A 57,671-nucleotide genomic window follows, 5' to 3' on the forward strand; every position below is an offset into this window, starting at 1 on the left:
TGGCAGTGTATTTGATCGGGTTATTGGAAAGAAGAGAAATGAACGCACAGAGCCTGAGTTTGGTCCGTGCGTAAAGGGTGTTTTTCAGGGGCGACTATTTATCCAAACCCTATACGTTTCTATGATGAGAATGGTAATGATAACTCTGCAATGTCATATTACATGTGTCTAATGCCAAGTGGGGAAGTTAAAGTGTGTTATCAAAAAGATAATGGACAATAATGTTCCTATTCAAAAGCAGCTTTTATATCATGTACCCACTAGGCTAGCGCCTTTGTGTAACCCTAACACCCTATACAATCAAGGATTGATCATGACCGGACAAACTTCACCTATCGTTAACACCTCCAATGAGCAGGGCAATGCTAAGCTCGTTTACATCTTGTATCTCGCGGGTCTCATCATTGGTATCACTGGCGTGGTTGGCGTCATCATGGCGTACATTAATAAAAGCGATGCGCCAGAGTGGCTGCAAAGTCACTACCGCTTTCAGATTCGTACGTTCTGGATCGGCTTTTTGTACTTAGTGATCGGCAGCATTTTATCCATGGTTTTTGTTGGATTCTTTGTTTTGCTGTTTTGGGCTGTGTGGTTGATCGTTCGCTGTGTGAAAGGGATGAAATCACTGGACAAGAACGAAGCGCATCCAAACCCTACCGGTTGGTTCTTCTAAGCGTTTTGTGATCTTTAAGAAGGGCTGTGATGGCCCTTTTTTGTGCGCGTTTTTTGGCACATATCTGCGATAAGGCTATGGGATAGATACAAAAAAGCCCCGCGATGAGCGAGGCTTAAATAAGATCTTGAGATGGTGCCCAGAGGCGGAATCGAACCACCGACACGGGGATTTTCAATCCCCTGCTCTACCGACTGAGCTATCTGGGCAACTCAAGAGGCGCATATTAAATCGCGCTAAGCGCTTTGTGTCAACGCTTAAATCGTAAAAAATTACGATTTTTCAGATGGCGGTACATAACCTTCGGCTTTCAGGTAGTCTTCGCCATCCATAAACTTTTCCATCTCTTCGGCCAGCACTTTACGCGTGGCTGGGTCCATCAGGTTCATGTGCTTCTCGTTGATGATCAGCGTTTGGTGCTCCAACCAAGCGGCCCACGCTTTTTTAGAGACGGTGTCGTAAATCTCTTGACCTTTCGGGCCTGGATAGGGTGGTTTGTCCAAACCTTCCAGTTCCTCTTTGTATTTGCGGCACATGACGGTGTGAGTCATGGAGTCTCTCCTGTTTTATTAGCCTTTGTGGCCGGTGTGTTCTTCAAGTAGGCGCTTAACCGGTGCAGCCAGCCCCACATTGTCAGGTTGGTGTATGTTATACCAAAGCGCGTCCCTATCGGTCACGAATTCACGGTTCCCGATATGGAGTTTAACGGGGGTAATATCAAGGTGGTAATGGCTAAACGTATGGCGAAGCGGCGGTAATACCTGTTGCTTTGTGTCGTTTAGCTCCCAACCGGTTTCTTGTTCAATGTCCCGCAAATCCTGCACTTCGGGCAGGCTATATAAGCCGCCCCAAATCCCCGTTTGGGGTCTTTGCATCAGCAATGTAGCGCCGTCTGTGTTTTGCAGCATCAGCATGTACACCTGTTTTACAGGTTTCTCTTTTTTAGGCTTGGGGTGCGGGTAGCGCGTTGGGTCGCCTTGCTGTAAGCCTTGGCAGCCGCTCATCAGGGGGCATAGCAAGCAGCTGGGTTTAGAGCGAGTACACAGTGTCGCCCCTAAGTCCATCATCGCCTGTGTGTAATCACCCACCCGTGTGTACGGCGTGTTTCGTTCGGCATAAAACCAGAGTTTCTCTTGGTTGGCGGTGGTCCCCGGCCAGCCTTCTACAGCATAGAAACGCGCCAATACACGCTTAACGTTGCCATCCAGTATGGCGGCTCGCTTACCGGTCGAGATCGATAAAACCGCCCCTGCGGTAGAGCGGCCAATGCCTGGCAAGGCTTCTAAGCCCTCGACGGATTCTGGAAAGCGATCATCCATCTCCTGATGCACGATCTGTGCGGTTTTGTGCAGGTTACGAGCGCGCGCGTAGTAGCCAAGCCCGGTCCAGTAATGGAGTACCTCGTCTTGTTGCGCACGTGCGAGTGTCCCCACATCGGGGAATCGCTCTATAAAACGCTCAAAGTAGGGGATCACCGTGGTGACTTGGGTCTGCTGGAGCATGATCTCCGAGATCCAAGTGTGGTAAGTGGTCTTGTTTTTTTGCCAAGGCAAATTATGACGGCCGTGCTGATCAAACCAATCAAGCACGGCCGTGTGGAACGCCTCAGGCGTGTAGGTACGGGTCATTCTTTTTTAAAACAGTTTATCCAACAAACCTTTAACGGCTTCATCATCGCCCAGTTTGTCTTTGATTTTATCTTCAACTTTTTCCTTAACCTTGGATTTTACCTCTTCCTTGGCTTTTTCTTTAAGGGCTTTTTCGACCATATCTTGCATCGCCTCGACATCGGGCTTGCAGAGCTCGGCAGGGGCTGTGTCGAAGCTGCCTTTACAGCGCACCGGCCAAGTAACACCTTCGAGCTTGTTGTTGATCGAACAGGTTTTGTTAAACAAGTTATCCTGAATCACTAACCCTAAGCGGTAATCCAGTGAGCTGGCCGGAAGACTAGCAGTACCTTTACCGGAGACGTTCATCGCATCCAAGTCTACGCTTAAGTCGTTGTTGGAGATCACGCCGTTTTTCACGTTAAAGTGGCCCGTCATCTTCGCAAATGGGGTCGATCCATCCACTGTCGCGGCCGTGGTTAATTTACCCAAAGCGCTCACGTTGTTGATGGTTTGGCACATTTGCTGGGCCATATCGATCCCTTGGATGACGCCATCGGTTAGGGTCAGGTCGATGGTGCCGTTTAGGCTGCTCATGATCGCTTCTTGGCTGATGCCGCTCGCCGTAATACTGGCTTTGGTGGCTAAAGCACCGGTTAACGGGGCCGATCCGTTCAGTTTCGTGAGCAGCTCGCCCAACTGCAAGCCTTGGATGGTTTTGTTCACGCTCAGTTTTGGCGTGTTTCCGGTGACGTTAAGGGTCGCGTTGCTATTGATGGCACCGCCGAGGACCTTCACATTCGCTTTCTCAAGTTTGATGACACCGCCGCTGGCATTCAGCTGGGTATCGAGTTGCTTCATCGAGATCGCTTTGGCCGTGATTTCATTAAAGGCCAATGCCACGTTCATGTTCAGGCCGCGTAAGGTATCAAGAGGCAGTGCATCGTTATTGGCTTTGGCGGTTCCACTCTCGCCGCTGGTAACCGCTTTGGCTTGTCCGGCTGAGTCGGTTTCAGGCGGCAGGTAGCGATCAAGGTTGATATGGTTGCCGCTCAGTTTGGCGCTGATGCGTCCATCGCTTAATCGGTAACCCGCATGGCCGGTTAGCGTGCTGTCATCCACCTGAACACTGATGTTTTCAGCACGGATGGCGTTTAAGTCACCTGCAATGCTCGTGGTGAGCTGTACTTTATTCAGCGCCGAGCTGTCGGTCGCAGCATAAATCGGCAGGCCAAGCTCTTCTAGGACGGAGTTCACCGCAAAGCTATTTGTGTTTAATTGCCCTTCCACTTGGGTGGCATCGCTGTTCAGGCCATTAACGGTGATGTGACCGTTCAATGCTACGTTGGTGATCCCCGCGTTAATGTTATCCACCGCGACTTTGCCTTCGGCCAGATTGGCGGTGATGTCAGATTCCAGAGCAAACTTAATCAGCTTGTCGGCATGCACGGTCAGGTTTGCTTTAAGGTCGCTGGCCTGATATTGCTGATCGTTCATGTTCAGCGTGAGGTCGGTCGCGGCATCAATATCAACGGTTTGCACGACTTGATCACCTTGGCTTTGGATCAAGCTGGCCGTCAGCGATACTGGGAAGGGCGTGTCTTGCTGGATCTCGCCACTTTGGATGTTCAAATCCTTCAGTTCAATGCTTTGACCGTTGCTTTCATCACGGTACAGCAGGTGGCTATTCACCAGTGCGATGCTCTCGATGTTGAAGGAGACGGCTTTGTTCTCGGTGCCTTGGTCACCGTTTTCTGGGCTGTCGCTGGATGTCTCTGGCGTTGTGCTTGACTGGGCGGAGGTGTCCGTTGGTGGGATCTGCTCCCAGTTACCTTGGCCGTTTGCGTTTTTGATCAGGGACAGGTCAAGACCATCAATCTCGATCTTGTTCATCTCGACCTTGCCGGACAGCAGCGCAGGCAGGTTCAGCGATAACGAGGCGCTGTTCAGGGTGCCAAGGTCCGGTTGTCCTTCAAAGCGTGCATCCAAACTTTCGATGCTAAAGCCCAACGTCGGGAAGACCGACCAGCTAATATCGCCTTTGATGTCCAGATCGATACCGGCTTTTTCCAGGGCGATCTTTTCGATGTCGTCTTTATAGTCGTTGGGGTTAAACAAGGCGGTAATGGTGCCCAATGCGATCGCCAATAAAATCACTAAAGCCACAACCACGATCAAGATGCGTTTGATCACTGTTCCCATGATGGTTCCTTATTTTGAATATTCTGGCGTCCAGCCACTGCCTGCTGTATCCAGTTTGTGCCAATGTGAATCAATGCCCTACAGAATGCCACAGCAAGGTGAACATCGCATGAAGTCTTTTACTGAGTCCTGTTGGTTTTCGCTTTAGTTCCGGTGCGGTTGTGAATTTACGACTGGGTACGGTGCATCTGGGCGGGTCTGGCGATATAATGACCGCTTTCTGTTTTTGTCATCGGAGTAGAGCATGTCACAGCGCACAGCCACCGTCAGTCGGGAAACGCTGGAAACCCAGATCAGTGTGTCCATCAACCTAGATGGAACCGGTCAGTTTAAAGCCGATACCGGAGTGCCGTTTCTTGAGCATATGATGGATCAAATCGCGCGCCATGGCATGATCGATCTGGATGTGACCTGCAAAGGCGATCTGCACATCGATGATCACCACACAGTAGAAGACATCGGCATCACGTTGGGCCAAGCCTTTAAGCAAGCGGTTGGCGATAAAAAAGGGATCGTACGATACGGTCACTCTTATGTGCCGTTGGATGAAGCCCTGTCCCGTGTTGTGATCGACTTTTCCGGTCGTCCAGGCTTGAGCTTTAACTGCGAATTTACCCGCGCCAACATCGGCCGCCTAGATACCCAGCTGTTTTGGGAGTTCTTCCAAGGGTTTGTGAACCACGCGGGCGTCACGCTGCACATCGATAACATTAAGGGCTTTAACGCCCACCACCAAGCTGAAACCATCTTTAAAGCGTTTGGTCGCGCACTGCGGATGGCGTTGGAGATGGACCCACGCGCTGCTGGCATGATGCCATCCACCAAAGGGGTTCTGTAAATGAGCAGCATTGCTGTTATCGATTATGGCATGGGTAACCTGCACTCGGTGGCCAAAGCGCTAGAGCACGTACAGCCAGGTGTCGAGGTCTGGGTCACTAACGATCCGAAAAAAGTGGCCGAAGCCGACCGTGTGCTTTTGCCCGGTGTCGGTGCCATTCGTGATTGCATGGACGAGATCCTAAAGCAGAACGTCGATAAAGAGGTAGCACAAGCGATCCGCTCGGGGCGTCCTTTCTTAGGCATCTGTGTGGGCTACCAAGCCTTGATGAGCCGCTCTGAAGAGAACGGCGGTGTGGATTGCCTAGATGAGTTTGCCGGGGAGGTGAAGTTTTTCGGCAATGATCATAAAGATCACAATGGCGATCGACTCAAAGTGCCGCACATGGGCTGGAACCAAGTGGCGCAAACCATCGACCATCCGCTTTGGCACAACATTGATGATCAAACACGCTTCTATTTTGTCCACAGCTACTACGTGAATGTGGCCGACCGCAATTTGGTGGCTGGTACCTGCGAGTACGGCAATCAGTTTGATGTGGCGCTGAGCCAAAACAACGTCTTTGCGGTGCAGTTTCACCCGGAAAAAAGCCACACCGCGGGTCTTCAACTGTTGAAAAACTTCCTGAACTGGGATGGCAAGCCGTAAGCGCTGGCTAAGCTTTGGAGTGAGAGTATAAATGGCACTGGCAAAACGCATTATCCCTTGTTTGGATGTTGAAAACGGTCGCGTTGTTAAAGGCGTTAAATTCTTAGATATTCGTGACGCAGGCGACCCGGTCGAGGTAGCAAAACGCTACGACGAGCAAGGCGCCGACGAGATCACCTTTCTGGACATCACCGCGACCCACGAAGGGCGTGACACCATGGTGCATACGGTTGAGCGTATGGCATCCCAAGTGTTTATCCCGCTGACCGTTGGCGGTGGTATTCGCACCTGTGACGATATTCGCACCATGCTCAACGCCGGTGCCGATAAAGTCTCGATCAACAGCGCTGCGGTGTTTAACCCAGAATTTGTTCGCGAAGCGGCTGCACGCTTTGGCTCGCAATGCATCGTGGTGGCCATTGATGCGAAGAAGGTCTCCGCTGAAGGTGAGCCGAACCGTTGGGAGATCTTTACCCACGGTGGTCGCAAGCCAACAGGTCTGGATGCCATTGAGTGGGCCAAGAAAATGGTCGACTATGGCGCAGGCGAGATTCTGCTGACCTCGATGGATCAGGATGGCGTAAAAAACGGGTACGACTTAGGCGTCACGCGCGCAATTTCAGACGCGGTGCATGTTCCTGTGATCGCCTCGGGCGGTGTTGGGAACTTAGATCACCTGGTCGAGGGCGTCACCCAAGGGGGAGCAGATGCGGTGTTAGCGGCTTCCATCTTCCACTTTAACGAGTATACGATCCCAGAAGCCAAGGCCTATATGAAATCTAAGGGCATCGAAATTCGATAATCAATTAGGGTCAAGGACGACATGAACAACACCAAGGATTTGCTTCGACAGTTTCGATTCACCGCGCCGCAGGTTTTTGTGGCGCTGGTCATCTCTTCTTTTATGGTGCTGCCGGCCCTGGCCGCAACCCGAGTCACCGTAAAATCACTTTCGTCTGTGGTCGATTACTCCGAGTTATCCGCACCGGCCTCTGTGGTGAACGAGCACCACATAACGGTGAGCTCCGAAATTACCGCAACGCTCGAGTCCTTGCCCGTTCAGGTGGGTAACACCGTGAAAGCGGGGGATCTACTCGCTGAGTTAGACTGCCGTGACTACTCCTTGTACCGCGAGCAAGCCCTGCAAAACTCCCGTGCGTTATCGAGCCAAGCGGGCTTGGCCAGCCAGCAACTTAAGCGGGCCAAAGCGTTGCAAAAATCCGGCAGTGTCTCGGTGGATGTGCTCAACCAGCGCCAAGCCGAAGTCAGCGCCTATTATGCGCAGCTTAAAGCCAGTAAAGCCGATTCAGCGCTGGCGGATTTAAATGTGGATCGCTGTAAAGTGACTGCGCCCTTTGATGGTGTGGTCACCGCGGTAATGACCGCCCCTGGGGCCTTGTTATCGCCGGGTGCGGCGGTCGTAAAATTGCTGGATTCCACAAAGGGCGAGGTAAAAGCCCAGCTGCAACCCGAGCAAGTCTTGATGCTGGAAAACAGCCAGTTTATCTCCTTTAACAGCGGTGGCCAGAAGTGGCCAACCGAGCTGCGTGCGGTGCTGCCGTTTATCGAATCCGCCGGTCGTACTCAAGAGGTGCGTCTCTCGTTCAAAGAGGGCGAAACACCGGCCATCAGCGGCATGATCGGGGAGCTGACCTGGCAATCTGCGCAGCCTATGATCCCCGCCATGTATACGGTCACCCGTGATGGCGAGATCGGCGTTATGTTAGCCGAGGGCGATACTGCACGGTTTGTGCCTATCCCGAATGCAAAACCGGGCCAACCTGTGCCTACCCGCTTACCCCCGAGTGCAAAGCTGATCGTCTCGGGTCAGTATGTGCTGAATCATGGTGATGAGATTCAGGTAGAAACGCAGGGGCAATAACGTGCTGACTCGACTGCTCAACAACCATGTTCTGGCCAACCTGACCTTTGTTTTGGTCTTGGTGATCGGTATCGCGGCGTATCAAATGCTGCCGCGCCAGCAAGACCCGACCATCAACTTTAACTGGATCGCCGTAACAACGGCGCTACCGGGTGCCTCCGCACAGGATGTTGAGCTGCGCGTTACCAACCCGCTTGAAGATGCGATCCGTACCGTTCAGGACATGCGTTTTGTCTCCTCGAACAGTCGTGAGGGCGTCTCCAGCATGTTGATCCGCTTTAATGACATTGATGAGCGCACTTTCGATAAACACGTGAGCGCCATCCGGCGTGAGCTACAAAACGCTGAATCCGAACTGCCCGAAGAAGCCACCGACCCTTGGATATTGGAGATTACCTCCGCCAATGCGTTCCCCAGCGTCATGCTGGCGGTGACCGCCGAATCAGAGGATGACAACCTTCGCCAGCAAGCCGAAATTGTTCGAAAAGACCTTGAGCGCATCGATGGGGTGGATCGGGTAGACACCATCGCTTTGGATGACCCCGAGCTTCAAGTGCGTTTAAGTTTGGATCAGATGCAAGCGCTGGGCTTATCCCCCACACAAGTGGCCGATTCGGTGGCGATGTGGTTTCGGGACATTTCGGCAGGCTCTGTCTCACTTGGGGATCAAAGCTGGTTAGTGCGATTAGAAGGGCGAAGTGATAGCCCAAATCAGGTGATGCAGATCCCGCTGGTCGGCACCTCCGGAGAGGTACGTCTTAGTCGCATTGCCGATGTGGTTCGCACCACCGAAAAGGCCCGCCAAAAAGCCCGTGTGGATGGTCGACCTGCCATCGTGATGGTGGTGATGAAAAAAGACAGCGCCAACACCTTAAAGTTGGTTGAGCGGGTGCGCGATTACATGGGCACTCGTAACCAAGTCGAGGCCAAAAGCGGCGTACGCCTAGAACTCTTAGATGACCAAACCGTACCCACGCGCCAAGCGATCTCCCTGATGCAAAACAACGCCATGATCGGCCTTTTATTGGTGCTGGTGGTGGCGTGGTTATTCTTGGGGTTCCGCATCGCTCTGTTAACCGCCATTGGTATCCCGTTTGTTTTGGCGGGCACCTTTTGGGTGCTCTGGATGATGGGTGAAACACTCAACGTTGTCGTGCTCTTGGGGGTGGTCATCGTCCTTGGGATGCTGGTGGACGATGCCGTTGTGGTGGTTGAGTCGATCTATCACCGCCTGCAACAGGGCATGTCGCCGATGAAAGCGGCGGTTGACTCACTTCAAGAGGTGGCGCAGCCGGTTGTCAGTGCCGTATTAACGACCATGGCGGCCTTTATGCCTTTGATGCTGCTGCCGGGTATTTTAGGTGACTTTATGGGGGTGATCCCCCTTGTGGTTACGGTAGCGCTTGCGATCTCGTTACTGGAGGCGTTTTGGATGCTGCCAGCGCACGTGTTGGTCGCGAATGTGAACTTCGAAAAGCCGGGCAAAATGCAGCTCTGGCGCCAGCGCACCACTGCTAAGATTCAACGTGCTTACATAAGGGCACTCTTAAAAACACTGCGTCGCCCGGTACTGACCTTGGTGAGCATCTTTGTTCTGTTCATTGGGGCGCTGGGTTTAATTGCGGCCGGTTTTATCAAGATGGACTTCTTTGCCGCCGATGCTAAGCGGGTGTTTTACATCAATGTTCAGATGCCGCCCGATACCACGCTGGATGGTACCTTGAAAAAGACCATGGAAGTCGAAGCACTGGCCAAGCGGCATTTGCGCTCCGATGATGCCTTGGCGGTCGCAAGCTACGCCGGGCAGATGTTTACCGACAAAGAGCCGTACTTTGGCGATCATTACGGCCAAGTGGTGGTCGGTCTTCAGCCTAAAACGGAAGGCAATCGCAGTGTGGATGAGCTGATGGAAGCCATGCGTGAGGACGTCACCTCGGTGATCGGCCCTGTGCGGGTATCCTTCCTGCGTTTGGCCGGTGGCCCGCCGGTATCGAAGCCGATCAGTGTGAAAGTGCGTGGTGATGATTACGAAGTGATTCGCCGTGCGGCCAATGATTTGCAAGCGGCAATGGAAAACGAGGCTGACATCATCGATATCTCCGATGATGCCGGTGCAGGCCGTATGTCACTGACGCTTAAGCCGGACTACACCGCCATCACCCAAGCGGGGATCAGCCCGCAAACCGTGTTGCGTACCGTGCAGTTGTTGGTGGATGGTGAAACCGTGGCCGACATGCAATCGCAAGGGCAAAAGTTAGAGGTTCGGGTTAAAGCGCAAGAGATTAAGTACGATCGCATCGATGAAATCGTTGAGTACCGTATCCCAGATGCGTATGGCCGAATGGTGCCGCTCAACTCTTTGGTCAGCATCGAGTTTGAATCCACTTTGGGGAATATTCGTCACTATAATTTTAGGCGGGCGATCACGGTCGAGGCCGACATCACCGACGGTGGGCGCGATACCGTGGCTGCAAACGACTGGATTTTGCAGTATTGGGACAGCGAGCTGAAAACCCGCTACCCATCGGTATCGCTCGACTTCTCGGGTGAGCTGGACGACATCAAAGAGAGCATGAACTACATCGCTTTGCTCTTCTTGTTTGGCGTGGGCGTGATGTATCTGATTTTGGGTACACAATTTACCAGCTACGTACAGCCTTTGATGATTCTCGCCACCGTGCCGATGGCTTTCACCGGCGTGGTGCTTGGGCTTTGGCTGACGCAAAACCCGCTGAGTCTTTACACCTTGTACGGTGTCGTTGCCCTTGCGGGCATCGCCGTGAACGCGGCGATTGTCTTGATCTCGGCGGCCAATCAGCGGATTCAATCGGGCATGAGTGTGCTGCACTCCACCGTGTACGCTTCGCGCCGTCGAGTGATTCCGATTTTGATCACCTCGATGACCACCATTGCCGGCTTGTTCTCGTTAGCAACAGGCCTTGGTGGGCGTTCCCTCATTTGGGGACCGGTGGCAACTTCCATTGTGGCGGGGTTAATCTTCTCGACCATCCTAACCCTGTTTGTGATCCCGGTGTTGTATCGCTTAGTAATGCGCAAACAAGAGCAGAGCCTACCGACGAAAGCACACTGATTCAGATCAACGCAGTGTTGCAATCCTGCACTAAAGGCGGGCGCTAAGGTCGGGACAGAGCTTAGGGCCTGCGGTACACTTCCTTTACTCTGTTTTATGACATCGCCTACACACTAATGGGCTTAATATGTGTCATAAAACTGTCACAGTGTTCGAGTCTAATGCTCGCCCAATAGAAGGATATTGCCGTGGCCTTTAACGATAGCCAACGTTTCTTCCCAGAGACCCGTATGCGGCGTATGCGCGCTGCGTCTTTCTCGCGTCGATTAATGCAGGAGTCGGTCTTAACGCCGGCCGACCTGATCTACCCTGTGTTTGTGATTGAAGGGCAGGGGCAGACCGAGCAAGTTGCGTCGATGCCGGGTGTCGAGCGCATGAGTATCGACCTGCTGGTGAAGGAAGCCAAGGAGCTGCACAGCCTAGGTGTTCCGGCCATGGCGCTGTTTCCTGTAACGCCAGCGAGCGTTAAATCCGAGTTTGCCGAAGAAGCCTACAACCCCGATGGGTTGGCGCAACGTGCGGTAAAAGCCATCAAAGATGCGTGCCCCGAGATGGGTGTGATCACCGATGTCGCACTGGACCCTTTCACGACTCACGGTCAAGACGGCATCATCGACGAGACAGGCTACGTACTGAATGACCGTACCGTCGAAACCTTGATCAAGCAGGCGCACTCCCACGCGGTGGCGGGTGCCGACATTGTTGCCCCGAGCGACATGATGGATGGCCGCATTGGGGGTATTCGTGATGTGCTGGAGGAAGAGGGCTTTATCAATACGCTGATCATGGCGTACTCCGCTAAGTATGCAAGCGCTTACTATGGTCCGTTTCGCGATGCGGTCGGCTCGGCGGGTAACTTGGGCAAAAGTAACAAGTTTAACTATCAAATGGACCCAGCCAACAGCGACGAAGCGTTGCACGAAGTAGGTCTGGATCTGGCCGAAGGGGCCGACATGGTGATGGTGAAACCCGGTATGCCGTATTTGGACATCGTTCGCCGTGTGAAAGAAGAATTTAAAGTACCGACCTTTGCTTATCAGGTCAGCGGCGAGTATGCGATGCATATGGCGGCTTTCCAGAACGGCTGGTTGGATGAAAAATCCGTCATGATGGAATCTTTACTGGCCTTTAAACGCGCAGGTTCAGACGGCATTTTGACCTATTTTGCGAAGCGTGCTGCACAGGTCTTAAACGGCTAAACTCAATGAGATGAGCTCCGTTTTTGCGACGTGTCGCATCGCTTTATGTGCGGTGATGAGGAGTACGCATGAATCAGGAGCTCAGCGAGATCAATCCCGATCTTTTGCAGGATGCAGGCACACAGGAGGCCATCATGAACGAGGTGTTATCAGAAGAGCAACTAGCCGCCCAGGCGTTGGTCGAAAGCCGTGAGATACTGCCTACGGTTGACCACCCCGTCGAGGTAGAGCCGGTTGACCTTAAAGCCCCCGAGCTTTACATCAACCGCGAGTTAAGCCATCTGCAGTTCAACGTTCGTGTGCTGGAACAAGCCCTTGATGAGCGCCATCCGCTGCTTGAGCGCTTGATGTTCCTCCTGATTTTCACCAGTAACTTGGATGAGTTTTTCGAGATCCGTGTGGCGGAGCAACTGCGCCAGCTCAAATACGGACGTGAAGTGGTGGGTCCGGATGCCATGTACCCGCGCAAGGTGCTCGAGAAGATCCGTGAGATCTGCGAGATTAACGTCGAGCGTCAGTACCGTATCCTCAACGAGATCATGTTTCCCGAGATGGAGCGCCAAGGGATTCACTTCCTACGCCGCCGTGATTGGACCAAAGAGCAACGCGCTTGGGTGCGTGATTACTTCGAAGAGAAAGTCGTTCCAGTGATCAGCCCTGTGGGGCTGGATCCCGCTCACCCATTCCCGCGCCTGATCAACAAATCGCTTAACTTTATTGTAGAGCTGGATGGCAAAGACGCGTTCGGTCGAGAAACTGGCCTTGCGATCATCCCGGCCCCTCGCTCCCTGCCGCGCTTAATTCGCATGCCGGATGAGCTCTGTGAGTCGGGTGATAACCTGATTTTCCTGAGCTCGATCATTCACGAGTTTGCGGATGAGCTCTTCCCGGGGATGTCGGTAAAAGGCTGTTATCAGTTCCGCATTACGCGAAACGCGGACTTAACGTTTGATTATGAAGAGATGGATGACCTTGCACGTACCTTGCGGGGTGAATTGCACTCGCGTAAATACGGCGATGCGGTACGTCTTGAGGCCGATAACCGCACACCGGTCGAGTTGATTGAATTCTTGATGAAAGAGTTCCACCTGAACGAAGAGCAGGTTTACCGAGTCGATGGCCCTGTGAATCTGACCCGCTTAATGGCAGTACGTGATTTGGTGAATCGTCCTGAGCTTCGTTGGCCGCCGTTTTCACCGGGAGTGCCGAACAAGCTGAAGAAAGGCAAAGATACCGATATTTTCCAAGCGCTGAAATCCAGTGATCAGCTCTTATTGCATCCGTTTCAGTCGTTTGCGCCTGTGGTCGATATGATCATGAAGGCCGCCAAAGACCCGGATGTGATCGCGATTAAGCAGACTCTGTATCGCACGGGGGATAAGTCCGACATCGTCAACGCGCTGGTGGAAGCGGCCCGGGCCGGTAAAGAGGTCACCGTCGTGATCGAGCTGCGTGCCCGTTTCGACGAGGAGAGTAACCTGCATCTGGCCAGTCGTCTTCAAGAGGCGGGTTGCTTGGTGGTGTACGGCGTAGTTGGCTACAAAACGCACGCGAAGCTGATCCTGATTGTGCGCCGCGAGGGCAATAAGCTGGTTCGCTACTGTCATCTGGGCACAGGCAACTACCACTCTGGCACAGCACGCCTTTACACCGATTACAGCTTCCTAACGGCGGATGATGAGATCGGGGAAGATGTCCACAAGGTCTTCCAGCAGTTGACCGGTATGGGCAAAATTCAGCGTCTTAAAAAGATCTTTAATGCGCCCTTTACCTTGCACGCCAAAATGATTGAGCTGGTGCAACGTGAAACCAAGTTGGCCAACAGCGGTAAACCTGGCCATATCATCATTAAGGTCAACGGTTTAACAGAACCGCGCATGATTCGGGCTTTGTACGAAGCATCGCAAGCGGGGGTGAAGGTCCAGCTGATCATCCGTGGGATGTGTCGTTTACGTCCGGGGCTTCCGGGCATCTCCGAAAACATCACAGTGCGCTCCATCATTGGTCGCTTCCTTGAGCACACAAGGGTGTGTTACTTCGGTAATAACGGCAAACCTGAGGTGTTCCTAGCCAGCGCCGACTGGATGGAACGAAATATGCTGCACCGTGTTGAAACCGGTTTTCCGGTATCGGGCAAGCTTGGCGATCGCATCAAAAATGAGCTTGATTACTACCTTGCGGATAATACGCAAAGCTGGATTTTGCAGGCCGATGGCAGTTATACACTCTTAACGGCGGCCGAAGGGGAGGCGCCAGTATCGGCGCAACAAACCCTGTTGAACGAGCACGCGAGCTAGTCAAAACCGGATAATTCGGTGCAAAATCACCGAAAATCAGACCCAAAAAGGAGCGTCAACGCTCCTTTTTTTGTTATCGCGACGTAAAGTTATTCGCCTCTGACATGCACGTTCCCGCTTAATGGGCGTTGTGTTTTTATTACAGATGAGGAAAATAGACCGTTGAGTCAATGTTTCCTATAAGAAAAATTGGGAAGTGTGGCGACATTCGTTGCTGATACGATCCGCAGTCAAGAGAGCAAAACGGAAAGCACATATGCCAAAACGTCAGGTTGCCCTGGAGCTTAACGATATTCATAAAGCCTACGGCCAGTTGGAGGTCTTAAAAGGGGTGTCGCTGACGGCACATGATGGAGATGTCATTTCGATTTTGGGCTCAAGTGGCTCGGGGAAAAGCACCTTGCTTCGCTGCATCAACCTGTTGGAGCAGCCAAAAAAGGGCGAAATCATCATCGGTGGTGAAGAGTTAGCACTCAAACCGGGTAAATCCGGTAATTTAGAAGCCGCCAACCGTAGCCAACTCGAATCGATGCGATCACGCATCGGGTTTGTCTTCCAAAGCTTCAACCTCTGGCCTCAGAAAACCATCCTGAATAACATCATCGAAGCACCCACCCAAGTACTTAAACTCCCCAAGGATCAGGCCATTTACCGTGCCGAAGAGTTGCTTAAGAAAGTGGGGCTCTATGAAAAGCGTCATGCCTACCCAGGAAACCTTTCTGGTGGTCAACAACAACGCATTGCCATTGCCCGAGCGCTGGCGATGGATCCGCAGGTACTCCTGTTTGATGAGCCAACCTCGGCTTTGGATCCTGAGCTTGTGAACGAAGTACTGAGTGTCATGAGAGAGCTGGCCGAGGAGGGGCGCACCATGTTAATCGTAACGCACGAAATGCGATTTGCACGGGAAGTGTCCAGCCAGGTCGTGTTCTTGCATCAAGGACAGATTGAAGAGATGGGACCTCCGGAACAGGTCTTTGACAATCCGACCTCCCAGCGTGTGCGCGACTTTATGTCGAGCCATCTGGGTTAACACTGAGCTCTAATAAACACGAACACAACAAAGAGAGATATAAGATGAGTATTCGTAAAGTCATCGCTGCAGCCACCTTAGTTGCTGGTACGTTCGCTGGTTCTCAGGCCGTGTCTGCCGACACGATCCGCATTGCAACCGAAGGTGCTTACGCGCCGTTCAACATGAAAAACGAGCAAGGCGAATTGATCGGTTTCGACGTAGAAATCGCTAAAGCGCTGTGCGAGCAGATGAAAGCCGACTGCACCATCGTAGAGCAAGATTGGGATGGTATGATCCCGGCACTGCGTGGTAAAAAGTTTGATGCGATCATCGCTTCTATGTCGATCACTGAAGAGCGTCTGCGTGCCATCGACTTTACCGATCCTTACTACACCAACGCTCTGGCGTTTGTGGCAGCAAAAGGCGTTGAGTTCGGCACCGACAAAGAGAGCCTGAAAGGCAAAACACTGGGTGCGCAGCGCGCTACCATCGCAGGTCAATACCTAGAAGACGAGCTGGGTGATGTGGTGACCGTTAAGCTGTACGACACTCAGGACAACGCTTACCTAGACCTAGCGTCTGGCCGTTTGGATGGTCTGGTATCCGATAAATTCCCAGCGTACGACTGGTTGCGTACCGATGATGGCGCTAAGTTCGAATTTAAAGGCGACACCATCAAAACCGAAACGGTGGATAAAATCGGCATCGCTATCCGCAAAGGTGATTCCGAGCTGAAAGAGAAATTCAACGAAGCGCTTAAAGCGATCGTTGAAAACGGCACTTACGAAAAGATCAACGCGAACTACTTCCCGTTCTCGATCTACTAAGTCGCCCAGAGGCCCCTTTTTCGAGGGGCCTTTCTATCTACATTACGATAACGAGAAACAACAGTGTTTGACTTACACGGCTTTGGACATCTGCTTTTAGCAGGCACCTGGGTCACGGTTAAGTTGGCGATTGTCAGCTTAATGGTGGGGTTGGTGTTCGGTCTTTTGGGGGCAGCCGCGAAACTCTCGAAGTTTCGAGTACTGCGTTGGATGGGTAATGCCTACACCACCTTGATTCGTGGTATTCCTGAGCTTCTGATTGTATTTGCGATCTACTTTGGTGGCTCGGCCATCTTTATGTGGGTCGCCAGTTGGTTTGGCTACGACGAATACATCGAAGTTGACCCCTTTGTTGCCGGTGTCATGGCACTGTCCATCGCTTTTGGTGCTTACGCGACCGAAGTGTTCCGTATGGCGATTCTGTCTATCCCTAAAGGGCAGTGGGAGTCGGCTTACGCGTTCGGTATGCCGCCGTTCAAAGCGTTTTACCGCATTATCCTGCCGCAGGTGTGGCGTGTGGCCATTCCAGGGCTCGGTAACCTCTTCCAAGTGTTGCTAAAAGATACGGCACTGGTGTCTGTGGTTGGCCTTCAGGATGTGATCCGTCAAGCCACAACGGCCATCAGCAGCACCAAAGAGCCCTTCACGTTTTATTTAGCGGCGGCCGTGATTTATCTGATCCTTACCGCCATCGCAACGGGCATTACCTTATGGATGGAGCGTCAATCAAATCCACAAGCGAGGTATAAAGCGTCATGAGTTGGGATTGGCAAGTCATCCTCGATTATTATCCCCGCTTGCTCGACGGTGCGTTACTGACACTGGAGCTGGTGGTGATCTCAGGCTTAGCGGGTGTGCTGTTGGCCATACCGCTGGCTTTGGCTAGAGCCTCCGATAAAAAATGGATCAGCCTTTTACCCTTTTGCTTTATCTACTTTTTTCGCGGTACGCCGCTGCTGATCCAGATCTTTTTGATCTATTTTGGCAGTGCGCAGTTTGATTGGGTTCGTGAATCCTCTCTTTGGCCGATTCTCAAAGAGCCTTATTGGTGTGCCATCATCGCCTTTACACTGAACACCGCCGCTTACAGTGCAGAGTTATTCCGCGGGGCGATCCAAGCCATCCCAAGAGGGGAGATCGAAGCCGCCGACGCCTTCGGCATGCCATGGTGGCTGAAAACCCGCCGCATCGTCTTGCCTCGCGCCTTTGGCATCGCGTTGCCGGCCTACGGTAACGAAGTGATTTTGATGCTTAAAAGCAGTGCACTGGCCTCGACCATCACGCTGTTAGACCTAACCGGCATGGCACGCACCATTCAGGCTCGTACTTACACGCCTGTCGAGCTATTCACTGCCGCTGGTGTTATCTACCTACTGATGGCCGCCGCCGTGATCATCCTGTTCCGCTTCTTGGAAAACCGCTTTAATCGGTATCAGTACTACAAGCCATCGGTGGACCCGCTTGGGGTGGAGAAGCAGTAACAAATAGCGTTAGAAAAGTCCCGAAAGGGGCTTTTTTTATTGGCGATACCCCTCCCGAAACCCACTCACCAAAAACCGATACCCACTCTCTTTAAGCTTCTGATTCGAGCATCGCTTACTGCCGCTTCGGCGTATCTCTTTATATCCATAAATAAAGTTGTTCTCCTTAGCTTGTAATGGCATGATGGCCAAAATTAATAAGTCAAACATGCTTATATCTCAAGGATGAGATTGATGAAGTACTTTTTCGTTGTACTCTTTTTATTTTTTGCAAGTATAGCTAATGCATATGAAGAACCTTTATTTGAAGGTAACCCTAATCACTTAAAGGTTCATAGATTCTTCTCTACCCCTGAAGAAGCTATTGACGCATGTATAGAATTCGTTGCTCTTCGAGGGTACCCGAATAGTGGATCCGGAGTGGATGCATATTATGGGTGTAGGCCTGAACCATCCATTTATAAGAAGTCGACGGGCTTATGCGATGAACGCTGCTCAATAGGCTCTGACCCTAAAATCTGTACGCTTCTGGCGCTCCAATCAAGTTGCATTACTGTAATGGCACACCCAATCAGTCTGGTTGACAGCCAACAAAGTCTACATGAATCCGTATATGAATCCAGTTACCCCAGTATTTTGAGTATTTCGTACCACAACAATAACCGTGCAAATACGCGTTTTACACCTTATAGCTATCGTTCACAATTCACAGCAGGTACAAATGTCGTTCGCTTCAAGGAACCAATGTGTAAGCCTTTTGCAAATCCTGAGCAATACGCTGATTTTGAATTATATGATAAGGATGAAGACGTAATTTCATCGTTGGTAAGCAATTTTTATCGATTGGTGATTGAGTTTTTAACTAGTAATAAGCGTATCATTATGGACGGCTAAAGTTGTAAGGATGTTGTTTTTTGGTGTTTTTCCGAAAATAGCTAAATCCAAAGATAAGTCAGGTGGTTTAACTTTAGGCGAATAACTTAATGTTCGGTAATAATAAGGGAATAACGATAGTTTAGTTAATAATTGGTGATTAGTTGGTATGCGCAGTCGGGAATGATAATGGCTATTGTGACTAGTAGGGTTGAAGGAATTGATGCTTATAGTGTGTGAGTTATTTAAAAATAACGATAGGCTGTCTGTTCTAATTATAGTATCCGGCTTGATGTGAGGAGGTTTTGTATGAGGGTAAGTTTATTTATAAGTTTTATTTTTTTTGTTTCTAGTTCTGGTTTTGTTTATTCTGATTCCGATGTGATCTTTGATTATTATGAGATGGGGTCTGGCTTTGGACCATTTTCTACTGTTGACGAATATTTAGAAGAAAAGAATAAATTTTTTCAAACTAGTTATGAAGAGTGCAAACTTGGTGAAGCTCATATTTGTGTGAAGTTTGAAATTACTTCTTATGAACCTGTCCCGAACTCTTTATTGATAAATGGTAAAAGCACATATTTTTCTATAAATAGGAGTGCTTATCACTGGTACAGAGAAAGGACGGGTGAGTTTTATCCAAGTGTGGGACCCTTGGGTTTATATGCGAATATTAGTTGTGCTGGTACAGATATCTTGTTTCAAGAAGAACCTGGTGTTTACATTTGTTTAAGTAAGGTGTGTACTGTGCCTTCTTATTTGAATAAAGCTAGTGGTATGTGTGAAGAACGCTGCCCAATAGGCTCTGACCCTAAAAACTGTGAGTTACCGCCATCACAGCCAAGTTGCACTACTGTTACGCCGCACCCAATCAGTCTAATTGATGGTCAAAAGTGGCTACGTGAATCCATATATCAGTCTAGCTACTCGGATGGTTTGAGTATTGCATTTCATTATAATAACCATGCAAATAACCGTTTTACTGCTTATGGTTATCGCCCACAATTTACGGCGGGTACGTATGTTGTTCGTTCATATAACCCGGGTTATGTGCTCGATAAAACTTACGTTTATCCAGGCAGGGTTTACACTACTCTTACCGAAACTCAGACTCAAGCAATAGCTAACCATTGGAAGCACAACTACGACTATACACTGGTAAAGACGGACAGTGGTTTTACCCTATTTACGCCTAATGGTAGCTATACACAGTTCAATACAGTAGGCCGAAGTGTTCAGTACCCAAACCAGAAGTTATCAGAATTAGACAACGGTTATGTCCTGACCAAAGGTACGCAGTCTCTCATCTTTAATTCGAATGGCCAGCTAACAGAGCTAAAAGAACCTAACCGAGTAATAGACGTTACCTACGCTGATCAGCAGCAAACACTGACTCTTAAAAAGAACGATCAGCTCATCGAAACGGTTACCATCGATTACGATACTGAGCACCGTGCAACACGCTTTACCTTCGAGACGGGTCATGTTGAGCTGGAATGGGATGCCAGCCTAACGTCCCTTACCTACTTCGATTCATCGGGTAATCAATATAAGAAGCGGATCTTTAACTACGATGACGAGCGGTTCCCTGAATCGGTAACCAGCATTGATGATGACTACGGCTCAGGTCCTGAGCAATACGCGTATTTTGAATACAACGATGAAGGCAAAGCGGTGATGTCATCGTTGGCAGGGGATGTGGATCGTTTGGAAGTTGCATATCCGACTAATTACCAACGTATCGTTACGAATAGCCAAGGGTATCAAAAGAAATATTATCTGACTGAAAATGATCAGTTCCGTAAGCTGGCTAAAGTCGAAGGTGAGGCCACAGTGAGCTGCGAGCCATCCAGTGCCGAGTACCAGTACGATAACAGCGGTAATTTAATTCAGTCGATTGTTAATGGTGTGACTACGCAGTATGAGTATCAAAATGGTTTTGAGACGAAGAGGGGTGAAGGTGTTGGCACAGAAAGCGAACGTACGATTGAAATTGAGAGAAATAACGAAGGATTACCTTCCTTAATCAAGAGTAGTAGCAATACTTCGATTATTTATAGTGATGGTTTGCCTCAAATTATTGATGAGCATCAAAGGTAAGGTTAGGGAGATGATAAATTTTTTAGATTTATTTAAGATATTTGTATATTTAATGATATTGGTATTTTCATCCAGTGCTTACTCTTATTATGTGGATGTACAGGACGGCAAGCTTTTTGAAGTTATTCAGTTCTATAAAGATAAACAGGAAGCGATAGACGCGTGTTATCCATTTGTAGAATCGGTAAGTGATAAAGATCCTGATTTACTGTGTGGTTTTACAACAAGCTCAAATGGTAAAGAGTTCATGCAGGCTGGTTGGGTAGGTGGTTACCTATTAGTGTTTTATTTTAACGTGCAGTGCGAAGGAGTGCTCGATGAAGAGTATGGTTGTATTGAACCTGCTTGCCCTGAGCCATCAATTTTTAACGAGATAAGTCAGCTCTGTGAAGAACGCTGCCCAATAGGTTCAGACCCTGAAACCTGTGCTCTTCCGCCACCCCAGTCAAGTTGCAGTACGGTAACAGACCACCCTATCAGTCTAATTGACGGCCAAAAATGGCTACGTGAATCCATATATCAATCCAGCATCCCCGGTGGTTTGAGTATTACGTACCACTACAATAACCATGCAAATACCCGTTTTACTGCTTATGGCTATCGTCCACAATTTACGGCAGGTACATATGTTGTTCGCTCTTACGAGCCGATGTATAAGCCATTTACTGGGCACGTGTATACAAAAAAGGCGTACTCAAACGTTACAGAAACTCAGACTCAAACAATAGCTACCCATTGGAAGCACAGTTACGACTACACACTGGTAAAGACGGACAGTGGTTTTACCCTGTTCACGCCTAATGGTAGTTATACACAGTTCAACACATCAGGCCGAAGCGTTCAGTATCCAAATCAGAAGTTATCAGAATTAGACGACGGTTATGCCCTAACCAAAGGCACGCAGTCTTTTACTTTTAATTCGGCTGGTAAGCTAATAGAGCTAAAAGAACCTAACCGAGTAATAGAAGTAACTTACGCGGATCAACAGCAAACACTGACTCTTAAAAAGAATAATCAGCTCATCGAAACGGTTACCATTGAGTACGACACTGAGCACCGTGCAACACGTTTTACCTTTGACACAGGTCATGTTGAGCTGGCATGGGATGTCGGTCTAACGTCCCTTACTTACTTCGATTCATCGGGTAATCAATATAAGAAGCGCATTTTTAACTACGATGACGAACGATTCCCTGAGTCGGTAACCAGCATTGATGATGACTACGGTTCAGGCCCGGAGCAATACGCGTATTTTGAATACAACGATGAGGGTAAAGCGGTGATGTCATCGCTGGCAGGCGATGTGGATCGGTTGGAAGTTGAATATCCGACTAATTACCAACGTATCGTTACGAATAGCCAAGGGTATCAAAAGAAGTTCTATCTGACTGAAAATGATCAGTTCCGTAAGCTGGCTAAAGTCGAAGGTAAGGCCACAGTTAGTTGCGAGCCGTCCAGTGCCGAGTACCAGTACGATAACGACGGTAATTTAATTCAGTCAGTTGTTAATGGTACGACTACGCAGTATGAGTATGAAAGTGGTTTTGAGACGAAGCGAGTCGAAGCGTTTGGTACAGAAAACGAGCGAGTTATTGAAACTTCAAGAAATAATGATGATTTACCTACCTTAATAATAGATGGAAGTAAAACCACTGTTACTTATAGTGATGGTATGCCTGTTAATGTTGGAAGAAGTGAAAAGTAAGATGATTGTTGTTATTTTAAAGTTAAGATCTTTGCCTTTGCGTCTATTTGCGATTTTTTTTATTTTAGGTATGTCATTAATTTTACCCTTTAATGCTATTGCAGAATGGCGAGCGTCATCGTTTTCAACAGTGATAGTTTCACCTTCAGTATCGACGGTTTGTAGAAATGTTTTGATGCATCATTCAGGTGTTAGTTTAAAAAACAAGCTCTCCTATAATAATTGTAATATAAGGGATGAATATGTTGGTTATACTGAAGAAAAAATTATCCCAATAGAAGGTATTGTATAGCTAAGCGGGTAAGGGATGAATGCGATAATCCTAATTATAACTATGAACATGAGTGGCATCTTTCAGCCTTTTTTTCGGAATCAATAAGTAATAATGGTAATTCCTGTAATAATACAAGTAACCCTATAAATATAGCTACAGGAAATAAGTTTTATAAATTTAAGGATGTAAATGGTTCTATTGAATTCAATAGGTATTATAACTCTCTAGGAGGGGGTTGGTCTTATGACTTTCTTCAAAGGCTGGAATGGCATAATGATTTTTATACGGTGATTAGGCCGGATGGCTTTAGTGTGGACTTTTCGTTAGAGGATGGTGAGTTTGTACCGCCTAAACCAATGTCCATGAAGCTGAGTTTTACCGATTCTGGTTTTAAGTTAATATTAGGAAGTGGTGTAGTCGAGTACTTTGACGCTAGTGGTCGACTTACCGAAATTAATAATTTTGGGCATATATATACACTAACTTATGACGGAGAAAATGTGACCGTTCATTATGGTGACTCTTCTTTGGTTATTTCACTATTGGGCGATGGGAGTTATCAAGTTAAGAACATTGCTTCTGATGGTGTGAATCGGGTTAGTTATTCATATGCAGAGACTAATTATACAGATCAGCTTGTTAATGTGACTTACCCTGATGGCTATGCATTAAATTATCTTTACGAAGACACCGATAACCCAATTTCCGTTACAGGTGTCAAGGATTCGTCAGGTGAAGTACTCTATTCAGTTGAATATAATAACCAAGGACGAGCTGTCCGAAGCGAGAAAGGACATTCAGGATCGGGTGTTGAAGTAAGTACAATAGTGTATAACTCTGATGGGACACGAACGGTAGCTAATGCCTTAGGACATGATACGGTCTATGCCTTTAAAGTGTTTGGAGGGCAGTACAAAGCAGCAATGGTTGAAGGTGCTGCAACAGACACCTGTGCAGGATCAAAGAAAGCTTACACCTACGACGCGAATGGTTTTTTGGTTAGCCAAACAGATTGGCAAGATATAACAACCCAATATGTCAGAGATGATTCTGGTCGTACACTCAAGAGTATCGAAGCCTTCGGCACCCCAAATCAACTCGAAACCACCTACACTTACGATTCACAAAACAGAGTGACCAAAATACAGTCACCGACAAAAAAAGAAATTTTCACCTACGATGAGTATGGTAAACTTCTCAACCATACTTCGACATCGCTAAGTCAATGATAAGGACATCATTATGATCAGGAAGAACACGCTTCTTACTGCACTTTTATGCGCCTCTCTTTACGTGCCTGCTTCGGTTGCCAGTCAGCAATGGAGTTACACCTACAATGATCTTGGCTTAGTTGAAACCGTAGATGGCCCGCGTACGGATGTGAGTGACGTTACTCGTTATGAGTACACAGAGCGCGGCTGGCTAACCAAAATCATCAATGCCGCAGGACACGAAGTAACCTTCGGTGGGCATAATATCTACGGTAAGCCCACCGTCATTACCGATGCGAATGGCTTTCAGTACTTTAATGAGTACGACACCCGTGGCCGCCTAATTAAGCGAAGCTACACAGCGAACGGTGCGAATGTCGAGTACGGTATCGCGTATCGGCCTTCTGGCGAAGTGGAGAAAATCACAGCCCCTGATGGCAGTTGGGTTGCGTTTGAATACGATGCGGCGCGTCGACTCATAGCATTGCAAAACCAAGCCGGGGAGCGCATCGAATATACCCTAGACCTAATGGGGAATGTAACAGCGCAGTCCACCAAGGACAGTAACGGCAACGTGACTTACCAATCGACGTATAACTACAACGAGATTGGTCAGATGTTGTCCGCTATTGGTGCTGATAGTGGAACCGACAAATTGTGGCACGATGCCAACGGTAATCTAAAAAACCACACAGACCCAAACCAAAACTTTACCCAATATGAGTACGATGCGTTAGAACGCCTAACCAAAGTCATCGATGCGGATCAAAGCACCACCCAATACGAATACGATCAAGCTGATAACCTAACCAAAGTAGTTGACCCTCGGGGTGTTACAACCACATATCAGTACGATTACTTAGGCCGTGTAACTGAGCGCAACAGCCCATCTACCGGCGTTACCACGTATCAATATGATGATGCCGATAACCTCATCGCGACCACCGATGCGAAGAACATCACCACACGCTACAGCTACGATGCATTAAACCGATTGCTAACAACCAGCATTGATGGTTACCCAAGCTACAGCGAAACATATCACTACGACACCTACCCAAGTGGGGATGTCACTCAACCAGCGGTAGGGCAGCTGACCGAAGTTGAGGATCAATCGGGTCGCATTCTTTATACCTACAACGAACGAGGCAAATTAGAAGAGCGGCTTCGTAGCATGGAAGTTGAAGGTAAAACACGTTATCTCGGTTTTAACTACCTGTACAACAATAAAGATCAGCTCTCGTCTGTGATTTACCCAGAAGGATTAAAAGTTAATTACCAGTGGTCGCAAGGGCAGTTAACAGGGATCGATATTGAAGGCTTAAAACTGGGGCAACGTACCGTACTCTCGGATATTACCTACCAACCTTTCGGGGGAGTGAATGGGTTTACGTGGGGGAATGGAATCACCTTATCCCGCAATTATGACCTGAACGGTCGTTTGATCAGCCACGACATCAGCCCTGTCGACACCATTGAGTACTACTACGATCTTGCTTCTAACCTGCTGACGCAAAATCGTAACGATGGTCAGTTCACGTATGAATACGATAATCTGCACCGGCTAACCGAAGAAGAAACCGATAACTACGCAAAACGTTACACCTATGATGCCGTAGGTAACCGGACTAGAAAAGTCCAAGAGAGCTTCAAGGCCGATGGCACGACACAAACCAGTACCCAAAGGCTGACATATGAAACCGACTCCAACAAACTGAAAAAACGTTGGAGCACCGCCATCACTCACGATGAAAACGGCAACATTATCAGTGGTATATCGAGCCACGTATTCACCTATGGCCCGAACAATCGAATGATGTCGGCTAAAATAGGTACCGCAGAGCGAGCCCGTTTTTACTACAACGCCTATGGCGAGCGAATTCGTAAACTCAGCTCAAAAAGTGGCACGCATGTACTCTTTCAATATGGCTCCAACGGTAAGCTATTAACCGAGAGCTTTGTGAACAAAAGTGGCCACTACTACCGGATCAACAACTACATCTGGTATGGCGATACACCTGTCGCCTTGGTAGAACAAAACCTAAGCTCTACCGGAAATGTATGGGCGGAGTACATCAAATATATCCATACAGATCATCTAAATACGCCCATCTACATCACGCAAAATGATCAAACGGTGATCTGGAAATGGGTCAGCGATGCGTTTGGGCAAGGCAGCCAAATCACCGATCCAGACGGCAATGGCAAACGCTTTTACTTTCGACTGCGCTTCCCCGGTCAGTTTTATGATTGGGAAACTGGCCTAAACTACAACTACTTCCGCGACTACGCACCGGCTTATGGGCGTTATGTGCAAAGCGACCCTATAGGGTTGAACGCTGGCCTGAACACGTTTGGGTATGTAGGTGGGAATCCGGTTAATTATGTTGATCCCAAGGGACTAATCTGTGTTCCTTGCGCTGTAATTGGTATTGGTATTGGTGCGTTATTGAATCCAATGCCAGCTAATGCACCAGGAGAATGTGATGTTGTTGAGGGGTATTCAGGTGTTGATGCAGCTTTTGATATCGCTAGTTTCATCCCTCCTGCAAGAGCTGCAAAAGGCCCTGTAAAAGAGTTACTTGAGGAAGCGGTTTCAAAGGGAACACCGAAAGTGAAATGGGGAGCGCAAGAGAAGCATTTCCCTGGGCACAACTCTTATACACCTGGTCGAAGTACGATGACTAGTGACCCAACTAAACTTGCACAACAGGCAGGTACTGGCCAACAAGTTGGAAAGGTTCCTGTAGGGCAACCTGGTTCAAAAGAGAGGGTTAATTTTGGTGAAAGGATTGGAACATACATTGATCAGGCTGGTAATGCTTCGCCGACCACAAATGGCATTATTCATTACTCTAAAGATGGCATCCATATTGTTCCAGCGAGGCCATAGATACTAATGAATATCAATACTTTAACTCGGTTATCTCTTCAGCGAGCCCTTTTGGGTGAGGTGTCTGCATTACTGCGTGCAGTCGTGTTTTCGATTGAAGACAAAAATATTGATGTTAGGTTTTATTTGGATGGCCTGATCAATGAAAAGGATGAGGAATCAGCTTCTTGTGTTGAGACGGAGATAATTGCTGATTACGAAGAAGATTATGCAATTGTTGTTAGTTGTATAAGATTAGATTTTCCACAGCCTATCAATGATGATGGAGTATGGGTTTATCAAAGGCGCGAATCTGATTTGTAGTGAGTGGTTTTTAGCCCCGCATTGCGGGGTTACTTGTATTTACTCAGCCGTAACGACTAAACAGCCCTCCATCACTCTGACCTTCACAGGCGTATCAATCTCAAACCCCGCCTGAAGACCTTTAAGGTGAATCTCGCCAATGGGTGTACGGTCAAGGGTATTTTGGTTTAACTGGTAGGAATGGTTAGCCTCTCGGACTTTTAATTGTCGTTGGTGGGCTTTAGTTTTGGACAAGCGCAAAGCTTGCGTATGATCACTGGTACTACTAATAACATTGTGTTAGGTTGTTGTGCTTAGTTGAGTCTCGTTATTGGTAGCGCCTCGACTAAGAGCCTTTTAAATGGTTGTTTAGCCGCTTTTGGTTTCTGCCATATTGATGATACGAGACCAGCGTTTAGCCTTGTGCTTGATAATAAGTCCCTCCAATACCTCAAGTAAAATAAATTTATCTCGGTCTTCCTAATCGTTCTGATAGCGCCATATTGTTCATTGCTTAAGAGGTACTTCTTGTTGTTGCGTACTAAATTTAGTACCCCTCCCGAAACCCACTCACCAAAAACCGATACCCGCTCTCTTTAAACTTCTGGTTCGAGCACCGCTTACTACCACTTCGGCGTATCTCTTTATACCCCGTAATCTCCGTTCCGCGTTGCTCAGCTAGCCACTTCATGACATCGTGAATGGGCGTTGGGTGATCATCGCTGGCAAGGTAGATCGAGTCGATGGCTTTGCCTTGCTCGAGCAAGCCGATTAAATGCGCTAACACACCTGCGCAATCATCCCTGTGAATGCGGTTGCTGTAATGGACTGGCTCTGGCGGGGCAATGATTCCTTCTTCAACGGTTCGCACCATGTGACCACGGCTGGGGCCGTAAATACCGCTAAAGCGCACCACTGTGCTGTTGGGGTATGACAGAACATTCTCCTCGGCCGCCACCATGATTTTTCCCGTCTCGGTTTTTGGTTCGGTGGGGGAGGTTTCATCCACCCATTCGTGGTTATGCTGGCCATATACACTGGTGCTGGAGGTAAAAAACAGATGCTTAGGTTGTGCGGGAAGCGCTTCTAACACATGGCTAACCCCATCAATGTAAGCCGTTTGATAAGCGGCTTCGCTTCGCCCACTGGCGGTCGCGCAATACACCACGTAATCAAAGGGGGCTAATTGCCCTAACACCGATAGAGACGATTTATCACTTAAATCCGCTTTGATCGCATTGATGCTATCGGGAAGTTGGTTTATCGTTCGGCGTATCCCATACACAACGGCCCCAGAGTCGTGTAAACGCTGCCCTAGCGCGATGCCCACATCGCCACAGCCAGCAATAAGAACACGTACGGGGGCGGTTGGATTAGAGTGATTCATCGGTTTCCTATCTTGCTCTCATGGGGTGTAGGCGAAAAGTTTCAGTTTAGTGCTTATGAAGGGCTTTAACGCTACCTTCAGGATCGGCTGCCAGTATTCTTAACAGTGCTTTAGCTGGGCCTGTCGGTTGCCGTCGCCCTTGTTCCCAGTTTTCCAGTGTGCGCTTACTCACACCGATAAGGAGTGCAAAGCGGTTCTGGCTCAGTCCCACCTGTTCCCGAATTTTTTTGACCTCAGGGTCTTTAAATTCAGTTATGTGGGCTGGGGTGCTTTTACCTTGAACGATGTCGTCCATCTCTTTTACGCTGGCCAACAGTTCGTCAAACATTTCGTTTTTCATCTGACCACCTCTCGACTATCAGTTTCAGTGCTTTTTTCTGTTCTGGCGTAAGGCCTTCCCTTTCCTTCAAGTCTTCACCTTATTTTTCTAAGGCCGCCTGTACCTTGGATGATGACACCCATATCGGGGCGTTGCACCAGGGCTTCCTGTAAATCCTTATACTCGTCATCACTGATCAATTCTTTGATGCGACGGGTAAACACGCTGGTTTCAATGAATATCATAGTTAAAATTATACGTCATTGGCGTATATAGTCTAGCTTATGTCGGAGCTGGACCTAGTTTCATGCGGAAAGGTGCTGGATAGTCTCTAAATCTGATAGGTAGGATTTATCGTATGAAACCTATTCAATAGCCTAGATGCTATAAAAGAGTTGGTTTATAGTGCGGCTTAATTCCGAAACAATGTCATCTTAAGCCTAAAACGCTACCTGAATTGGCATCATATCAGAGGAGCACGTCCATGACGCTGACTGAGCTGCGCTACATCGTAACCTTAGCCCGTGAGCAACATTTTGGCCGAGCCGCCGAGAAGTGTTTTGTAAGTCAGCCGACGCTGTCGATTGCGGTTAAAAAACTCGAGGAGGAGCTAAACGTCGCCTTGTTCGAGCGCAGTAAGAACGCTGTGCGTCTGACCGATGTGGGCCAGCGCATCGTCGAGCAAGCCCAAAAGGTGCTCCAGCAAGCCGACACGATTAAAGATTTGGCGCAATTTGGTAAAGATCAGCTTAAATCCCCGCTGCGTGTCGGGGCCATCTATACGATTGGGCCTTATCTGTTCCCGCACTTGGTGCCAGAAGTGCGCAAAATCGCGCCGGACATGCCGCTCTACATTGAAGAGAACTTCACCGCTCGTCTGCGTGAAAAACTGCGCAACGGCGAGTTGGATGCGATCATCATCGCGTTGCCGTTTGAAGAGCCCGATGTCGTCACTCGTGTGATGTACGACGAACCCTTCGTGATGCTGCTACCCAAAGGGCATCAGTGGTGCGATCAGAAACAGATCGACTCCAGTGCCCTCGTCGATACTGAGCTATTGATGCTGGGCGAAGGTCACTGCTTCCGCGATCAAGTCTTAGAAAGCTGCCCAACCCTGACGCAGGCTATTGCGCAGCAACACTCGGTCACCGAAGGCTCCTCCCTTGAGACGATCCGTATGATGGTGGCCAGTGGTCTGGGGGCGAGTGTATTGCCGATCTCCGCGACGAAAGGGCATTACCAGTCCAATTTAGTGGAAACTCGCCCGTTCAAATCGCCACAGCCGATTCGTACCGTAGCGATTGCTTGGCGTGCCAGCTTCCCAAGGCCTCAAGCCATTGATGTGCTGGTTGATGCGGTCAGCCGTTGCTCGATGCCGTTGGAGCAAGGCAAAGCGATGGGCAGTGCTGGGGCGTTAGAGACCGCGTAAGTGAGATGAGTGCGTCTGTGATTCTTCCCCCGGTAACGGAGCTCAAAGGCGTTGGCGCCGCGATGGAGCTTAAGCTTGCGCGTTTGGGCATCGAAACCCTGCAGGATTTGCTGTTTCATCTGCCGATTCGTTATCAAGATCGGACACGCGTGTTGCCGATTGGCAGCTTACGTCCAAGCGATGAGTGCGTGATCGAAGGGGAGGTCAAAGCCTGCGACATCATCAACGGTCGACGTCGCAGCTTACTGTGCCGGGTGCAAGACGGCACCGGCACGATCACTTTGCGATTTTTTCATTTCAGTGCCGCGCAAAAAAATCAGTTAGCGACGGGTAAGAGGGTTCGTTGCTTTGGTGAGGTCCGTCCGGGTCCATCGGGGCTTGAGATGGTTCACCCTGAATACTCGACCCGCAAAACCGGCATCAATGCACCGGTGGATGAACACCTAACTCCTGTTTATCCTATGACCGAAGGGCTGCAGCAAAGCCGCTTGCGCACCTTGATTAATCAAGCGCTGGAATGGCTCGAAACCGGCTCCTTACCTGAGTTGATCCCCGAAGGCTTGCGTCAACAGTGGCGTTTACCGGAGCTTGGTGAGTCCCTTACCTACCTTCATACGCCGCCCGTTGATGCCAACGTGGACTTAATGCAAAAGGGGATGCATCCCTGCCAGCGCCGTTTGGCCTTTGAAGAGTTACTGGCCCATCACCTGACCTTAACGCGTCTGCGTCAGCAGGTGCAGCAAAACGGCGCGCCCGCGTTGCCTTACCATGGTGTACACACAAAAGCGTTTTTGGATCAGCTACCCTTTAGCCTTACTGGGGCGCAGCAGCGGGTCTGTAACGATGTCGCGAGGGATTTGAACAAACCTGTGCCCATGCTGCGTCTGGTTCAAGGGGATGTCGGGTCGGGTAAAACCGTGGTCGCAGCGATGGCAGCGTTGCAAGCGGTCGAGAACAATCGCCAAGCGGCGGTGATGGCGCCTACCGAGATCCTAGCTGAGCAACATTTTGCCAACTTTACGGCTTGGATGGAGCCTCTGGGGATTAAAGTGGCGTGGTTGGCCGGTAAAGTTAAGGGTAAGCAGCGTGAGACACAGCTTGCGACGATTGCCAGTGGTGAGGCTCAGATTGTTGTGGGCACCCATGCTTTGTTTCAGGATGATGTCCGCTTTTACAACCTAGGCCTTGCTGTAATTGATGAGCAGCACCGCTTTGGTGTGCATCAGCGCTTGAGCCTTCGGGAGAAGGGGCGCGATGGGATTCAAACGCCGCACCAACTGATCATGACGGCCACCCCCATTCCGCGTACGTTAACCATGAGCGCCTATGCGGATCTGGATTGTTCCATCATTGATGAACTCCCCCCTGGGCGTACCCCAGTGAACACCGTGGTCATTGATGATAAGCGCCGCGATGAAGTGATCGAGCGGGTTCGTGCAGCCTGCCGAGAGGGACGCCAAGCCTACTGGGTGTGCACCCTAATTGAAGAGTCCGAAGCGCTGCAGTGCCAAGCGGCCGAAGTGGCAGAGGCGCTGCTAAAAGAGCAATTACCGGAGCTCAAGATTGGGCTTGTGCACGGCCGGATGAAAGCGGCCGAGAAAGCCGAGGTGATGGCGCGCTTTAAAGCCGCTGAGTTGGATTTGCTGGTGGCGACCACCGTCATCGAGGTCGGTGTGGATGTCCCGAATGCCAGTGTGATGATCATCGAAAACCCCGAGCGCTTAGGCTTGTCGCAGTTGCACCAGTTACGAGGCCGGGTAGGGCGAGGGTCGGTCGCAAGCTTTTGCGTGTTGATGTACCATGCGCCGCTCTCCAAGCAGGGTAAGGCCCGCCTTGGTGTGATGCGTGAAACCACCGATGGCTTCAAAATCGCTGAAAAAGACCTAGAGCTCAGAGGTCCAGGCGAAGTCCTTGGCACGCGCCAAACCGGTATGATGCAGTTTCGCATTGCGGATCTTACCCGGGACAAAGACATGCTGGATCGTGTACGCCAAGTGGCCGATCAAGTGCAGAAAAACCGTGATCTGATGGATGCGATCACTCGCCGTTGGCTGGGCCGCGGTGAAGAGTACGGACATGTTTAAACTAAAAAGTGGCAAAAGAGAGCAAACCCATGCCCGTAACAGAGCAGCACATCGAGATCATCCGCGAACAGATCGGCCGAGAGCCTGAGGGCTTGATAGAGGTCGTTGCTACCTCCAAAAGTGGCACGCCGCTCGCGCTTCGCATGCGCTCGTTGGTCAATGATGTGCCGTTCCCAACGCTTTATTGGCTTTCGTCCAAAGAGCTCTGTAAGGCGATTGGGCAGATTGAAGGCCGCGGCTGGGTAAAGCATATCGAAGCACGCATCCAAGAGGATGAGGCGTTAAAAACTCAGTATTTGGCGGATCAGGCTCGATACGTTAAAACCCGTTGGGAGATGATGCTGCCCGAGGATAAAGCCCGCATCGAAACGCTCGGCTTTACCGAGATGTTTGATCGCTACGGCATTGGCGGTATCTCGCAGTGGGACAAAGTCCGCTGTTTGCACATGCAGTTTGCACATCACTTGGCAGATGGTAATGTGATTGGCCGTCTTTTGGATGAAGAATTTGATCTCTCGGCCAAAGACTACCGCTTATAAATCAAACGCAGGTAGCCGTTTGTACACTGTTTTCGATCGGGAACTTATCCTGTCACAGAGTGTTCAATATCTCGCGATAGGATAGACAATAAGAACGATCAACCAGCAGAAGGAAGTCGCTGGTCTACAGTAGGGATTCACTATGAAACTGGCTACCTTTAATCTTTATCAGTTTGCGGCACCCCCATTTTATTGGTACGAACTCACCGCCTCTAACCGCTACTCAGACCGATCTTGGGATGAGAAAAAACAGTGGATAAAAGACCAACTGCGCTTGATGGATGCCGATGTGGTCGGCTTTCAAGAGGTGTTCAGTGTCAAAGCGCTTAAACAGCTGGTGGAAGAGTGCGGTTATCCGTACTTTGAAACCGTCGATGAGCCTGAAATTGACCCCAATTACCCGGATGTCTTCATAAAGCCTGTGGTGGCGTTGGCGTCCCGGTTTCCGGTGGCGGAAGTTCAAACAGTGACCTTAAGCGAGGTTCTGCTGGATGAGCTGCCACTCTCGCCGGAGTTTGCGTTCAGTCGCTACCCCATCCGTGCCACGATCGAAACGGATTCGGCCTTAGGCCCTGTGGTGGTGTATGTCGCGCACCTTAAATCCAAACGCCCCATGATCGACCCGATCGAGTACCTTGAAGATGCCGATTGGGTGCTGCGGGTGAGCGATACCCTTCAGCGTTTATCCCGAGGTCATGTAGCTGCGCTTTTACAGCGCGGTGCGGAGGCGACGGCTCTGTATCATGATGTGAGCCGTCTGTTGGAGTTTGATGCTAATCAGCCGATTGTCGTGCTGGGCGACTTGAACGACCGAGCGGATTCCATCCCGTTGGCGGCACTGACCATGAATGATCGGATTTACGAGATTGGGGGCGTGCGCGCATCGGACTGGCCCGAGGAGGCCCGTCAATCGCTGTACGATTACCGCCTAACCGATGCGTTTGATCTGGCTGGAAGTTGGGTCCACGAAGCCCGACCGTTTACGCACATCTATAAAGGTGAGGGCGGCGTTCTGGATTACGTGTTGGTGTCCAATGCCCTTAACCAGAAAAACAGCGATGGCAAGGGTGTCGTATCGGAATACCAAGTGCTCAACGCGCATCTAAACTCCGATGGGGTGGGCAACCATAAGCAATCGGATCACGGACAAGTGGTCGTGACGCTCAAAGCCCAGGCCGAAACGACCACTCAACCTGTGGTGGCGGAGCCGGTCGCGGAGCCACCTTTTGTGGCGCCGGTGACAAGTGCGCTTACGCGTCAGGATTTTATCGATTTGGCTGGCGGTATTTACCAAAGCCGCGAAGGCTACGAGGATTGGGGCAGCCAAGATAAGTGGCAGAACTTTTGGCAGTTCTTCTTTGATGAAGGTTATGGCTGGGTGAAATCGGTGTACGGCGCGGTGCCGATTGATGATCTGTACCAAAAACGCCGCCACAGTATTGAGCACATCATCCCGAAATCGTTTTTAAAATCCTACTTGCGTAAAGCGGGTGTGGCGAACCATGTTCGCGAAGGCGCCACGGTGAATCCGCTTAACTTTGCCGCGTGTGAGCGTGGAATGAACTCCTACCGGTCTAACTTCCCGTTTGATATGGAAGGCGATAAGGTGAAACGCCCTTTCCGGTTGGATCTCAACCCTGAAGCCTTTATGACAACAGGGCTTGATGCTGAAAACGAGTGGATCATCCCATCGCGTACACGGGGGGATATTGCCCGTTCGATTCTGTACATGACCTTGGTGTATGGCATTGATGAGCTGTATAACCGCCACCTAGAGACCTTAGTGCACTGGGCAAAAGTAGACCCTCCATCGGCGTGGGAAATCGCCTTTAATGAGTGGGTCTTCGCGCGCCTTGGCATTCGTAATCCGTTTATTGCGCCGCCCGAGAAAGCGTTGGTACTGCTGAATGATCGACAACTGCTGGAGTCGATTCTGCTACCGATAGAGCGCTCGTAACGCTTTAAAGCGCACTTTCGCCTCCAAAAGGCACAAAAAAAGCAGGCTCATGAGCCTGCTTTTTCGTTGATTGATGACACCTTACGCCGTTAAACGGTGGTATTTTTCCATCAACTCATCTTGTGTTTCTTCGTGGTCTGGATCTTTAGGGATACAGTCCACTGGGCACACTTCTACGCACTGCGGTGTATCGTAGTGGCCAACGCACTCTGTGCATTTACCCGGATCAATTTCATAGATCTCTTCGCCCGGAGAGATCGCCTCATTTGGGCACTCCGGCTCGCATACATCGCAGTTGATGCATTCATCAGTAATAATCAATGCCATGATGGCTACCTCTAATCGGTGTTAATCGGTCTTGTCTAGTCGTTATATATAATAATTATTCAGCGCTCTGCAGCAGTTCCTGCAGGACGCTGTTGACGGCGGGATGTACAAATTTACTGACATCGCCACCGAGTACTGCAATCTCTCGTATCAGCGTAGACGAGATAAACGAAAGATGCTCAGATGGCGTTAGGAACAAGCTTTCGGCTTGTGGTGCCAGCTGACGGTTCATATTTGCAAGCTGAAACTCGTATTCAAAATCCGATACGGCTCGCAGTCCACGAAGGATCACGTTTGCGTTGTGCTGTTTAACCAAGTCGGCAAACAGACAATCAAACCCAACCACCTCGACGTTATTCAGATCTTTTAAAACCTCTTTGGTGAGCTCAGTTCGTACATCCAATGTCAGTAGGGGGCTTTTTTTTGTGCTCGCTGCCACCGCTACAATTACATGGTCGAACAATTTGGCTGCACGGTGCACCAAATCAGAGTGCCCATTGGTGATCGGATCAAACGTACCCGGGTAAATCGCTAAGGTCATGACATAGCTCTCATGCTGTAGGGTCAGTAAAGGGCGCTCAGGTTTAATGGGCGAATGGTAGCGAAAATCGGTGATCCAGACAAATAGATAAATGGAATGCCTTATATATTAAAGGTTATAAAAAAATGGTTATTTATTTCTGTTCGGAATATTAATTAGAATCATTCTCAACAAGTACGGACGGACGAAAGATCTATATAAACATTTCTATTGGCATGTAAAATACACGCTACCGCATTGCACACAGTGCATGTTTTTTGGCTGAACTAAACCGTTTTTCTGTTGCCATATCGGGTAATAACCGGCATGGCCTACCCGTGCACAGTTAACGTGGATCCATCAGGAGAGAAAGATTGCGTCGCACTCGTGAAGAAGCCGAACAAACCCGTCAGGAGTTGTTAACAACGGCGATGTTTTGTTATGCCGAGCATGGCATCAATAACGTGAGCTTAAAGGCCATCGCGGCCGAAGCTGGCGTCACGCATGGCGCATTCTATTGGCACTTTAAAAACCGCGACGATCTGTTGATTGCGCTGGCCCAAGTGGTGGATCTACCTTTCGAACAGCACCTTTTAGAGCAGCTTCAAGCCATTGAGCAAAACGCCTTAGAAGCGCTGCGGGACTTTATGGTACAGGTCACCTTGGATGTGATGAACGATCGCCACTCTAAGGCCGTTTACAATCTTTTTTATAGCCGTCAGCAGATGTTGCCGGATGTAGAAGACTTAAACGAGATTTTGGATCAGAACGTCCAAGAGTGGTTGGCCTACATCGACCGCTTCCTAAAGCAGGCTCGAAAGCAAAAGCAGGTCAAAAAGAAAACGCGTAACCAGCCATTGGCGCAGATGTTTTTGGCCCAAATGTTTGGGGTGTTGGCACTGGATATGCGCCTAACCCCAGAAGAGATGGATCAAAAAGCGCTGGTGGAAACCGCTTTTGATGCTCTCGTGCAGGGCATTGCCGCCGATTAACGCCGCGTAGCGTTCACGTGTCTTACAATTCGCGGATCTCGCGCTCGTAAATTCGGTACAACACTTGGCCTGCGCGCTTCTCTTTAAGGGCGCTCCAGTGCTCAGGCAGGTTTAAATGGCCTGCTGTAGATTCGGTTTCGATGTAGATTAAAGCATGATCCGATAACTGCCCGCTGGCTTCCAGTGCCTTACAGATCGGCTCAACCAAGCCTTTATTAAAAGGCGGGTCGAGAAACACCAAGTCATACTGAACCCCTTCTTTCCCCAATAATTGATCTGCAAACAGAGCGGCATCCATCTGAATGACTTCGGCCTTTTGGCACTTTAACGTTGTTAAGTTGCGTTTGAGTTGGCTGGTAGCGGCGGCGGCCTGATCCACAAAGGTCGTATGAGCGGCGCCACGCGACAGCGCCTCGAGGCCCAGCGCGCCACTGCCGGCAAACAGATCCAAACAATGCGCTCCGCCCACATGAAACTGTAGCCAGTTGAATACGGTTTCGCGGACCCGATCCGGTGTGGGGCGCAGACCTTCAATCGCCGGAAACGGCAGCTTTCGGCTGCGCCACTCTCCGCCAATGATTCGAAGGTCTTGGCGAGCGGCATCGGCAGTAGGGCTGGCAGTACGACGGGGTGGATGGCGGCGCGGCATGGTTACACTCTTTTCATCAAACGATGGGCTATTGTACTCGAACCAAGGGGCAGCCCAAACCGTTAAAGCACCCAAACGGAAATGCTGTTTTCTGGGGCGAGACGGTCTTTAAGGGCATCGTGGATCTCGTTTTCTGGAATCGCCTCCAGCATGGCGCGAAACTCAGTGACCGCCGGTAGGTGCCAGCCATAAAAAGCGGCATCGTTGATCAAGGCTTGTCGCGAGTCGTTTTGCTCCAGTTGCGAGCGGTATTGATCCACCAATCGAGTGATCATTGTACTGATCATCGCCTCATCAATATGCTCTAAAACTGAGCGCTGCAAGCGCGCTGGGGTGTCCGCGCTCAGTGCCTTACTGCTCGTAAGAAGGATGCCCTGATACCCCTTTGGCCAAGCCGGTTGATAGATCACCCGAAACGAAGCGCCTTCAGACAGCGGGAGCTGCTGCATCGCCTCTGCCAATAGGTGAGTGATCAACAGCGAAGTGCTGTGCTCCGTGAATGCATCGGTAGGGGCATCACCGTTCAGTGGGGTTGTGCGATTGGCCGGTTGCAACATCAACAAAAGTGGCGATGGAGCATTTAGGCGTAGCTTTTGGGGAAGCGACGGCGATGCAAGTCGAGGTGATGGTGAAGCTGTCTCCTTGTGAGCTGTCTTCGAAAGGGCCAATGCGTTTGTTTTGATCGCATCTTTAAGTTTTGGAGCGCTGATCAACAGAGTAAAGGTATCGAACACGTTTTGATAAAGGCTTGGGTCAGAGTAAACCGCGAGCTGAGTCGTGGCGTTCGTAAGCGCACGCTCACTGATGGATTGTTGTTCTAGGTACAACTCGGCTTTAGCCCGCTCAAGAGCATTCGACAGTGCGCTGTCCACCTCTGATGCAAAAGCGTTCAGGGCTTTTAGGGTGTCATCGGGGTTAAAACGGGTCTCATCTGAGTAGTGCGCCGTTAACGTCAGCTTATCGGGGGACCAGCGCGCCGTGAATTGACTTTGGCCTGTAAGGGCGGTGTCTGCTGCGAGTTCTAGGGCTTTGCGTACGGTTTTAGCCTCTAAGTTTAATGCGCTTGGGATGGCGTAATTTACCGAGAGGCTTAGGCCTTTTAGCTCATCCATCTCAGTTGCAAATACGGTGGGGGCCCATTCGATGATCTCAGGGGCGTTTTGATGTCGGTACTGATAGGTAAGCCAGACAATCACCGCCCCGATCAACACCGGTAACAGCTTTAAATAGGTTCGGTTAAACAGCGGTTTCTGCTCGTCGTTGTGGCGTGATGTCATCGGTTTTGGCATGGTGTGTGTCGTAGCGACCTTGGTTGCTGATAACAAATCGACCTAGAGGTTGGATTTCGTCCTTCGTTAAAGGACAGCCTATGATACGATAGCGGCCAGTTTGCAGGAAGTTTGATCGGACATGATTCAGTTTGAACACGTCTCCAAGCGATATGGAGAAGGACACGATGCCCTAAGGGACATCAACTTTACGTTGAAGTCGGGCGAAATGGCGTTTTTAACCGGCCACTCAGGTGCCGGTAAAAGTACGCTGCTTAAGTTGATCATGTTGATGGAGCGCCCAACCTCTGGCGTGGTTACCGTCGGCGATCACAACCTCAATGAGTTGGCCCGCAAAGGGGTGCCCGCGCTTCGCCGCTCCATCGGCGTGGTGTTTCAAAACCACCAATTACTCTTTGATCGATCCGTTTTTGAAAACGTGGCTTTACCGCTGCACATCAGTGGTTACTCGCCAGAAGATTCAGCACGAAGAGTCCGTGCCGCTCTGGATAAAGTCGGTTTGCTGAGCAAAGAGAAACTGAACCCATTAGCGCTTTCAAGCGGTGAGCAGCAGCGCGTGGGCATAGCACGTGCCATTGTGCACAAACCCAAAGTCTTGTTGGCCGATGAGCCCACCGGTAACCTTGACCCGCAGCTTTCGGCCGAGATTATGCGCTTGTTCGAGCAATTTAATCGCGTCGGCACAACCGTGTTGATTGCCAGTCACGATCTATCCCTGATTACCCGCATGCAGCACCGGATGCTGACCCTTAAAGAGGGGAGGTTGATCCATGACCAATAAGCCCCGCGGTGCGGTACGCGTCACGCCAAAACCGGTCCCCGAAGAACCTAAAGCCTCAGCGCGTCGCAAGAAAACCGCTGAAGAGCCGCCTCGCCGAGGGGCTCAGCAGCATAAGGTCGATAGCAAAGCCTATCGTCAAAACTGGATTCGCCACCACCTAGAGGTAGGTAAGGCATCTTTGAAGCGCTTGTTGGCGACGCCGCTGCAAACCTTAATGACCGTGGCGGTGCTGGCCATTGCGTTGACGCTGCCTGGGTTTATGTTCTCAGCGTTAAGCTCGATGCAAGGTGTTACCACGGGTTGGCAAGGGGAAACGCGTTTATCGCTTTATCTCTCTGAAAATCTATCGGATGAAGATGCCGACCGCCTAGGGCGTACATTAATGCTGCGTGATGACATCGCCGCGATTGATATGATCTCGAAGAACCAAGGTCTTTCTGAGTTTAAAGAGTACGCAGGTTTTGGTGATGTACTGGATTCGCTGGATGAAAACCCACTGCCGCCGGTGATTTTGATCTTACCAAAAACGCACGAGGCGAAGGATCTCGGCCTTCTGCGTGCAGAGTTTGCCGCGATGCCCGAGGTCGATGAGGCGGTCTTAGATATGGAGTGGCTACAACGTTTAGAAGCCATCTTGTCGCTGGCGGAACGAGCCGTATACGTGCTGGGCCTCTTGCTGGGCCTTACCGTCTTGCTGGTGGTTGGGAATACCATCCGTGCAACCATCGAGCGTCGACGAGATGAGATTGTCGTGTGTAAGCTGGTGGGAGCCACCGATGCTTGGGTGCGCCGTCCGTTTTTATACACAGGTTTTTGGTACGGTTTGCTCGGCGGTGTATTGGCGTGGCTTATGATTCAGGTAGCGTGGTTAATGCTCGAAACACCGACACTGGAATTAGCGTCTTTGTATCGAACTCGTTTCGAATTGACAGGTCTTAGTTGGTACGGCAGCGGAGTGTTGCTGGCCTCCAGTATTGTCCTTGGCTGGTTAGGCGCGTGGCTCTCCGTTCGCCGCCACTTACGGGCCATTGAACCGGCTTGATCTTTGCGGTTTGAGTCGCTATCTTTCTGTGTGCTTACCAAGGAGTGGTAAGGAACTTTTTACCGGATCAGTCGTCTTATATCTGGATTGTAATACACGAGGTTAGGATTAAATGGGCAACAGTTTGCAACTCATTGAACACGTATCACCAGGTCAAAATCTGGATGCGTACGTTCAAACAATCAGTACGATTCCTGTACTGAGCGTCGACGAAGAACGCGAGTTAGCCGACCGTCTGTTTTATCAGAACGATTTAGAAGCGGCGCGCCAGCTCGTCTTATCGCACTTGCGCTTCGTCGTGCACATTGCACGCAGCTATTCGGGCTACGGCTTACCTTTGGGCGATTTGGTTCAAGAGGGTAACGTAGGCCTTATGAAAGCGGTTAAGCGTTTTGACCCGAGCATGGGTGTTCGTTTGGTCTCTTTCGCCGTTCACTGGATCAAAGCCGAAATGCACGAGTACATCTTACGTAACTGGCGTATTGTGAAAGTGGCGACCACCAAAGCTCAGCGTAAGTTGTTCTTTAACTTACGTTCACAGAAAAAGAGCTTAGGTTGGATGAACAACGATGAAGTGTCGGCCATCGCCGAAGACTTAGGTGTTGATGAAGGCGTGGTTCGTCAGATGGAAGGCCGTATGGCATCCATCGATACCTCTTTCGATGCACCGGTCGGTGACGATGATGACACCATCGCAGTGGCACCCGCCCAATATCTGGAAGATCAGTCGGCAGACCCTGCCAATTTGCTGGAAGCCTCAAACTGGGAAGAAGATTCACAAACCCGTTTGATGGGGGCGCTCAACACGCTGGATGATCGCAGCCGCGATATCTTAGCTCAGCGCTGGTTGACTGAAGAGAAAGCGACTTTGCATGACTTGGCTGCACAGTACCAAGTATCCGCAGAGCGCATTCGCCAGCTTGAGAAAAACGCGATGAAGAAACTCAAGTCGGCCATCGGTATCGAGCACATGGAGCTCGCCTACTGATCCACCGAATCCATCATAAGAGCCGCTTTTTAGCGGCTTTTTTTGTGCTCGCGACCGGGCTTATTCATCGTGCTTGGTAAAACCTTGTTCAGTTACCTAAAACCGATCATCTTCATGGTATACTTTCGCCGCACATTAAGGAGAGGCGCATGACAGTCCGGTTATTTTTGTTGTTTGCCGCCGTCAGTGGTTTTGTCGCTGTCAGCATGGGAGCGTTTGGTGCTCACGCGCTGAAAGGGCATTTAAGCGATCGAATGCTGCAGGTTCTGCAAACCGGTGTTCAGTATCAGTTTTATCACACGTTGGCGTTGATGTTGGTCGTGGTACTGTTGAAGCACCGTGCTTCACGTTTGTTGTCAGGCAGTGGCGTTGCCTTCGCTGTGGGGATTATCCTCTTTAGCGGTAGCTTGTACGTGCTTGCGCTCTCTGGAATTCACACGTTTGGTGCAGTGACACCGTTTGGTGGCATCGGCTTTTTGACCGGTTGGGTCATGCTGGCACTGTACGCATTGTCTGATCGTTGGAGAACGTAATGCAATTATCGGTAAACGGTGATGCGCTCGAATTGCCTGAACGCGCAACCTTATCCACCTTGATTGATCACATGGCGTTAACCGGTAAGCGCATCGCCATCGAAGTTAACCAAGAGATCATCCCGCGCAGTCAGCACGCTGAATTTGAGCTAAAAAGCGGAGATCAGATCGAAGTCGTCCATGCGATTGGTGGCGGCTAAGCGCGAAGCGATCGACCTTCAGGAACAACAAAAACATCACGATTAAGGAACGACCATGTCACTCACAAACGACTCTCTCGTCATTGCCGGTCAGGAATACCGCTCACGTTTATTGGTGGGGACTGGCAAATATAAAGATCTCAATGAGACACGCGATGCCATCGAGGCAAGCGGTGCTGAGATTGTGACTGTGGCCGTGCGTCGAACGAATATTGGCCAAAATCCAGGTGAGCCGAACTTATTGGATGTGGTCTCCCCAGATAAATACACGATTTTACCGAATACGGCTGGATGCTACACCGCCGATGATGCGGTACGCACGTGTCGCTTGGCGCGTGAACTGCTCGACGGCCATGATCTTGTAAAGCTTGAAGTCTTGGGCGATCAAAAAACCCTTTACCCCAACATCGTTGAAACCATCAAAGCGACCGAAACCCTAGTCAAAGACGGGTTTAAGGTGATGGTCTACACGAACGATGACCCGATTGTGGCTAAGCAGCTTGAAGAGATGGGCTGCGTTGCTGTCATGCCGCTGGGCTCACTGATTGGCTCGGGCTTGGGGATCTTAAACCCACATAACATCCGTATCATTATGGAGTCGGCCAATGTACCGATTTTGGTTGATGCGGGTGTCGGTACCGCCTCCGATGCCGCCATTGCGATGGAGATGGGCTGTGAGGGCGTGTTGATGAACACCGCCATCGCTGCCGCCAATAACCCTATTTTGATGGCCTCCGCGATGAGAAAGGCGATTGAAGCCGGTCGCGAAGCCTTTTTGGCAGGTCGTATGCCGCGTAAAAAATACGCCAGTGCCTCATCTCCAATGGATGGCATCATCGAATAACCTTTTGTACTACAGATCGAAGAGAAAGAAGCGTCACTCATGACCGAAGAACAGAAACACATGCGTACCGTTCGTAGCTTTGTTATGCGAGCAGGTCGGACAACGGAAGGTCAGCAGAAAGCCTTGGACGAAGTATGGCCAGAGTTTGGTCTTGAAATTCAACAAGGCCCAATTAACTTGGCTGAGGTGTTCGGTCGCAGTGCGCCCGTGGTGCTTGAGATCGGTTTCGGCATGGGTGATTCACTCATCGAAATGGCGAAAAACGAGCCAGAAAAGAACTACATCGGTATCGAAGTTCACCGTCCTGGGGTTGGGCGTTTGCTCTCTCGCGTTCAAGAGGCGGGCCTAACCAATGTTCGTGTATACCAAGAAGATGCGGTAGAAGTGTTGGCAAAGTGCATTCCGGATGGCTCCCTGCACGCGCTGCAGTTGTTCTTCCCTGACCCTTGGCATAAAAAGCGTCACCACAAGCGCCGCATTGTGCAACCTGAGTTTGCCCAAGCGATTCGCCAAAAACTCGAAGTGGGTGGTTACTTTCACATGGCAACTGACTGGGAAAACTACGCTGAGCACATGATGGAAGTCATGAGCGCGGCTGAAGGTTTCAGCAACAAAGCGGGTGAAGGCCAGTATTCGCCACAGCCTGAATGGCGTCCTGTGACTAAGTTTCAAAAGCGCGGTGAGCGTCTAGGGCACGGTGTCTGGGATCTTATGTTTGAGCGGGTTCAGTAAGCCGCTCGCCCTCCTCTAAGGGGCGTTTAAAGCGCGATTCCGGTTCAGGGCGACCAAACAGGAAGCCCTGAAACTGCGGACACCCCATCGACTTCAGCGTTTCAAATTGCGCTTGGGTTTCAACGCCTTCGGCAATTACGTCCAAGTTAAACTTCTTCGCTAAAAACAGAATGCTCTCCAAGAGTACGTCGGCTTCGTGGTTCATATTCCAAACAAAGGATCGATCAATCTTTAAGGTCGTGACGGGCAGGTCTCGTAAGCGAGACAGGGATGAATAGCCTTTACCAAAGTCGTCGATGTACAGCTTAAAGCCGTGATCCACAATGATGTTCAGTCGTTCTATGATGCCCTCGACCTCATCATCCTCTAAGAAGGATTCGGTAATCTCGATCGCTAGCGCGCTGGTCGGGACTTGATATTGGGCACACAAGGTCAATAGACGGGTGTCAAACGCCTTCTGTTTGACCTGTAAGGGCGATACGTTGACCGATAGGGTTACTTTATGACCTTGTTGATAGACCTGTGACAGTTGTTTAAGTGCGTTCCTGAGTACCCAGTCCCCTAAGGCGTTAATCTGGCCGTTTTCCTCGGCAAGCTCAATAAACTCATCCGGTGGGACAAGGCCAAGGTCGGGTACGTACATGCGACACAGCGCTTCAAACGCGATCACCTCTTGGTGTTGATCAACAATCGGCTGGTACTCAAGGTACAAAGACTCGTAGGTCTCAAAATGCGCAAGGTGCTCCGACAAAACGGATTTACGCACAATTTTGGTGGCCAGGCTCTGATTGAAACGTAACAGCTCACCGCGGCGTCCGTGTTGCTTTAAGTGTGTTGCAGCAAGGTCCGCTGCACCGATGGCCTCATTAATGCTTGGGGCGTCGTGCGGGTACACCGCATAGCCGATGGTGCCGTTTACCTCGAGTATGCCGTTATCGAGGAACATCTGAGTCGTTAAACTTTCAAAAATGGTGGATAGGGTTTCTTGCGAGCAGGGCCTGTCCATAAAGCAGATGACAAACTCATCGCCACCCCATCTGGCCACCAAACTGCCTTCGGGCAGCACTTGGCGCAAGGAGAGTGAGATCTGCTTCAAAACGCGATCTCCCACTTCGTGGCCCTTGCTATCATTGATCTGCTTAAACCGATCCAGATCTACAAAATAGACATGCACTTCACGGGAGTTGTCTGCAATTTCACTTAATTGGGTGAGTAATCCGGAGCGGTTTAACAGTGTGGTTAAGCTGTCTGTTGACGCCATCTTCTCAAGGGCTGAGGTTCGTTCCTGAACCCGCTCTTCAAGTTTTTGATTCAGCTCTCGGATCTCTTCGTTTTGTTGGGTGACGCCGTGCAGCAGTTTCTCGTTCTCGAAGGTGAGTTCTAGGGAGTTCACGATCATTTGATGATTGTTATGATGACTTAGAGCCATAACGACAAAAAAGATCAGACCTAACATGGCCATTAAGGTGAGCGGCGGCTCGATGATCAAAAGTGCAGCGCTGCCTGGGATCAACAAGAGCCCGATAAAGAGCTTACCGATCACTTTCTCCGAAGCCATTACCGCCGTGGCTCCACTGGCAATCGCGCTCACAATCACAATGATCTCAAACTGCGCATCGCGAGAGGCGTGTGGGAGTGCGGCCAGGCAAAGCCAAGCCCACGGCAGCGGTGTAGCTATCACGCCCACTCGAAAGCAAAGGCGCCAAAAGAGAACTCGATCTAACGATGTCTCGTCCGGAAGGCCCAGCGGGTAACGCTGCTGGTAGATGGTGTTGATGACCAGTCGAGTCCCCATGATCACGGTTGTAAACACGGCCCATACATTGAGCCAAGTGACCTCTTTAACGTTCAAAGAAAAATAAGCCACCATCAAAGCTAAGCAGCTAACCAGCAAGCTGCTGGTTGCGTTGCTGTAGCTCAATTCGACGAGGCGTCGTTTTAGGTAACGTTGTCGACGTTGTTCACTGTATGGCATAAAGGGTCTCAGTCGGTCGTGTCGGTGGATCTTCTTGCGAACTTCCTGCACGTTGGTGACTCAATAAATATAGTCAAAGCTTGAGAAAAAGCGGAAATATACGACAACAAACGCCCTTTTTAAGGAGAAAAAAGATGGGATTTGCCCCCTTTGATATGAAGGTAACCAGTGCGGACTTCAAACCAGGTAGCCAATTACCCGCCAAGCACGCCTACGATGGCGGAAACGTATCCCCATCACTGTTTTGGGATAAAGTCCCAGAAGGTACGCGCTCCATCGGGGTGTTTTGTCATGACCCGGATGCACCTAAAACGTCGGATCAAGGCCAGTACGGCTTCGTTCATTGGGTGCTGTACAACATTCCAGCGGATCAGCGAAAACTGGAAGAGGGGGTAACCGCGTTTGTTAAAGGTGTGAATGATTTTGGTGAGGCCGGATACGGCGGTCCTTTACCACCAGAGGGGCATGGTACTCATCACTATTATTTTTGGGTAGTGGCGTTGGATGTTGAGCCGGACCTGCCGGACGGGTTGGATCTTTGTGAGTTTTTAGAGCGCATCGAACCCCATACACTGGGTATGAATCGATTAGTCGGCACCTACGAGCGTTAATACAAAGAGCCCCATCGTTTGGGGCTTTTCTTCCATCGATGGTTTAGAAAATCGCCAAGCCCGTATCCAGCATAAATTCGCGCTCTTTCATCTGCGATACCCACTCCCAATACCCAAGGTCCGTTTCGTTGTCTTGAATCGCTTTTTTCCAATCCGAGCGGGTGTGATGCATATCCGACGCGCTGCCGCGTGTGGTGCGAAGGTAAAGAGGATCGATTTTTAGTAGCTCGTCAGACTCTGGCGAAAGGCTTAGCATCATCCGGTCATATGGCGAATACATATCGCATTGGCCGCTGTGCCCAAAATGAGTCGAGTCGATCGCAAAGATGCGCTTGGTTTCTTGCTCCTTTAAGACCACCAAGGTGGTGTCGTTTTCATCCAGAGTCACTCTTGATACTACCTGACACTTCATGAGTGCGCCCCCTCGTTTATCAGTCTTTTCCATAAGTGTATCAGATAGGTAACAGGTATTTATTGTCTGTTATGAATCAGTAGCTTAAAAAATACAGGTAACGGCCAGTGAGCCCTTTTCTTGATAGGCGTAATGAAGATTAGAGGGTTTGAGCAAGGATAGGTTCAGAGAAGATGAAAGAGCACATGATGCAAACCTGTCATTCAGCGGCACCCAGTAGCGTTGCAACAACTTGGACTTTTCTTCATGTTTTTTGTCTTTTTGTTAATAAGGCAAAAATAGCCGAAATGTCGCTAAAGTTCGTCAAAAAATGGTTTTTAGGGCTGATTTTGGTGCGAAATGGCAATCATTGTCTACAAAAGTAAAACGGTATTTTGTTAGATATGTATTGTGTATAAAAACGCGAATTATTATCATTTATTACTACTTTACAAATTTTTACGCATCGCAATGGATGTTAACCTCTTTGGAGAATGATGTGAGCAGTGATAGCCCCGTTCAAACCTCGGCCGCTCAGCCAGTTGTAAATGATGCAACCGCATCGCCTGTTGACCCTCAAAGCGCGACAGCGCCGGTAGCAGGAACTGAGTCGTCGAGCTCGGCAGCATCGGCTCCGGTCGCGAATGCGTCATCAACCCCTGAGACGGCGGCTTCAACGGCCCCAGCTACAACCGATACGACTGCTGCGGCTCCAGCTCCAGTGGAGGCAGCAGCCCCCGTTGATCCTAACGCGGTTACACCTGTGGCGGGTGCAGATGCTGCGCTGGACCCTGCAGCGGCTGCTGATGTGGTTGCCAATGCACCTGTGGATTTGACCACTCAGCTACAAGATTTCTTAGTCGTTGGTGGGCCGGTTGTCTGGATCTTGCTGGGCTTCTCGGTGGTCGCGCTGAGCATTGTGCTGATCAAGATCTGGCAATTTATCTCTCTATCGCCAGAATCCAGCGGTGATCTTAAAAACGCTTTATTGCTGTGGCGTCGTGGTGAAAAGCAAAACGCGATCTCAGCCCTGAAAACGCGTCGTCCTGTATCGGAAGTGACTGCGCTTGCGATGCAAGGTCTGTCGCGTCAAAGCGCGGATCACGCGACATTGAAAGAAGAGCTCGAGCGTGTGGCTACCCTTCGTTTAAATCAGCTGCGTGCGTATCTTCGTCCACTGGAAGTCATCTCAACCTTGAGTCCGCTGTTGGGTCTTCTGGGTACGGTTCTGGGTATGATTGTTGCGTTCCAGCAAATGGAAGCGGCAGGCAGTCAAGTTGATCCATCTGTGCTGTCAGGAGGTATTTGGCAGGCTCTGCTTACTACGGCCGTGGGCCTTGCAGTTGCGATTCCGGTTGTGGCGGTCCACAACTACCTAGAGCGCAAAGTAGAGCGCATTTCGGCCTTGATGAACGATACCGTTACTCAAGTGTTCACAAGCCATCAAGCCGCCGTATTGAGCCAAGCTAAAGCTGAGGAGCTCAAGCGTGCAGCTTGATCAATCTGCACACCGACGTAAACGCGCCATCAGTCTGACACCACTCATTGATGTGGTGTTCATTCTGCTGCTGTTCTTTATGTTGTCATCCAACTTTATGCATTGGAAGCAGGTGGATCTATCAAGCCCGATTTCTGAACCGACCGACCCTGATCAAAAAGACATTCAAGTCGTCACTATTCTCAACGACGGCGGTGAGTTGGACTTTGCCGGGACGGCCGTGCACATCTCCAATACCGAGCAGTTGAAAGCAATGATTGCTGAACAGCCGGATGCCGTGTATGCAATTAAAGTGGATAGCGATGTCATGACCCAGTCGGTGATCACTCTCTTGGATGAGCTGAAAGCCGCAGGGGCTAAACATGTTTCTCTATCAGGTGTGATGCCGTAGTCGGTTTAGGAGTGAATGGATGAAACTGTGTCCTGAAACGGCGTCTTCACGCAACAGCGGTGATGATAATCTGATCCCGCTGATCAACGTCGTATTTCTTATGTTGATCTTCTTTATGGTAGCCGGGCAGATTCAGCGCTCGGATGCCGTCAAGTTAGAACCCCCTCAATCGGTTAGCGAAACCCCGCACATTGATGAAAAAGTGACGGTGCTTGTGGATTTGACCGGTGCGCTATACCTCGAAAATAACCCAGTGAGTGACGATGCATTCGTCACAGAACTGAATCAGTTGTTTGAGACCGCTAAGGACCAAAAGGCCTTCATGGTACTGGTTAAGGTGGATAACAGCCTGCCTGTGACGCGTCTTCAAGAAGTGCTTAAGTTGATCAAGAGTACCGGGCTGATGAAAGTCTCTTTAGCGACGCGTTTAACGCCGACGGCGCCAGCGGCGGAGGGAGCGGGTTCATGATTCGTGCCTATCACTGGGTAATCGTATTTTTAATCGCAGTAGGACTTCACGTCGCGCTGTTTATAAGTTTTGCGCACTCCGAGACGGAAGGTGCTAAAGACAAAGGTGAACTTGGGATCGAAGTAGATCTTGGGATGTTAGGTGATCTTGGTGATGCTCAGCAAACAACTGAAGCCCCTCAAGTGGAAGAGGAGGTCATCGAACCGGAGCCTGAACCTGAGCCTGAACCCGAAGTTGAGCCTGAACCTGAACCCGAGCCACCTCCGCCACCTAAGCAGGAGAGCGTGGTTAAGGTAAAACCGAAACCAAAACCGGTTCCAAAAGAAAAGCCGAAGCCAAAAGAGAAGCCTAAACCTAAGCCAAAAACTGAGGCGCAGGTTTCTGATCAACCCCCTTCTGATCAGAAATCGGATAACTCAGCGACGAAAACAAAAGCGTCAACCGGTACGGGGGCAGCGAACTCAACTGGGGGGAACCCTGGGGCTAAACGCAGCTATAACGCATTGATCGCGGCCAAGCTTGCAAAATACAAACGTTACCCAATGGCTTCGCGGCGTCGCGGAGAAGAGGGCGAAGTACGTTTGCAGTTTGTGATCGACCGCCAAGGTCAGTTGGTGAGCTACCGTATCAGTCAAAGTTCAGGATTCGATCGTCTTGATGACGCGGTTCTGAAAATGCTGAAAAAAGCGGCTCCGTTTCCACCGATTCCAGACGACCTCAAGCAGGATCAGATGTCGTACAACATCCCGATCGGCTTCTATCTGAAGGACTTGCGTTAAATAACAAATGACTAAGAACTACCGTGTATCCCTAAAGTGTTACCAATAAAAAGTCGTGGGTGAAAAGAGCCAGCAAGGGTGTGATTCGCATCTAAAGCAGGCCGACCCATAAACGTCTAAAGATCGGAAAGGAACGTTAAAAATGACACACCAAAAGCACGATGATGCAGTTTCCCTGCGTCAGTCGCTGGCCAACAGCGCTCGCTTAAAAACCAGCAGCACTTTGGCACTAGCCATCTCTACCGCACTCACGTCTGGCGTTGCTATGGCCGACGAAGTGAACCTAGATAAACTGGTGGTTGAGGAGCAAGAAGTCTCTGCGGACAGCAACCCGTACGCTGAAGCGGGTGCCCCTTACAAAGCGAAAAAACTGTCTGACAGCCGTCACACACGTGACATCGCTGATACCCCGCAAACCATGACTGTACTGACGAAAGAGTCAATCGAAGAGTCAGGTAAAACTGAGCTGAAAGACATTCTGAGTGCGCAGCCTGGTATTACACTGGGTACCGGTGAAGGTGGTAACTCTTTTGGTGATCGCTACATCATCCGTGGTTATGAAGCGCGCAGCGATGTGTACACTGATGGCCTTCGTGAGCCGGGTTTGATCACCCGTGAAACCTTTGCACTTGAGCAAGTTGAGATCTCTAAAGGCCCTAGCTCTACCTTCGCAGGTCGTGGTTCAACGGGTGGTGCGATCAACACCGTAACCAAAAAAGCCAACGCGGATGATACGTTCACAAATGTTGAAGCAGGCTTTGGTACTGACCGCTACAAGCGCTTCACGCTAGATACTAACCAAGCGCTGAGCAGTGACACAGCAGTGCGTTTGAACATGCTGTACACCGAGGCTGATAACCCAGACCGTGCCCCTGCCGGTGAACAACGTCAAGGTATCTTGTTCTCTGCAGTTCACCAAGCCACAGAGAACCTGAAGCTTTCAGGTGATTACTATCACTTTAAAGGTGACGACCAAACTGACCCAGGTTATGCGTACAACCGTGACACTGGCGGCTTTAACAAGTACGACTATGTGGGTCAAAAAGGTCTGAGCTTCCAAAAATCCGAAGCGGATATCGCAACCATTACTGTCAACTATGATTTCGCTGACAATATCCGTTTAGAAAACAAGTCTCGTTGGGGTAAAACCAAGAACGATTACGTTGTATCGGCTTACACCTCGCGCGGTGCTGGTGGTATCCGTAACTTTGCTGCGTGGCAAGAAAATACCTACGTGGGTAACCAAACCAACTTGGTTGCCGACCTAGATCTTGGCGGTATGCGCAACACGTTCGTAGCGGGTGTTGAATTGGCTCGTGAAAGCGTGCAAGCAGGCTCTTACAACATTGAAGGTTCGTTGAGCGGTACACTTGATCCTTACAACGCTCAAAATGACCTGTGGTCCGGAACGGTTTCTCGCGGTGCTAAACAGTCTGAGCTTGAATTGGATACCGTATCGATTTACTTGATGGATACGATGACCGTAACAGACTGGTTAGAAATCTTTGCGGGTGTTCGATACGATCACTTCAACTTTGATCTAGATGCTATCCCACGTGGTGAATCTGACTTTACTAACTACTCTTACAGCGATGGTTTGTGGAACGGTCACTTAGGTCTGGTGTTCTCTCCATGGGAGAACGGCAACATCTACACGACGGTGAGCACCTCTTCTAACATCAACGGTGGTGAAGCGGACGCAGGTACAAACTGTGGCTACGGTGGTCTGTGTAATGCGGATACCGATGCGTACAAAAACATCAAAGCCGAAGAGTCCCTTAACCTTGAAATCGGTACGAAGTGGAACTTGATGAACGATCAGCTGTTGCTGAGCGCGGCCTTGTTCCGTACTACTAAAGACAACGTGATCGAAGGTGCTGACTACGATACAGCCGGTTCCGGTAACACCGGTGAAAACCGTGTACAAGGTATTGAATTTGGTCTGTCTGGTAACATTACGCCTAAGCTGAGCGGTCAGTTTGGCATGGCGATCATGAGTTCAGAAATCCTAGATTCTTTCTACGACGGAACTCAAGCGGTAACGGGTCGAGGTGGTTCGGTTTCTTATCCAAACAACATTGGTTCAGATAAGCCAAACTTTGCTGATAAGAGCGCTAACCTGCAGCTTCGCTACCAGATGACACCTAAGTTCGCTTTCGGTGGTACTGCTACTTACTCAAGCGAAATCTACGGCGGTCAGCCGGATGGTGCGGCAAGCGATACTATCAAACTGCCAAGCTACACCGTGTACGACTTGTTTGCGTCTTACCAGTTTAACCGCAACCTATCCTTGCTGGTTAACCTGCAAAACGTGACTGATGAAGAGTACTACACAGCGGTTTACCGCGGCGGTAGCATCGTTTACTTAGGTGACGCTCGCTCTGCCAAAGCAACGCTGAAATACAAGTTCTAATTTTACCCATGTGAAATGTGTACAAAGGGGCGAGCGTTGCTTGCCCCTTTCTTGTCATTAGGTCAGAGTTGTTGCCATCAGTTGTGACCTAATCGCAATGCGAGACGCTTATGATCATTCCTATTCCCGACGTGTTTACTGCTGATCAAGTGCGACAAATCCGTCAGTACCTTGATGATGCACCTTGGCAAGATGGCAGTATCACCGCCGGTGGCCAAGCCATCTCAGTAAAACATAACCAGCAGTTGGATGAGCAAGCACAGCTCACACGCCAGTTAAGTGATGCTGTGTTGGATGCACTGGCGAGAACGCCCTTGTTTATCTCGGCCGCGTTACCGATGAAAATTTACCCGCCGATGTTTAACCGCTACGGAGTGGGGGAAACCTACGGGCTGCATGTGGATAATGCCATTCGTGTGGTGCCGGGAACACCCACCCGCATAAGAACCGACCTTTCGGCCACGCTCTTCTTATCCGACCCCGATGAGTACGAAGGGGGGGAGCTGCGTATCGAGGATAAGTTTGGTTCCCATTCGGTTAAACTGAATGCGGGGGATTTGATTCTTTATCCCTCTACCAGTTTGCATAAAGTTGAACCTGTCACCAAGGGCGCTCGTTTGGCCTCTTTCTTTTGGTTACAGAGCATGATTCGACAGCACGAGCAGCGCGATGTGTTGTTTGATCTTGACCAGAGCATTCAATCACTGACCGAACAGCACGGTAATGACCATGCCGACGTGATGCGTTTAAGCGGTATTTATCAAAATTTGATCCAGCAGTGGGCTGACACCTAATGTCACATTATTTATCCCCTCCTCGTCATGATATTCCCGCAGGGCTTGTGAGCCTTAGCGATTACGCACAGCACGCTAAGTCCCATATCCGGCCCGACATTTTTGAGTACATTGTCGGCGGTGGTGCTGATGAATGGACGCTGGCGCGTAACCGACAGGCATTAGACCGTTGGATGATCGTGCCGAATGTCCTTGCCGATGTGACCGAAGGGGGAACCCACACGACGATACTGGGCGATACACTGCGGCACCCGGTTATGTTAGCGCCGGTTGCGTTCCATCAATTGGTGCACCCGGAAGGGGAGTGGGCGAGCGCTGAAGCCTGTTCGGTTCTGGAAACTGGGATGGTTGTCAGCACCTTGGCCAGCCAATCGCTTGAGTCCATCAGCGACCGCCTTACCACCCCGAAGTGGTTCCAGCTCTATTTTCAAGAGAGTAAAGAGTTTACGCTGAACCTTGTGCGCCGTGCAGAAGCGGCGGGCTTCACTCAAATTATGATCACCGTGGATGCCTCCTTACACGGTATTCGTAATCGGGCACAACGAGCCGGTTTTGAGCTACCCGAAGGCGTCATGGCGGTTAATTTGGTCGATCGTCCACCGTTACCTCGTAAGGTGTTGACGCCTGATCAAAGCATCGTTTTTCAGGGCATGATGACCGAAGCGCCGACCTGGAAAGACATTGAGTGGCTGCTTCAGCAAACCCGTTTGCCGGTCACTCTAAAGGGGATTTTATCCCCAGCGGATGCACTGAAAGCCAAAGAGATGGGTGTTGCGGGTGTGGTTGTGTCTAACCACGGTGGGCGCGCATTGGATGGTGTGCCAAGTGCCTTAGAGATGCTGCCCGAGATTCGCAGCGTTGTGGGTGAAGATTATCCTCTGATCCTAGATGGTGGCGTGGAACGTGGCACCGATGTGTTTAAAGCCATTGCTCTTGGAGCTGATGTTGTGATGATCGGTCGCCCCCAACTGTATGCCCTCTCCGTTGCAGGAGCGCTTGGGGTTGCGCACATGTTGCGGGTGTTGCGCGAAGAGTTTGAAGTGACGATGGCGATGGCGGGTACGGCTAGCATTCGCGATATAAAACAGGTGGCCCTTCGCCCTGTAATATGAAAAAGGGCCGAATCACCATGATATAGCTCAAGTTTGGGAAGCGCTGGCCGAGTAATGGGGTAATCCATTTACGTTACTCGGCAGGAGTTTCCATGAAAGTGTCCCAAAGAGTGGCCGTACTATCGACAGTGATTGTATTGGCGGCTTTTTCGATTTTTTCGGTAATTCAGTATGTGAATGTCCGAAATACCCTCTTTGAAGAAGCACAAAAGAGCACCCAAGCTTCGACCTCCATCCTAGCTGCTCAAATTACCGACTGGTTAAACGGTAAACTCGCGCTGATTAATGCATTACACGATGCGATTGATATCGAGTACAGCGAAGCGCGTGCTGAAGCGTTGTTTCGTACGCCGGAATTCAAAGATCAATTTATGTTGGTCTTTGGCGGTACCGAGAGCAATGGCCAATGGTTACTGAGTGACCCTTCTGCGTCGATTTCGACCGATCCGCGTCAACGTCCTTGGTATGGCCTTTCTCAAAAGCACAATACGGCGGTCATGACCGACCCTTACATCGATTTAACCACGAAACAGGTGATTATTTCGGCCGTTACAACGATGACGGACAAAGGGCAGTTCAAAGGTGCTTTTGGTGGGGATCTTAGCCTGAAAACCGTATCTGATGCGGTCAATAAACTGAACTTCAGCGGTAACGGTTATGCGTTTCTAATGAGCGAAGACGGCACCCTGATCAGCCACCCGAATGCGGAGCTTAACAGCAAACCGTTAACGGACTTTATGCCGAGTGCACCGAAAACCTACTCCGATCAGTTGACCGAAATTACACTCAACGGTGAAGAGGTGTTTGTGGCCTTTGAACCTTTAAAAGGGCTTTACGGTAAGTCGTGGATGATCGGCGTTGTACTGGATAAAAATAAAGTGATGGCAGCGGCCACTCACTTAGGTTGGGTTGCGGTAGCCGCGACCATCATCAGTGCGATTGTCTGCTCGCTGGTGTTGTTCAGTGTCGTATCCAAACTGTTGAAACCGCTGGGGCATTTGTCGGATTCCTTGAAAGAGATCAATCAAGGAGGCGGCGATTTAACCCGTCGTTTGGCGATTGTGAGTAAGAACGAATTTGGCGAAATGTCCAACGAGTTCAACACCTTTGTGGCCTTCTTACAGAACCTAATCTCGCAGGTAAAAGCGACTTCGTCTTCAATGCGGGATCAAAGCCAAACTCTATCAGATTCAGCCAATGGCGCCGAGCAACAACTGAACCGTCAGTTGTTTGAGTTGGAGCAGCTAGCGACCGCAATGAACGAGATGGCGGCAACCGCACACGAGGTAGCGCGTCATGCACAAGAAGCCGCAAGTGCCGCTCACAGTGCAGGTGCTTCTACCGATGAGGGTGTGAAGATCGTTACCAAAACCACACATGCGATCGATGATATGGTGACCGACATGCAGCAAATTGTGGAAACCATCAATGACTTGAGTGGGTACAGCGATAACATCGAATCCATCCTGACTGTGATCACCGGAATTGCCGAGCAAACCAACTTGTTGGCGTTGAATGCGGCAATTGAGGCGGCGCGTGCAGGTGATATGGGCCGTGGCTTTGCTGTAGTGGCCGATGAAGTGCGGGCGTTGGCGTCACGTACTCAGGAATCGACAGAGCAGATCAGTCAAACCATTCAGCAACTGCAGTCGGGTGTGCGAAAAGCGGAAGAGATCATCCGTCACTCGCATGAGCGAGCTGATGACACCAAAACGGTGGCCTCTCAAGCGGGCGTTGCTTTAAGTTCGATCCGCGACAGCGTTGAGCGCATCAACGAGATGACGCTGCAAATCGCAACCGCCGCCGAGGAGCAAAGTCAGACCTCAGAAGAGATCAATCGTAACACCACGAACATCCGCGACATCAGTCAGCATGTGGCCAACGATGTCACTCAGCAAGCCAGCGGTTCGGATCACATGAAGCAGCAAACGCTGGATTTGGATCGATCCCTCAGTCAGTTTAAAGTCTGATCACAAGTTGCCATTTTGGCGCAGTGTGAAGGTGCGGTTCTCGGCGGATGTCCCCGCCAGAGCCGCCAGTTGCTGGCGAAGCTCTGGGTCATCGGCCTGTAAACGAGCGGTCAACTGATACCCGCCACGCGGCGTCAGTTTTATCTCCCCATCAAGATCAATCGGTGCACTTTCATTCGTGAAAGCAACACGGTAATTGGCCCCTTGGCACGCCACTGTCACCGAGATATCCCCAAGCGGTAACCCGAGCAGTTGAGACTGACGCATGACGCCTTCCCCTTGGGTATCACTGCACGCGCCAGGTGCGATGTGCTCAATTTTTCCATTCACATGCCCTCTTACTGCTGAAAGCGCAGGCATCCAGCGGGTCAGCTCTTGAACATCCGCATCAATGCTGAGTGATGAGAGCGTGGGGGTATTACTGAGGGCAGCACTGACCGGTACAGCAGCTCGAATATGAGCGTTTAAATCGGTGGCACTCAGTTGCCATGCGATATCCCCGCTGAACAGTGCGATGGGAGCGAAAGACCACGTGAGGGGCTCTGGAAACGCCATCGGGAGGTCAGCCACTTGGATCTGACCAGAGCCCGACCAGATCGACCCTTCGATGGCTGTGAGCGAAACCCCAGGCAGGGCGGGAGCAAAGCGATCATACAACCATTTGGCTGGGGTTAAAGCGATAAACATAACGATGGCGACGCCGATCATCCAAAAAGCGATGCGTTTCATGAGGTTCCTTACCGATCTATCCGCTAAAACGATTCAAATTACGCGCCCGCTGCGCTGAGAGTCAGACGCATATTGACCCGACCCGGTTCCGTTGGGGTCAACTGTAGGCTGTTGATCGAGATGCCTTGCTGCTGAAGGGCTTGCAGGACATTCAGTAGCTGATCAAACACCACTTGATCGGCCCACAGACTTAACTCGTTGTCGCGTCCATTTTGAATGCGAGAGAGGGTGATTTTTTGTTGAGCAAACAGCCGTGTAGCGACGCGGCGAAGGTCATCCGAGCTGACCGCTTCAAGCCCCGCCGGTTGGCCTTTTAATTGGGCAGCGGCTTGTTGCATCCAGAGCCAGTCGGCCTGTTTTTTCTCAAGCTGCTGGCTCAATTGTTGATGTTTTTGAAGCTGTGGATTGATGATGGCAAGCCACAGAATCATCAGAACGATTAACGGCGCGGCAATCCAAACGATCTTCTGCTCACGAGCATTCAGGCTTTGATAATACTGTTGGATAGGGTTCATCATGAGCCTCGAATCGTTAATAAGCCGCTGACTTGGTCATCATTGCGTACCAAGGTTCCCAAATCCGCTTGAACCCCGCTTTGGGTTAGGGCGGTGCTGATGCGCTCGATGGCCGCGTAATCGGTCGCTTGCAGTTGTAAACGCAGGGTGTCGGGCGCTTGCGTAAAGCGCACATTGAGTAAGGTGACCTTCTCTTGTGTGAGCAACGGCGCAGCTTGCGACAGCCAGACTAATACCGCCCCATCCGTATCCGCTTGGCCGGATTGACGAAGTGCCCCGCGAAGCTGCGCCACGGGGTTGGTGATGCGGCGTGC

56 protein-coding genes, 1 tRNA gene and 1 pseudogene (1 of these 58 running past the window's edge) are annotated in these 57,671 nt (G+C 50.2%); 41 read left to right on the forward strand and 17 right to left on the reverse strand.

The features are described 5' to 3' along the window. The first annotated feature begins 313 nt into the window (after positions 1-313). A complete protein-coding gene (locus tag ACXAF9_RS08625) occupies positions 314-673 on the forward strand; it encodes a DUF4870 family protein (RefSeq protein ID WP_475072939.1) in 360 nt (119 codons plus the stop codon). A 133-nt stretch (positions 674-806) separates the two neighbouring features. On the opposite strand, the gene ACXAF9_RS08630 is transcribed toward ACXAF9_RS08625, so the two are convergent. From ACXAF9_RS08630 to ACXAF9_RS08645, 4 genes are all read right to left on the reverse strand, one after another. Then, positions 807-882: transfer RNA gene (locus tag ACXAF9_RS08630), tRNA-Phe, on the reverse strand. A gap of 63 nt (positions 883-945) precedes the next feature. Beyond that, a complete protein-coding gene (locus tag ACXAF9_RS08635; RefSeq protein WP_475072941.1) occupies positions 946-1,224 on the reverse strand; it encodes an oxidative damage protection protein in 279 nt (92 codons plus the stop codon). A gap of 18 nt (positions 1,225-1,242) precedes the next feature. Continuing rightward, a complete protein-coding gene (gene mutY / locus ACXAF9_RS08640; RefSeq protein WP_475072944.1) occupies positions 1,243-2,301 on the reverse strand; it encodes an A/G-specific adenine glycosylase in 1,059 nt (352 codons plus the stop codon). 6 nt (positions 2,302-2,307) lie between these two features. Then, positions 2,308-4,482: an AsmA family protein gene (locus tag ACXAF9_RS08645; protein WP_475072946.1), complete on the reverse strand. Its 2,175-nt coding sequence runs from the start codon at positions 4,480-4,482 to the stop codon at positions 2,308-2,310. Positions 4,483-4,726: 244 nt separating this feature from the next. Here ACXAF9_RS08645 and hisB point away from each other — a divergent pair, with 244 nt between their 5' ends. From hisB to ACXAF9_RS08700, 11 genes are all read left to right on the forward strand, one after another. Next, complete coding sequence (gene hisB / locus ACXAF9_RS08650) at positions 4,727-5,320, forward strand: imidazoleglycerol-phosphate dehydratase HisB (protein WP_475072949.1); 594 nt, start codon at positions 4,727-4,729, stop codon at positions 5,318-5,320. Then, positions 5,321-5,968, forward strand: a complete 648-nt coding sequence (gene hisH, locus ACXAF9_RS08655) for an imidazole glycerol phosphate synthase subunit HisH (RefSeq protein WP_475072951.1) — start codon at positions 5,321-5,323, stop codon at positions 5,966-5,968. Between the two features lie 31 nt (positions 5,969-5,999). Continuing rightward, the gene (gene hisF / locus ACXAF9_RS08660) at positions 6,000-6,770 is read left to right on the forward strand and encodes an imidazole glycerol phosphate synthase subunit HisF (RefSeq protein ID WP_475072953.1); all 771 of its coding nucleotides are present in this window, start codon (positions 6,000-6,002) and stop codon (positions 6,768-6,770) included. 21 nt (positions 6,771-6,791) lie between these two features. Then, positions 6,792-7,850 (forward strand): efflux RND transporter periplasmic adaptor subunit, encoded by a 1,059-nt coding sequence (locus ACXAF9_RS08665; protein ID WP_475072956.1) that lies wholly within the window; start codon positions 6,792-6,794, stop codon positions 7,848-7,850. Position 7,851: 1 nt separating this feature from the next. Next, positions 7,852-10,941: an efflux RND transporter permease subunit gene (locus ACXAF9_RS08670; protein ID WP_475072959.1), complete on the forward strand. Its 3,090-nt coding sequence runs from the start codon at positions 7,852-7,854 to the stop codon at positions 10,939-10,941. A 188-nt stretch (positions 10,942-11,129) separates the two neighbouring features. Next, positions 11,130-12,140 (forward strand): porphobilinogen synthase, encoded by a 1,011-nt coding sequence (hemB, locus tag ACXAF9_RS08675; protein ID WP_475072961.1) that lies wholly within the window; start codon positions 11,130-11,132, stop codon positions 12,138-12,140. 134 nt (positions 12,141-12,274) lie between these two features. Further along, on the forward strand, positions 12,275-14,437 hold the full coding sequence (ppk1, locus tag ACXAF9_RS08680; protein ID WP_475073413.1) for a polyphosphate kinase 1: 2,163 nt from the start codon (positions 12,275-12,277) through the stop codon (positions 14,435-14,437). Positions 14,438-14,693: 256 nt separating this feature from the next. Further along, positions 14,694-15,470: an ABC transporter ATP-binding protein gene (locus ACXAF9_RS08685; RefSeq protein ID WP_475072963.1), complete on the forward strand. Its 777-nt coding sequence runs from the start codon at positions 14,694-14,696 to the stop codon at positions 15,468-15,470. Positions 15,471-15,514: 44 nt separating this feature from the next. After that, complete coding sequence (locus ACXAF9_RS08690) at positions 15,515-16,279, forward strand: ABC transporter substrate-binding protein (RefSeq protein WP_475072966.1); 765 nt, start codon at positions 15,515-15,517, stop codon at positions 16,277-16,279. Between the two features lie 63 nt (positions 16,280-16,342). Then, positions 16,343-17,038 carry an ABC transporter permease gene (locus ACXAF9_RS08695; RefSeq protein WP_475072969.1) on the forward strand — a complete coding sequence of 232 codons (696 nt, stop codon included), beginning with the start codon at positions 16,343-16,345 and terminating at the stop codon, positions 17,036-17,038. Beyond that, positions 17,035-17,760 (forward strand): ABC transporter permease, encoded by a 726-nt coding sequence (locus ACXAF9_RS08700; protein WP_475072971.1) that lies wholly within the window; start codon positions 17,035-17,037, stop codon positions 17,758-17,760. Before ACXAF9_RS08695 ends, ACXAF9_RS08700 begins: the two co-directional genes overlap by 4 nt. 36 nt (positions 17,761-17,796) lie before the next feature. On the opposite strand, the gene ACXAF9_RS08705 is transcribed toward ACXAF9_RS08700, so the two are convergent. Beyond that, a complete protein-coding gene (locus tag ACXAF9_RS08705) occupies positions 17,797-17,970 on the reverse strand; it encodes a hypothetical protein (protein WP_475072974.1) in 174 nt (57 codons plus the stop codon). 24 nt (positions 17,971-17,994) lie between these two features. Here ACXAF9_RS08705 and ACXAF9_RS08710 point away from each other — a divergent pair, with 24 nt between their 5' ends. From ACXAF9_RS08710 to ACXAF9_RS08745, 8 genes and pseudogenes are all read left to right on the forward strand, one after another. Then, positions 17,995-18,654, forward strand: coding sequence for a hypothetical protein (locus ACXAF9_RS08710; RefSeq protein WP_475072976.1), 660 nt, complete (start codon positions 17,995-17,997; stop codon positions 18,652-18,654). 288 nt (positions 18,655-18,942) lie between these two features. Next, positions 18,943-20,733: a hypothetical protein gene (locus ACXAF9_RS08715; protein ID WP_475072978.1), complete on the forward strand. Its 1,791-nt coding sequence runs from the start codon at positions 18,943-18,945 to the stop codon at positions 20,731-20,733. 10 nt (positions 20,734-20,743) lie between these two features. Further along, positions 20,744-22,438, forward strand: coding sequence for a hypothetical protein (locus ACXAF9_RS08720; RefSeq protein ID WP_475072981.1), 1,695 nt, complete (start codon positions 20,744-20,746; stop codon positions 22,436-22,438). Then, positions 22,416-22,730: a hypothetical protein gene (locus tag ACXAF9_RS08725; protein WP_475072984.1), complete on the forward strand. Its 315-nt coding sequence runs from the start codon at positions 22,416-22,418 to the stop codon at positions 22,728-22,730. The genes ACXAF9_RS08720 and ACXAF9_RS08725 overlap by 23 nt, the downstream gene beginning before the upstream one ends. Positions 22,731-22,861: 131 nt before the next feature. After that, positions 22,862-23,020: pseudogene (locus ACXAF9_RS08730) on the forward strand (DUF6531 domain-containing protein); the annotation flags it as partial. Positions 23,021-23,023: 3 nt separating this feature from the next. Continuing rightward, a complete protein-coding gene (locus tag ACXAF9_RS08735) occupies positions 23,024-23,941 on the forward strand; it encodes a hypothetical protein (RefSeq protein WP_475072986.1) in 918 nt (305 codons plus the stop codon). 13 nt (positions 23,942-23,954) lie between these two features. Beyond that, on the forward strand, positions 23,955-26,816 hold the full coding sequence (locus ACXAF9_RS08740; protein WP_475072989.1) for a polymorphic toxin type 50 domain-containing protein: 2,862 nt from the start codon (positions 23,955-23,957) through the stop codon (positions 26,814-26,816). 6 nt (positions 26,817-26,822) lie between these two features. Further along, positions 26,823-27,119 (forward strand): MafI2 family immunity protein, encoded by a 297-nt coding sequence (locus ACXAF9_RS08745; protein ID WP_475072991.1) that lies wholly within the window; start codon positions 26,823-26,825, stop codon positions 27,117-27,119. 39 nt (positions 27,120-27,158) lie between these two features. Here ACXAF9_RS08745 and ACXAF9_RS08750 read toward each other — a convergent pair whose 3' ends face one another. The 3 genes from ACXAF9_RS08750 to nadS form a co-directional block, all read right to left on the reverse strand. Next, positions 27,159-27,353 carry a SymE family type I addiction module toxin gene (locus tag ACXAF9_RS08750; protein WP_475072993.1) on the reverse strand — a complete coding sequence of 65 codons (195 nt, stop codon included), beginning with the start codon at positions 27,351-27,353 and terminating at the stop codon, positions 27,159-27,161. 292 nt (positions 27,354-27,645) lie between these two features. Next, positions 27,646-28,485: an SDR family oxidoreductase gene (locus ACXAF9_RS08755; RefSeq protein WP_475072995.1), complete on the reverse strand. Its 840-nt coding sequence runs from the start codon at positions 28,483-28,485 to the stop codon at positions 27,646-27,648. A 46-nt stretch (positions 28,486-28,531) separates the two neighbouring features. Continuing rightward, on the reverse strand, positions 28,532-28,825 hold the full coding sequence (nadS, locus tag ACXAF9_RS08760) for a NadS family protein (RefSeq protein WP_475072997.1): 294 nt from the start codon (positions 28,823-28,825) through the stop codon (positions 28,532-28,534). Between the two features lie 463 nt (positions 28,826-29,288). Between nadS and ACXAF9_RS08765 the strand changes: the two genes are divergently transcribed. The 4 genes from ACXAF9_RS08765 (at position 29,289) to ACXAF9_RS08780 (ending at position 34,813) form a co-directional block, all read left to right on the forward strand. Beyond that, on the forward strand, positions 29,289-30,233 hold the full coding sequence (locus tag ACXAF9_RS08765) for a hydrogen peroxide-inducible genes activator (RefSeq protein WP_475073000.1): 945 nt from the start codon (positions 29,289-29,291) through the stop codon (positions 30,231-30,233). A gap of 5 nt (positions 30,234-30,238) precedes the next feature. Then, the gene (gene recG, locus ACXAF9_RS08770; protein ID WP_475073002.1) at positions 30,239-32,317 is read left to right on the forward strand and encodes an ATP-dependent DNA helicase RecG; all 2,079 of its coding nucleotides are present in this window, start codon (positions 30,239-30,241) and stop codon (positions 32,315-32,317) included. 29 nt (positions 32,318-32,346) lie between these two features. Then, positions 32,347-32,856, forward strand: coding sequence for a DUF501 domain-containing protein (locus ACXAF9_RS08775; protein ID WP_475073004.1), 510 nt, complete (start codon positions 32,347-32,349; stop codon positions 32,854-32,856). A 142-nt stretch (positions 32,857-32,998) separates the two neighbouring features. Beyond that, positions 32,999-34,813 (forward strand): endonuclease/exonuclease/phosphatase family protein, encoded by a 1,815-nt coding sequence (locus tag ACXAF9_RS08780; RefSeq protein WP_475073005.1) that lies wholly within the window; start codon positions 32,999-33,001, stop codon positions 34,811-34,813. An 81-nt stretch (positions 34,814-34,894) separates the two neighbouring features. On the opposite strand, the gene ACXAF9_RS08785 is transcribed toward ACXAF9_RS08780, so the two are convergent. Both ACXAF9_RS08785 and coaD read right to left on the reverse strand, forming a co-directional pair. Then, a complete protein-coding gene (locus ACXAF9_RS08785; RefSeq protein ID WP_475073007.1) occupies positions 34,895-35,140 on the reverse strand; it encodes a YfhL family 4Fe-4S dicluster ferredoxin in 246 nt (81 codons plus the stop codon). Positions 35,141-35,195: 55 nt separating this feature from the next. Then, positions 35,196-35,681 (reverse strand): pantetheine-phosphate adenylyltransferase, encoded by a 486-nt coding sequence (coaD, locus tag ACXAF9_RS08790; RefSeq protein WP_475073009.1) that lies wholly within the window; start codon positions 35,679-35,681, stop codon positions 35,196-35,198. A gap of 353 nt (positions 35,682-36,034) precedes the next feature. Between coaD and ACXAF9_RS08795 the strand changes: the two genes are divergently transcribed. Further along, a complete protein-coding gene (locus tag ACXAF9_RS08795) occupies positions 36,035-36,652 on the forward strand; it encodes a TetR/AcrR family transcriptional regulator (protein ID WP_475073011.1) in 618 nt (205 codons plus the stop codon). Positions 36,653-36,674: 22 nt separating this feature from the next. Here ACXAF9_RS08795 and rsmD read toward each other — a convergent pair whose 3' ends face one another. Further along, the gene (gene rsmD, locus ACXAF9_RS08800; RefSeq protein ID WP_475073014.1) at positions 36,675-37,301 is read right to left on the reverse strand and encodes a 16S rRNA (guanine(966)-N(2))-methyltransferase RsmD; all 627 of its coding nucleotides are present in this window, start codon (positions 37,299-37,301) and stop codon (positions 36,675-36,677) included. 62 nt (positions 37,302-37,363) lie between these two features. Then, positions 37,364-38,590 carry a hypothetical protein gene (locus ACXAF9_RS08805; protein ID WP_475073016.1) on the reverse strand — a complete coding sequence of 409 codons (1,227 nt, stop codon included), beginning with the start codon at positions 38,588-38,590 and terminating at the stop codon, positions 37,364-37,366. A gap of 121 nt (positions 38,591-38,711) precedes the next feature. On the opposite strand from ACXAF9_RS08805, the gene ftsE reads away from it, so the two are divergent. The 7 genes from ftsE to trmB all read left to right on the forward strand — a co-directional run bounded on the left by ftsE (position 38,712) and on the right by trmB (position 43,710). Continuing rightward, a complete protein-coding gene (ftsE, locus tag ACXAF9_RS08810; protein WP_475073018.1) occupies positions 38,712-39,371 on the forward strand; it encodes a cell division ATP-binding protein FtsE in 660 nt (219 codons plus the stop codon). Continuing rightward, the gene (gene ftsX / locus ACXAF9_RS08815; protein ID WP_475073020.1) at positions 39,361-40,413 is read left to right on the forward strand and encodes a permease-like cell division protein FtsX; all 1,053 of its coding nucleotides are present in this window, start codon (positions 39,361-39,363) and stop codon (positions 40,411-40,413) included. The genes ftsE and ftsX overlap by 11 nt, the downstream gene beginning before the upstream one ends. Positions 40,414-40,525: 112 nt before the next feature. Further along, a complete protein-coding gene (rpoH, locus tag ACXAF9_RS08820; RefSeq protein WP_475073022.1) occupies positions 40,526-41,401 on the forward strand; it encodes an RNA polymerase sigma factor RpoH in 876 nt (291 codons plus the stop codon). A gap of 149 nt (positions 41,402-41,550) precedes the next feature. Further along, the gene (locus tag ACXAF9_RS08825) at positions 41,551-41,934 is read left to right on the forward strand and encodes a DUF423 domain-containing protein (RefSeq protein ID WP_475073024.1); all 384 of its coding nucleotides are present in this window, start codon (positions 41,551-41,553) and stop codon (positions 41,932-41,934) included. Beyond that, positions 41,934-42,134, forward strand: coding sequence for a sulfur carrier protein ThiS (gene thiS / locus ACXAF9_RS08830; RefSeq protein ID WP_475073026.1), 201 nt, complete (start codon positions 41,934-41,936; stop codon positions 42,132-42,134). Before ACXAF9_RS08825 ends, thiS begins: the two co-directional genes overlap by 1 nt. 55 nt (positions 42,135-42,189) lie before the next feature. After that, positions 42,190-42,978, forward strand: a complete 789-nt coding sequence (locus ACXAF9_RS08835; protein ID WP_475073028.1) for a thiazole synthase — start codon at positions 42,190-42,192, stop codon at positions 42,976-42,978. 39 nt (positions 42,979-43,017) lie between these two features. Beyond that, entirely contained in the window at positions 43,018-43,710 is a 693-nt protein-coding gene (trmB, locus tag ACXAF9_RS08840) for a tRNA (guanosine(46)-N7)-methyltransferase TrmB (protein ID WP_475073031.1), read from the forward strand. Here the strand turns inward: trmB and ACXAF9_RS08845 are convergent. Then, complete coding sequence (locus ACXAF9_RS08845) at positions 43,688-45,685, reverse strand: putative bifunctional diguanylate cyclase/phosphodiesterase (protein ID WP_475073033.1); 1,998 nt, start codon at positions 45,683-45,685, stop codon at positions 43,688-43,690. The genes trmB and ACXAF9_RS08845 overlap by 23 nt on opposite strands. A gap of 134 nt (positions 45,686-45,819) precedes the next feature. On the opposite strand from ACXAF9_RS08845, the gene ACXAF9_RS08850 reads away from it, so the two are divergent. After that, positions 45,820-46,296, forward strand: coding sequence for a YbhB/YbcL family Raf kinase inhibitor-like protein (locus ACXAF9_RS08850; protein WP_475073035.1), 477 nt, complete (start codon positions 45,820-45,822; stop codon positions 46,294-46,296). A 43-nt stretch (positions 46,297-46,339) separates the two neighbouring features. Here ACXAF9_RS08850 and ACXAF9_RS08855 read toward each other — a convergent pair whose 3' ends face one another. Then, positions 46,340-46,708 (reverse strand): hypothetical protein, encoded by a 369-nt coding sequence (locus tag ACXAF9_RS08855; RefSeq protein ID WP_475073037.1) that lies wholly within the window; start codon positions 46,706-46,708, stop codon positions 46,340-46,342. Between the two features lie 478 nt (positions 46,709-47,186). On the opposite strand from ACXAF9_RS08855, the gene ACXAF9_RS08860 reads away from it, so the two are divergent. The 8 genes from ACXAF9_RS08860 to ACXAF9_RS08895 all read left to right on the forward strand — a co-directional run bounded on the left by ACXAF9_RS08860 (position 47,187) and on the right by ACXAF9_RS08895 (position 56,113). Then, on the forward strand, positions 47,187-48,185 hold the full coding sequence (locus ACXAF9_RS08860; RefSeq protein ID WP_475073039.1) for a MotA/TolQ/ExbB proton channel family protein: 999 nt from the start codon (positions 47,187-47,189) through the stop codon (positions 48,183-48,185). Beyond that, positions 48,175-48,576 (forward strand): ExbD/TolR family protein, encoded by a 402-nt coding sequence (locus tag ACXAF9_RS08865; protein WP_475073042.1) that lies wholly within the window; start codon positions 48,175-48,177, stop codon positions 48,574-48,576. The genes ACXAF9_RS08860 and ACXAF9_RS08865 overlap by 11 nt, the downstream gene beginning before the upstream one ends. A 19-nt stretch (positions 48,577-48,595) precedes the next feature. Continuing rightward, entirely contained in the window at positions 48,596-49,045 is a 450-nt protein-coding gene (locus ACXAF9_RS08870; RefSeq protein ID WP_475073045.1) for an ExbD/TolR family protein, read from the forward strand. Next, positions 49,042-49,824, forward strand: coding sequence for an energy transducer TonB (locus ACXAF9_RS08875; protein ID WP_475073047.1), 783 nt, complete (start codon positions 49,042-49,044; stop codon positions 49,822-49,824). The genes ACXAF9_RS08870 and ACXAF9_RS08875 overlap by 4 nt, the downstream gene beginning before the upstream one ends. A gap of 142 nt (positions 49,825-49,966) precedes the next feature. Next, a complete protein-coding gene (locus ACXAF9_RS08880) occupies positions 49,967-52,237 on the forward strand; it encodes a TonB-dependent receptor (protein WP_475073050.1) in 2,271 nt (756 codons plus the stop codon). Between the two features lie 110 nt (positions 52,238-52,347). Next, positions 52,348-53,031, forward strand: a complete 684-nt coding sequence (locus ACXAF9_RS08885) for a Fe2+-dependent dioxygenase (RefSeq protein ID WP_475073054.1) — start codon at positions 52,348-52,350, stop codon at positions 53,029-53,031. Beyond that, positions 53,031-54,143, forward strand: coding sequence for an alpha-hydroxy acid oxidase (locus ACXAF9_RS08890; RefSeq protein ID WP_475073056.1), 1,113 nt, complete (start codon positions 53,031-53,033; stop codon positions 54,141-54,143). Before ACXAF9_RS08885 ends, ACXAF9_RS08890 begins: the two co-directional genes overlap by 1 nt. A 92-nt stretch (positions 54,144-54,235) precedes the next feature. Continuing rightward, on the forward strand, positions 54,236-56,113 hold the full coding sequence (locus ACXAF9_RS08895) for a methyl-accepting chemotaxis protein (protein ID WP_475073058.1): 1,878 nt from the start codon (positions 54,236-54,238) through the stop codon (positions 56,111-56,113). Here the strand turns inward: ACXAF9_RS08895 and gspN are convergent, their stop codons facing one another. The 3 genes in view from gspN to gspL are tightly spaced (at most 38 nt apart) and all read right to left on the reverse strand, a layout consistent with a single transcriptional unit that may run on beyond the window. Beyond that, positions 56,114-56,842, reverse strand: a complete 729-nt coding sequence (gspN, locus tag ACXAF9_RS08900; protein ID WP_475073060.1) for a type II secretion system protein N — start codon at positions 56,840-56,842, stop codon at positions 56,114-56,116. 38 nt (positions 56,843-56,880) lie between these two features. Next, positions 56,881-57,360, reverse strand: coding sequence for a type II secretion system protein GspM (gene gspM / locus ACXAF9_RS08905; RefSeq protein ID WP_475073062.1), 480 nt, complete (start codon positions 57,358-57,360; stop codon positions 56,881-56,883). Next, positions 57,357-57,671 carry the 3' portion of a type II secretion system protein GspL gene (gene gspL, locus ACXAF9_RS08910; protein WP_475073065.1) on the reverse strand. Its footprint extends 855 nt past the window's final position, so 315 of the gene's 1,170 nt are visible here — the last part of the coding sequence; the start codon falls outside the window, past its right edge; it ends in the stop codon at positions 57,357-57,359. Before gspL ends, gspM begins: the two co-directional genes overlap by 4 nt.

It is taken from the genome of Neptunomonas sp. ABH4_499 (assembly GCF_056160565.1).

Excerpts from the sequence above, each read along its gene's own strand:
- ACXAF9_RS08625 (WP_475072939.1), top strand. The coding sequence starts at position 314 with ATGACCGGACAAACTTCACCTATCGTTAACACCTCCAATGAGCAGGGC.
- ACXAF9_RS08635 (WP_475072941.1), bottom strand. The coding sequence starts at position 1,224 with ATGACTCACACCGTCATGTGCCGCAAATACAAAGAGGAACTGGAAGGT.
- mutY (WP_475072944.1), bottom strand. The coding sequence starts at position 2,301 with ATGACCCGTACCTACACGCCTGAGGCGTTCCACACGGCCGTGCTTGAT.
- ACXAF9_RS08645 (WP_475072946.1), bottom strand. The coding sequence starts at position 4,482 with ATGGGAACAGTGATCAAACGCATCTTGATCGTGGTTGTGGCTTTAGTG.
- hisB (WP_475072949.1), top strand. The coding sequence starts at position 4,727 with ATGTCACAGCGCACAGCCACCGTCAGTCGGGAAACGCTGGAAACCCAG.
- hisH (WP_475072951.1), top strand. The coding sequence starts at position 5,321 with ATGAGCAGCATTGCTGTTATCGATTATGGCATGGGTAACCTGCACTCG.
- hisF (WP_475072953.1), top strand. The coding sequence starts at position 6,000 with ATGGCACTGGCAAAACGCATTATCCCTTGTTTGGATGTTGAAAACGGT.
- ACXAF9_RS08665 (WP_475072956.1), top strand. The coding sequence starts at position 6,792 with ATGAACAACACCAAGGATTTGCTTCGACAGTTTCGATTCACCGCGCCG.
- ppk1 (WP_475073413.1), top strand. The coding sequence starts at position 12,275 with ATGAACGAGGTGTTATCAGAAGAGCAACTAGCCGCCCAGGCGTTGGTC.
- ACXAF9_RS08685 (WP_475072963.1), top strand. The coding sequence starts at position 14,694 with ATGCCAAAACGTCAGGTTGCCCTGGAGCTTAACGATATTCATAAAGCC.
- ACXAF9_RS08690 (WP_475072966.1), top strand. The coding sequence starts at position 15,515 with ATGAGTATTCGTAAAGTCATCGCTGCAGCCACCTTAGTTGCTGGTACG.
- ACXAF9_RS08700 (WP_475072971.1), top strand. The coding sequence starts at position 17,035 with ATGAGTTGGGATTGGCAAGTCATCCTCGATTATTATCCCCGCTTGCTC.
- ACXAF9_RS08705 (WP_475072974.1), bottom strand. The coding sequence starts at position 17,970 with ATGTTTGACTTATTAATTTTGGCCATCATGCCATTACAAGCTAAGGAG.
- ACXAF9_RS08710 (WP_475072976.1), top strand. The coding sequence starts at position 17,995 with ATGAAGTACTTTTTCGTTGTACTCTTTTTATTTTTTGCAAGTATAGCT.
- ACXAF9_RS08715 (WP_475072978.1), top strand. The coding sequence starts at position 18,943 with ATGAGGGTAAGTTTATTTATAAGTTTTATTTTTTTTGTTTCTAGTTCT.
- ACXAF9_RS08720 (WP_475072981.1), top strand. The coding sequence starts at position 20,744 with ATGATAAATTTTTTAGATTTATTTAAGATATTTGTATATTTAATGATA.
- ACXAF9_RS08725 (WP_475072984.1), top strand. The coding sequence starts at position 22,416 with ATGTTGGAAGAAGTGAAAAGTAAGATGATTGTTGTTATTTTAAAGTTA.
- ACXAF9_RS08740 (WP_475072989.1), top strand. The coding sequence starts at position 23,955 with ATGATCAGGAAGAACACGCTTCTTACTGCACTTTTATGCGCCTCTCTT.
- ACXAF9_RS08745 (WP_475072991.1), top strand. The coding sequence starts at position 26,823 with ATGAATATCAATACTTTAACTCGGTTATCTCTTCAGCGAGCCCTTTTG.
- ACXAF9_RS08755 (WP_475072995.1), bottom strand. The coding sequence starts at position 28,485 with ATGAATCACTCTAATCCAACCGCCCCCGTACGTGTTCTTATTGCTGGC.
- nadS (WP_475072997.1), bottom strand. The coding sequence starts at position 28,825 with ATGAAAAACGAAATGTTTGACGAACTGTTGGCCAGCGTAAAAGAGATG.
- ACXAF9_RS08765 (WP_475073000.1), top strand. The coding sequence starts at position 29,289 with ATGACGCTGACTGAGCTGCGCTACATCGTAACCTTAGCCCGTGAGCAA.
- recG (WP_475073002.1), top strand. The coding sequence starts at position 30,239 with ATGAGTGCGTCTGTGATTCTTCCCCCGGTAACGGAGCTCAAAGGCGTT.
- ACXAF9_RS08775 (WP_475073004.1), top strand. The coding sequence starts at position 32,347 with ATGCCCGTAACAGAGCAGCACATCGAGATCATCCGCGAACAGATCGGC.
- ACXAF9_RS08780 (WP_475073005.1), top strand. The coding sequence starts at position 32,999 with ATGAAACTGGCTACCTTTAATCTTTATCAGTTTGCGGCACCCCCATTT.
- ACXAF9_RS08785 (WP_475073007.1), bottom strand. The coding sequence starts at position 35,140 with ATGGCATTGATTATTACTGATGAATGCATCAACTGCGATGTATGCGAG.
- coaD (WP_475073009.1), bottom strand. The coding sequence starts at position 35,681 with ATGACCTTAGCGATTTACCCGGGTACGTTTGATCCGATCACCAATGGG.
- rsmD (WP_475073014.1), bottom strand. The coding sequence starts at position 37,301 with ATGCCGCGCCGCCATCCACCCCGTCGTACTGCCAGCCCTACTGCCGAT.
- ACXAF9_RS08805 (WP_475073016.1), bottom strand. The coding sequence starts at position 38,590 with ATGCCAAAACCGATGACATCACGCCACAACGACGAGCAGAAACCGCTG.
- ftsE (WP_475073018.1), top strand. The coding sequence starts at position 38,712 with ATGATTCAGTTTGAACACGTCTCCAAGCGATATGGAGAAGGACACGAT.
- ftsX (WP_475073020.1), top strand. The coding sequence starts at position 39,361 with ATGACCAATAAGCCCCGCGGTGCGGTACGCGTCACGCCAAAACCGGTC.
- rpoH (WP_475073022.1), top strand. The coding sequence starts at position 40,526 with ATGGGCAACAGTTTGCAACTCATTGAACACGTATCACCAGGTCAAAAT.
- ACXAF9_RS08825 (WP_475073024.1), top strand. The coding sequence starts at position 41,551 with ATGACAGTCCGGTTATTTTTGTTGTTTGCCGCCGTCAGTGGTTTTGTC.
- thiS (WP_475073026.1), top strand. The coding sequence starts at position 41,934 with ATGCAATTATCGGTAAACGGTGATGCGCTCGAATTGCCTGAACGCGCA.
- ACXAF9_RS08835 (WP_475073028.1), top strand. The coding sequence starts at position 42,190 with ATGTCACTCACAAACGACTCTCTCGTCATTGCCGGTCAGGAATACCGC.
- trmB (WP_475073031.1), top strand. The coding sequence starts at position 43,018 with ATGACCGAAGAACAGAAACACATGCGTACCGTTCGTAGCTTTGTTATG.
- ACXAF9_RS08845 (WP_475073033.1), bottom strand. The coding sequence starts at position 45,685 with ATGCCATACAGTGAACAACGTCGACAACGTTACCTAAAACGACGCCTC.
- ACXAF9_RS08850 (WP_475073035.1), top strand. The coding sequence starts at position 45,820 with ATGGGATTTGCCCCCTTTGATATGAAGGTAACCAGTGCGGACTTCAAA.
- ACXAF9_RS08855 (WP_475073037.1), bottom strand. The coding sequence starts at position 46,708 with ATGAAGTGTCAGGTAGTATCAAGAGTGACTCTGGATGAAAACGACACC.
- ACXAF9_RS08870 (WP_475073045.1), top strand. The coding sequence starts at position 48,596 with ATGAAACTGTGTCCTGAAACGGCGTCTTCACGCAACAGCGGTGATGAT.
- ACXAF9_RS08875 (WP_475073047.1), top strand. The coding sequence starts at position 49,042 with ATGATTCGTGCCTATCACTGGGTAATCGTATTTTTAATCGCAGTAGGA.
- ACXAF9_RS08880 (WP_475073050.1), top strand. The coding sequence starts at position 49,967 with ATGACACACCAAAAGCACGATGATGCAGTTTCCCTGCGTCAGTCGCTG.
- ACXAF9_RS08885 (WP_475073054.1), top strand. The coding sequence starts at position 52,348 with ATGATCATTCCTATTCCCGACGTGTTTACTGCTGATCAAGTGCGACAA.
- ACXAF9_RS08890 (WP_475073056.1), top strand. The coding sequence starts at position 53,031 with ATGTCACATTATTTATCCCCTCCTCGTCATGATATTCCCGCAGGGCTT.
- ACXAF9_RS08895 (WP_475073058.1), top strand. The coding sequence starts at position 54,236 with ATGAAAGTGTCCCAAAGAGTGGCCGTACTATCGACAGTGATTGTATTG.
- gspN (WP_475073060.1), bottom strand. The coding sequence starts at position 56,842 with ATGAAACGCATCGCTTTTTGGATGATCGGCGTCGCCATCGTTATGTTT.
- gspM (WP_475073062.1), bottom strand. The coding sequence starts at position 57,360 with ATGATGAACCCTATCCAACAGTATTATCAAAGCCTGAATGCTCGTGAG.